The organism is Gluconobacter vitians (assembly GCF_015244565.1).
Classification (GTDB): domain Bacteria; phylum Pseudomonadota; class Alphaproteobacteria; order Acetobacterales; family Acetobacteraceae; genus Gluconobacter; species Gluconobacter vitians.
Map to the genome: position 1 here is coordinate 1 of NZ_JABCQG010000002.1, position 57,671 is coordinate 57,671.

The 57,671-nt window shown below is 59.7% G+C and carries 45 protein-coding genes, 2 tRNA genes and 1 pseudogene (1 of these 48 running past the window's edge); 30 read left to right on the forward strand and 18 right to left on the reverse strand.

The window, feature by feature from the left end:
• The 3 genes and pseudogenes from HKD24_RS01650 to HKD24_RS15550 all read left to right on the forward strand — a co-directional run.
• Positions 1-162 (forward strand): annotated as a pseudogene (locus HKD24_RS01650) (IS481 family transposase); the annotation flags it as partial.
• Positions 163-587: 425 nt separating this feature from the next.
• Positions 588-812, forward strand: a complete 225-nt coding sequence (locus tag HKD24_RS01655) for a hypothetical protein (protein ID WP_194258738.1) — start codon at positions 588-590, stop codon at positions 810-812.
• A 904-nt stretch (positions 813-1,716) separates the two neighbouring features.
• On the forward strand, positions 1,717-2,010 hold the full coding sequence (locus HKD24_RS15550) for an energy transducer TonB (protein ID WP_407646344.1): 294 nt from the start codon (positions 1,717-1,719) through the stop codon (positions 2,008-2,010).
• Positions 2,011-2,773: 763 nt separating this feature from the next.
• Here the strand turns inward: HKD24_RS15550 and HKD24_RS01665 are convergent.
• Positions 2,774-2,847: transfer RNA gene (locus HKD24_RS01665), tRNA-Cys, on the reverse strand.
• Positions 2,848-3,003: 156 nt separating this feature from the next.
• On the opposite strand from HKD24_RS01665, the gene HKD24_RS01670 reads away from it, so the two are divergent.
• From HKD24_RS01670 to HKD24_RS01685, 4 genes are all read left to right on the forward strand, one after another.
• Positions 3,004-4,461 carry a TolC family outer membrane protein gene (locus HKD24_RS01670; protein ID WP_194258740.1) on the forward strand — a complete coding sequence of 486 codons (1,458 nt, stop codon included), beginning with the start codon at positions 3,004-3,006 and terminating at the stop codon, positions 4,459-4,461.
• Positions 4,462-4,628: 167 nt separating this feature from the next.
• A complete protein-coding gene (locus tag HKD24_RS01675; protein WP_228124103.1) occupies positions 4,629-5,012 on the forward strand; it encodes a DUF2497 domain-containing protein in 384 nt (127 codons plus the stop codon).
• A 55-nt stretch (positions 5,013-5,067) separates the two neighbouring features.
• Complete coding sequence (locus HKD24_RS01680) at positions 5,068-7,734, forward strand: valine--tRNA ligase (RefSeq protein WP_194258742.1); 2,667 nt, start codon at positions 5,068-5,070, stop codon at positions 7,732-7,734.
• Positions 7,727-8,605, forward strand: a complete 879-nt coding sequence (locus tag HKD24_RS01685; protein ID WP_194258743.1) for a hypothetical protein — start codon at positions 7,727-7,729, stop codon at positions 8,603-8,605. Before HKD24_RS01680 ends, HKD24_RS01685 begins: the two co-directional genes overlap by 8 nt.
• Here HKD24_RS01685 and ilvD read toward each other — a convergent pair.
• Positions 8,583-10,439: a dihydroxy-acid dehydratase gene (ilvD, locus tag HKD24_RS01690; RefSeq protein WP_194258910.1), complete on the reverse strand. Its 1,857-nt coding sequence runs from the start codon at positions 10,437-10,439 to the stop codon at positions 8,583-8,585. The two genes, HKD24_RS01685 and ilvD, sit on opposite strands and share 23 nt — an antisense overlap.
• A gap of 152 nt (positions 10,440-10,591) precedes the next feature.
• Here ilvD and HKD24_RS01695 point away from each other — a divergent pair, with 152 nt between their 5' ends.
• The 3 genes from HKD24_RS01695 (at position 10,592) to HKD24_RS01705 (ending at position 14,609) form a co-directional block, all read left to right on the forward strand.
• Positions 10,592-12,538: a CocE/NonD family hydrolase gene (locus HKD24_RS01695; protein WP_194258744.1), complete on the forward strand. Its 1,947-nt coding sequence runs from the start codon at positions 10,592-10,594 to the stop codon at positions 12,536-12,538.
• A 73-nt stretch (positions 12,539-12,611) separates the two neighbouring features.
• A complete protein-coding gene (msrA, locus tag HKD24_RS01700) occupies positions 12,612-13,166 on the forward strand; it encodes a peptide-methionine (S)-S-oxide reductase MsrA (protein WP_194258745.1) in 555 nt (184 codons plus the stop codon).
• Positions 13,167-13,226: 60 nt separating this feature from the next.
• A complete protein-coding gene (locus HKD24_RS01705) occupies positions 13,227-14,609 on the forward strand; it encodes a DUF2252 domain-containing protein (protein ID WP_194258746.1) in 1,383 nt (460 codons plus the stop codon).
• Positions 14,610-14,624: 15 nt separating this feature from the next.
• Here the strand turns inward: HKD24_RS01705 and HKD24_RS01710 are convergent, their stop codons facing one another.
• The 5 genes from HKD24_RS01710 to HKD24_RS01730 all read right to left on the reverse strand — a co-directional run bounded on the left by HKD24_RS01710 (position 14,625) and on the right by HKD24_RS01730 (position 20,166).
• Positions 14,625-15,938 carry an ABC transporter ATP-binding protein gene (locus tag HKD24_RS01710; RefSeq protein WP_194258747.1) on the reverse strand — a complete coding sequence of 438 codons (1,314 nt, stop codon included), beginning with the start codon at positions 15,936-15,938 and terminating at the stop codon, positions 14,625-14,627.
• Positions 15,939-15,963: 25 nt separating this feature from the next.
• Positions 15,964-17,607 carry an ABC transporter permease family protein gene (locus HKD24_RS01715; protein WP_194258748.1) on the reverse strand — a complete coding sequence of 548 codons (1,644 nt, stop codon included), beginning with the start codon at positions 17,605-17,607 and terminating at the stop codon, positions 15,964-15,966.
• A gap of 90 nt (positions 17,608-17,697) precedes the next feature.
• Positions 17,698-18,153 (reverse strand): dUTP diphosphatase, encoded by a 456-nt coding sequence (dut, locus tag HKD24_RS01720; protein ID WP_194258749.1) that lies wholly within the window; start codon positions 18,151-18,153, stop codon positions 17,698-17,700.
• A gap of 29 nt (positions 18,154-18,182) precedes the next feature.
• Positions 18,183-19,373 (reverse strand): bifunctional phosphopantothenoylcysteine decarboxylase/phosphopantothenate--cysteine ligase CoaBC, encoded by a 1,191-nt coding sequence (gene coaBC, locus HKD24_RS01725; protein WP_194258911.1) that lies wholly within the window; start codon positions 19,371-19,373, stop codon positions 18,183-18,185.
• 4 nt (positions 19,374-19,377) lie between these two features.
• Entirely contained in the window at positions 19,378-20,166 is a 789-nt protein-coding gene (locus HKD24_RS01730) for a class I SAM-dependent methyltransferase (RefSeq protein ID WP_194258750.1), read from the reverse strand.
• Between the two features lie 30 nt (positions 20,167-20,196).
• Between HKD24_RS01730 and mutM the strand changes: the two genes are divergently transcribed.
• The 12 genes from mutM to HKD24_RS01790 all read left to right on the forward strand — a co-directional run bounded on the left by mutM (position 20,197) and on the right by HKD24_RS01790 (position 38,501).
• Positions 20,197-21,030: a bifunctional DNA-formamidopyrimidine glycosylase/DNA-(apurinic or apyrimidinic site) lyase gene (mutM, locus tag HKD24_RS01735; protein WP_194258751.1), complete on the forward strand. Its 834-nt coding sequence runs from the start codon at positions 20,197-20,199 to the stop codon at positions 21,028-21,030.
• Positions 21,031-21,156: 126 nt separating this feature from the next.
• A complete protein-coding gene (rpsT, locus tag HKD24_RS01740; protein WP_062510301.1) occupies positions 21,157-21,426 on the forward strand; it encodes a 30S ribosomal protein S20 in 270 nt (89 codons plus the stop codon).
• Between the two features lie 322 nt (positions 21,427-21,748).
• Complete coding sequence (gene dnaA / locus HKD24_RS01745) at positions 21,749-23,188, forward strand: chromosomal replication initiator protein DnaA (protein ID WP_228124104.1); 1,440 nt, start codon at positions 21,749-21,751, stop codon at positions 23,186-23,188.
• A 90-nt stretch (positions 23,189-23,278) separates the two neighbouring features.
• The gene (dnaN, locus tag HKD24_RS01750; protein ID WP_011251605.1) at positions 23,279-24,403 is read left to right on the forward strand and encodes a DNA polymerase III subunit beta; all 1,125 of its coding nucleotides are present in this window, start codon (positions 23,279-23,281) and stop codon (positions 24,401-24,403) included.
• 13 nt (positions 24,404-24,416) lie between these two features.
• Complete coding sequence (gene recF, locus HKD24_RS01755; RefSeq protein ID WP_194258752.1) at positions 24,417-25,520, forward strand: DNA replication/repair protein RecF; 1,104 nt, start codon at positions 24,417-24,419, stop codon at positions 25,518-25,520.
• Between the two features lie 85 nt (positions 25,521-25,605).
• A complete protein-coding gene (gyrB, locus tag HKD24_RS01760; RefSeq protein WP_194258753.1) occupies positions 25,606-28,050 on the forward strand; it encodes a DNA topoisomerase (ATP-hydrolyzing) subunit B in 2,445 nt (814 codons plus the stop codon).
• Positions 28,040-28,831 carry a DUF3108 domain-containing protein gene (locus HKD24_RS01765; RefSeq protein ID WP_194258754.1) on the forward strand — a complete coding sequence of 264 codons (792 nt, stop codon included), beginning with the start codon at positions 28,040-28,042 and terminating at the stop codon, positions 28,829-28,831. The genes gyrB and HKD24_RS01765 overlap by 11 nt, the downstream gene beginning before the upstream one ends.
• 104 nt (positions 28,832-28,935) lie before the next feature.
• Positions 28,936-30,270: a bifunctional UDP-N-acetylglucosamine diphosphorylase/glucosamine-1-phosphate N-acetyltransferase GlmU gene (gene glmU / locus HKD24_RS01770; RefSeq protein ID WP_194258755.1), complete on the forward strand. Its 1,335-nt coding sequence runs from the start codon at positions 28,936-28,938 to the stop codon at positions 30,268-30,270.
• Entirely contained in the window at positions 30,270-32,096 is a 1,827-nt protein-coding gene (gene glmS, locus HKD24_RS01775; RefSeq protein WP_194258756.1) for a glutamine--fructose-6-phosphate transaminase (isomerizing), read from the forward strand. The genes glmU and glmS overlap by 1 nt, the downstream gene beginning before the upstream one ends.
• Positions 32,097-32,174: 78 nt before the next feature.
• Positions 32,175-35,141 (forward strand): FAD-binding and (Fe-S)-binding domain-containing protein, encoded by a 2,967-nt coding sequence (locus tag HKD24_RS01780; protein ID WP_194258757.1) that lies wholly within the window; start codon positions 32,175-32,177, stop codon positions 35,139-35,141.
• A gap of 116 nt (positions 35,142-35,257) precedes the next feature.
• Positions 35,258-35,878: a thiamine phosphate synthase gene (locus tag HKD24_RS01785; protein WP_194258913.1), complete on the forward strand. Its 621-nt coding sequence runs from the start codon at positions 35,258-35,260 to the stop codon at positions 35,876-35,878.
• 49 nt (positions 35,879-35,927) lie between these two features.
• The gene (locus tag HKD24_RS01790; protein WP_194258758.1) at positions 35,928-38,501 is read left to right on the forward strand and encodes a cation:proton antiporter; all 2,574 of its coding nucleotides are present in this window, start codon (positions 35,928-35,930) and stop codon (positions 38,499-38,501) included.
• Here the strand turns inward: HKD24_RS01790 and HKD24_RS01795 are convergent.
• Positions 38,498-39,928 (reverse strand): peptide MFS transporter, encoded by a 1,431-nt coding sequence (locus HKD24_RS01795; protein ID WP_194258759.1) that lies wholly within the window; start codon positions 39,926-39,928, stop codon positions 38,498-38,500. The two genes, HKD24_RS01790 and HKD24_RS01795, sit on opposite strands and share 4 nt — an antisense overlap.
• Before the next feature lie 583 nt (positions 39,929-40,511).
• On the opposite strand from HKD24_RS01795, the gene HKD24_RS01800 reads away from it, so the two are divergent.
• Both HKD24_RS01800 and HKD24_RS01805 read left to right on the forward strand, forming a co-directional pair.
• Positions 40,512-42,137 (forward strand): porin, encoded by a 1,626-nt coding sequence (locus HKD24_RS01800; protein WP_407646345.1) that lies wholly within the window; start codon positions 40,512-40,514, stop codon positions 42,135-42,137.
• 44 nt (positions 42,138-42,181) lie between these two features.
• Positions 42,182-42,700, forward strand: a complete 519-nt coding sequence (locus tag HKD24_RS01805; RefSeq protein WP_194258761.1) for a hypothetical protein — start codon at positions 42,182-42,184, stop codon at positions 42,698-42,700.
• Here HKD24_RS01805 and HKD24_RS01810 read toward each other — a convergent pair.
• Genes HKD24_RS01810 through HKD24_RS01845 form a run of 8 tightly spaced genes read right to left on the reverse strand, consistent with a single transcriptional unit; the run spans position 42,697 to position 50,497 of the window.
• The gene (locus HKD24_RS01810) at positions 42,697-43,494 is read right to left on the reverse strand and encodes an MBL fold metallo-hydrolase (protein WP_194258762.1); all 798 of its coding nucleotides are present in this window, start codon (positions 43,492-43,494) and stop codon (positions 42,697-42,699) included. The two genes, HKD24_RS01805 and HKD24_RS01810, sit on opposite strands and share 4 nt — an antisense overlap.
• Entirely contained in the window at positions 43,491-44,276 is a 786-nt protein-coding gene (locus HKD24_RS01815; protein ID WP_194258763.1) for a TatD family hydrolase, read from the reverse strand. The genes HKD24_RS01810 and HKD24_RS01815 overlap by 4 nt, the downstream gene beginning before the upstream one ends.
• Positions 44,273-45,808, reverse strand: a complete 1,536-nt coding sequence (gene metG / locus HKD24_RS01820) for a methionine--tRNA ligase (RefSeq protein WP_194258764.1) — start codon at positions 45,806-45,808, stop codon at positions 44,273-44,275. The genes HKD24_RS01815 and metG overlap by 4 nt, the downstream gene beginning before the upstream one ends.
• Before the next feature lie 30 nt (positions 45,809-45,838).
• Entirely contained in the window at positions 45,839-46,762 is a 924-nt protein-coding gene (locus HKD24_RS01825) for a DNA polymerase III subunit delta' (protein WP_194258765.1), read from the reverse strand.
• Positions 46,759-47,403, reverse strand: coding sequence for a dTMP kinase (gene tmk, locus HKD24_RS01830; protein ID WP_194258766.1), 645 nt, complete (start codon positions 47,401-47,403; stop codon positions 46,759-46,761). Before tmk ends, HKD24_RS01825 begins: the two co-directional genes overlap by 4 nt.
• A 4-nt stretch (positions 47,404-47,407) precedes the next feature.
• Positions 47,408-48,682 carry a D-alanyl-D-alanine carboxypeptidase family protein gene (locus HKD24_RS01835; protein ID WP_194258767.1) on the reverse strand — a complete coding sequence of 425 codons (1,275 nt, stop codon included), beginning with the start codon at positions 48,680-48,682 and terminating at the stop codon, positions 47,408-47,410.
• Entirely contained in the window at positions 48,679-49,527 is an 849-nt protein-coding gene (locus tag HKD24_RS01840) for a septal ring lytic transglycosylase RlpA family protein (RefSeq protein WP_228124105.1), read from the reverse strand. Before HKD24_RS01840 ends, HKD24_RS01835 begins: the two co-directional genes overlap by 4 nt.
• A complete protein-coding gene (locus HKD24_RS01845) occupies positions 49,514-50,497 on the reverse strand; it encodes a lytic murein transglycosylase (protein ID WP_194258769.1) in 984 nt (327 codons plus the stop codon). Before HKD24_RS01845 ends, HKD24_RS01840 begins: the two co-directional genes overlap by 14 nt.
• Positions 50,498-50,679: 182 nt before the next feature.
• On the opposite strand from HKD24_RS01845, the gene HKD24_RS01850 reads away from it, so the two are divergent.
• Together HKD24_RS01850 and HKD24_RS01855 are read left to right on the forward strand one after the other, a co-directional pair.
• Positions 50,680-51,246 carry a DedA family protein gene (locus HKD24_RS01850; RefSeq protein WP_041110405.1) on the forward strand — a complete coding sequence of 189 codons (567 nt, stop codon included), beginning with the start codon at positions 50,680-50,682 and terminating at the stop codon, positions 51,244-51,246.
• A gap of 5 nt (positions 51,247-51,251) precedes the next feature.
• Complete coding sequence (locus HKD24_RS01855) at positions 51,252-52,316, forward strand: ATP-grasp domain-containing protein (RefSeq protein WP_194258770.1); 1,065 nt, start codon at positions 51,252-51,254, stop codon at positions 52,314-52,316.
• Between the two features lie 21 nt (positions 52,317-52,337).
• On the opposite strand, the gene HKD24_RS01860 is transcribed toward HKD24_RS01855, so the two are convergent.
• Positions 52,338-52,802: an MlaD family protein gene (locus HKD24_RS01860; RefSeq protein ID WP_062510263.1), complete on the reverse strand. Its 465-nt coding sequence runs from the start codon at positions 52,800-52,802 to the stop codon at positions 52,338-52,340.
• A gap of 159 nt (positions 52,803-52,961) precedes the next feature.
• Between HKD24_RS01860 and HKD24_RS01865 the strand changes: the two genes are divergently transcribed.
• Together HKD24_RS01865 and HKD24_RS01870 are read left to right on the forward strand one after the other, a co-directional pair.
• On the forward strand, positions 52,962-53,804 hold the full coding sequence (locus HKD24_RS01865) for an undecaprenyl-diphosphate phosphatase (protein ID WP_194258771.1): 843 nt from the start codon (positions 52,962-52,964) through the stop codon (positions 53,802-53,804).
• Positions 53,805-53,842: 38 nt separating this feature from the next.
• Positions 53,843-55,384, forward strand: a complete 1,542-nt coding sequence (locus HKD24_RS01870; RefSeq protein WP_194258772.1) for an amino acid permease — start codon at positions 53,843-53,845, stop codon at positions 55,382-55,384.
• Here the strand turns inward: HKD24_RS01870 and HKD24_RS01875 are convergent.
• Complete coding sequence (locus HKD24_RS01875) at positions 55,376-56,581, reverse strand: mechanosensitive ion channel family protein (protein ID WP_194258773.1); 1,206 nt, start codon at positions 56,579-56,581, stop codon at positions 55,376-55,378. The two genes, HKD24_RS01870 and HKD24_RS01875, sit on opposite strands and share 9 nt — an antisense overlap.
• A gap of 203 nt (positions 56,582-56,784) precedes the next feature.
• Between HKD24_RS01875 and HKD24_RS01880 the strand changes: the two genes are divergently transcribed.
• Positions 56,785-56,859, forward strand: a tRNA-Met gene (locus HKD24_RS01880).
• A 76-nt stretch (positions 56,860-56,935) separates the two neighbouring features.
• Positions 56,936-57,671 carry the 5' portion of a glycosyltransferase family 2 protein gene (locus HKD24_RS01885; RefSeq protein WP_194258774.1) on the forward strand. Its footprint extends 134 nt past the window's final position, so 736 of the gene's 870 nt are visible here — the first part of the coding sequence; its start codon is at positions 56,936-56,938; the stop codon falls past the right edge of the window.

Here is a 57,671-nt window from a genome sequence, read left to right on the forward strand (position 1 = left end):
AGGACACACCTCAACGACTTCATGGCAGCCTATAATTTCGGGCGAAGACTCAAGACCCTCAGTGGCCTTACCCCTTACGAATACGTCTGCAAAATCTGGACTTCAGAGCCAGAAAGATTCATCATCAATCCAACCCATCAAATCCCGGGACTAAACACCTAGAAGTCCGACTTCTGTCAGAATCATTCGGGCGATCGCGAGTTCAGGATCAAGGAAGTCGTGCTGTATCTGTGTCATGTCAGATAGCCTGATTAATAGCGTCGATACTGCAATGTGTTTTGATTTTGGATATCAGTCTGTTCGTCACCGTACATAACATCAACAAACTGTCATGACAGTTCAGCTTTGCATGCTCTTTTGCCTCGTTAAGGCCATACATCACCATCCGTACAAGCCCGCCTGCTGCACGAAGCACGACCTCAGCCGTCTGCACCGGTGTGCCATCGCCGCATGATACAAAATCTTCATCAGAAAGCTGGGTGGTAGGCAGACCCGGATTTCAGCTTACCCCCAGCCAGGTTTCTTTTTGTGTATTTTGAACCCGTTGCTGGCCGCGGGTTTAAGTCGTCATACAACAGGAGGCGACCATGTTCGCTCAATCCGGTAATGCACATGGTAATCCGACGAAACCAACAGGTTCTCCAAGCGAGGGGGAGCCTTTTGATCTCTTTCTGGACGAGAACCCGATCATAGACGGGTCGCCAGAAGAAGACGCGCCTGAAGAGGACTACGATCCAACGAAAAGTGCTCCGCCTTCCAAACCGGGAGAGCCGCCCGTACTTCCGAAGTCTCCGGACAATCCCACCAACTGATTCCGCCCGGCTTCGGCCGAGTTTCTTTTCCCTGCGACCAAACCTCTGCTTCGGAACGGCTTTGAAGTGTTGTCACCCCTAAAATGGAGATGATGATGTCTTATCCTCAAAGCGCCAGTGAGTTGCCTAATCCTCCGCCACCGATGCCACCTCAGCCGCCAAAACCCAATCCATATCCGCCACCAGGTGAAGATCCCCCGCCCATGCAGGAACCACCAAATCTGGTGAACTGATAAAGAGACCCGGTAAAAGCCGGGTTTCTTTTTATCTCAGCCAAACTCCGGATCTGTGGCGCGCTTGAATCATTTTGCCGGAAGGGCGAACCATGTCCATTCCAGTTGATGAACAGACCCCAAAGCCGGTTCTCCCTCCAGACAACCGCGACCTCAAGGCGCATAATGATGGCCTACCGGAGAGCACTGAAAGCCCACAGCTTGATTCTCCGCCGCGGCGATTGAAGCATCAATATCGCATTCGCCCCCTCGGCAGATTTTGCCCGCCCTGGACATCACACTAAAATAGTGTCTGACCCAGAAAGGACGGCTAGAATTGAATTTCTTTTACAGATTCGCCACCATAGCTTTACTGCGAGTACCAATTAATACTGTCTTCTCGCAATACAACAATACTACAAACCATATATATGCTCGATACGCATGAGTTTAAAATCAAGCTGGAAATAGCTAAAAATCGGCAAAGATACCAAAACAATGAGGTATAGAAGACTGGTCTTAGATCGGCCACCAACAGGCTGGAGTGGAATGAAAGATGTGCATAAAAGCTGTAAAATTGATTCCATATTTATATAGACGATAAAAATGTATTATCTTGACCAGATAACGATTGGAACGAGGTGAATTTAAAGAATTTTCTATTGTTGGCAGCTGTCTTGGTTGCGCCCGGCGTGGCCTTGGGGCAGGAGATAAAATCCGATAAGCCGCAAATCACAAACAAAGGCCCTGTATACCCAAAAAAGCTGATTGAGAAAAATGCTACGGATCAGGTTCATTTGATGTTTGACATTGATAAAACTGGGCATACTGCAAACTGCCAAGTAACCTCCAGCACAAACCCTGAATTCAACGAAAGTGCGTTAGAGCACTGTCGACAGCAGAGGTATGCTCCAGCGACCATAAATGGTGTTCCTACAGTCAATCATCATCACCGTACAATTGTGAATTATAGTCTGGATAACTAGTGGCATGTCCCGCAAAGAGCTTTACATTTAGTCTAGGCGTCCCGAAATTCATTCATGCAAATGAAACGGATATGGCATGTACCGGGCACCCACAGGGATGCGATTCTATGCTTGAGTGACGGCGAGCATAAAGGATTGGAGCGTAACACTACGCTCTCTCGTCCGTCTTTTAATCTCGGAACCAGATCGTCGGTCCCTGAACCACATATCTATGATGCCGCTTTTGCCGTCACAATTCTCAAAGATCAGGATTTCGAATTTGTCGACTGAGCGTTCGAGACCTGCATCAGAATCTGTTGCCCGTACTTTTCGGCCTGCTCGGTCTCACCACAGAACAGGATTTGATCTAGGCGGATACCACATGGAAGAGGCAGGCACTGGTCTGATAGTGCCAATCCTCAAAGACCCAGGCTTGCTGCCTTCCGCGATGCCAAAGGTAAGAGTCCATTTTCTACAGGTCACGCCCAAGCAGAGACCATTCTTCGATTCGCTTGGTGACCTAGAAGGACTACACACTGGGCGTCGAATTGCATCTAGCCCCTTTGGGGCATGAATCTTGTGCAAGACAGCGATTGAAAAGCTCATGAAAGCAGCAGAGCAATTCTTCAAATCGCAGTGATCACCAGTCATCAAACTCTATCGGAGCGCTAACGATATACGCGCTCACTCAATCAATAACAGCCGAAAAAACGAGGCCAACGCGCCACTCGAGATCGCGAAACCTCATAAACAAAAGCTATTTTTACGGATCGGAAATTGTCTCTGGAGGTCCGGGCGGGAATCGAACCCACATACGCGGATTTGCAGTCCGCTACATCACCATTCTGCCACCGGACCTCGACGGAGACAGGCGCTATATCCCCTCTGAAGCCCGATGGGTCAAGACCGATAATTGATCTGCAGAAGGATTTTTATTCTGTCACCCGACAGGCTATTAAGGACTGATTCACATAATTCTGTGATATGATGCATACTTAAAGAGCAGGAAATCTCATGACTTCAGGATGCGACGGTGCGGTAAAAATGACGGCTCCACTTGGGCTCGGTCTCCTATCGCTTCTCCTGAGCGGAACTGCTCTTGCCCAGAAATATGATGGCAGCAGCTCGCCAAACTTCATTCCGCACACGCTGCAGGAAGCGCTTCAGACCGCATACCTGACCAACCCAACTCTTCGTGAAGAGCGGGCACATTTGCGCGCTACCGATGAGCAGCTCCCTACAGCATTGGCAGGTTGGCGCCCCACTGTTCAGACCAGCATGAACCTGACCTACTACGATGGCAGTACAAACTACGCGTCAAAGGGTGGATATCTCGGAAGTTCACGTCGCTATCAAACGCCCGGTTATATGGGGACTGTTGGCATCACCCAGCCTCTTTACCAGGGCGGCAAGACAGTCGCGAGCGTTCATGCTGCAACCAATCAGATCATGGCTGAGCGTGCCCGCCTGATCCAGACGGAGCAGGACGTCTTCACCAACGTCGTCAACGCTTATGTCGGGATTATTGAAGACGAGCAGTTGCTACAGATTGCGATCAACAATGAACATGTTTTGCAGCAACAGGTTGAAGCGACCCAGGAGCGGTTCCACGTCGGCGAAATTACCCGTACCGATGTAGCACAGGCGCAGGCCGCTCTTGCCAGTGCCACAGCCGAGCGTCAGCAGGCCGAAGGAACACTTCAGAGCGCCCAAGCAACCTACCTCCAGATCGTTGGAATTGCAGCGGCCCCAAATCTTGAAGCCCCCCAGCCTCTGAACCTGCCTGTACATAGCGAACAGGAAGCCGTGGCAATTGCGGTTCAAAACAATCCACAGGTTGTCAATGCGCTCTTTCTTGAAGCACAGCGCAAAGACAATATCTCCGTCCAGATCTCCCAGATCATGCCCAAGGTTTCTGCAAGCCTGAACTATCAGCGTTCTGTGAATCAAGCTTACGGCGACTCACTGCAGGACAATAAATATGGTGAGATCGAGTTCTCTGTGCCTCTGTATCAAGGAGGGTCAGAGTATGCCTCCATTCGAGGTGCACGTCAGGATGCACAGGCAGCGCATCGTGAAGTCGATGTTCAGCGCAGAACGGCCCTTCAGAAGGCGGCATCGAACTGGCAGCAGATGGTTTCCTTCAAGCAGTCCATTTCCAGCGACCGGATGGCTATCTCTGCCAATGTGATCGCGCTGGATGGTGTCGAGCGGCAGGCTCTCGTAGGCACAAGTACGACACTTGCTGTTCTTCAGCAGCAGCAGACCCTGCTGCAGTCACAGCGGACGCTCGTTCAGCATCTCTCGAATCTGGTGACGTCGTCCTATGCTGTCGCCGCAGCGATTGGGCGTCTCACGGCCGTCGATCTTAAACTCGGTGTGCCGCTTTATGACGAAAAAGCTTACTATAATGCGGTCAAGAACAAGCTCTGGGGCATGAACGATTATGCAATCAACCAGCCCGGTCGATAAATCTTTTCAGTAAAACGGAATATCAAAAAACCATGACTTCCTCTGATTTGGTTCAGCCTGATCATCAAGACGATACAGCAGTGACCGATGTCCTGAGTTCAATCAGGCGTGTTCTTCACGATGACCCTGCCGCATCCCAGCATCACGCAACCGAGGAAACACCAGACATGTCATCCCAGGAAGACGAACTGACACTGGATAGCTCCATGATGGTCACACCTCCTGCACCATCCAAAGATGCTGAAACAACGGCGCCGGTATCGTCTGCGGCCTCCACTCCGGCTGAAACCGAGCAAAGCAAAGACGATCTCATGAATGCGCAGACGGTGGCAGCCGCGGAACGCTCGCTGGACGAACTGCACACAGCGTTCAGTGGTGCGACACCTCTCGCGTCCGATACAGTCATCAGCCGCAGCAGCGGTCTGACCATTGAAGATATGGTTCGTAGCGAAGTCCGGAGCATGGTGCGCACGTGGCTGGATGCCCATCTTCCGTCACTCGTTGAAATTCTTGTCCGTGCGGAAATTGCCCGTCTGCGTCCACGAGAGTAAGAAGAGCGGTGGAAGCACGTTCTTCCACCCGCTGTACTGACTGTCCTGGATAACCATGCTCGAAAAAAGCTTCGTCCCCGCCGATCACGAAAATGCCCTCTACGATGCGTGGGAGAAAAGCGGCGCTTTCCGGGCTCACCCCGATCAGCCGGGTGAGCCTTTTTCGATCATGTTCCCGCCGCCGAACGTCACGGGTACGCTGCATCTCGGCCATTCCCTGAATTTTGTCCTTCAGGATATGCTGATTCGCTGGAAACGTCAGGAAGGATTCAATGTCCTCTGGCAGCCCGGAACGGACCACGCGGGCATCGCCACGCAGATGGTCGTCGAGCGTGCTCTCGATAAAGAAGGCACCAGCAGAACCGCTCTGGGGCGCGAAGGTTTTCTCGAACGTGTTTGGGACTGGAAGCAGGAATACGGCGGCACGATCGTCAAGCAGCTCCGTAAGCTCGGCGCCTCGGCGGACTGGGAGCGTGAGCGGTTTACGATGGACGACGGATTGTCCCGTGCTGTCCGGAAGGTTTTCGTTACCCTTTACAAAGAAGGTCTGATCTACCGCGACCGTCGTCTGGTGAACTGGGACCCGAAGTTCCGTTCGGCCATTTCGGACCTGGAAGTGGAAAACCATGAGACCAAGGGGTCCATGTGGTACATCCGCTATCCGCTGGAAGACGGTCGGACCATCACGGTGGCTACAACACGTCCAGAAACCATGCTGGGCGATGTCGCCGTGGCCGTTCATCCGGAGGATGAGCGCTATGCCGACATGATCGGTAAGACCGTGATCCTGCCGCTTACGGGGCGTCGCATTCCTGTTGTCGCCGATCTGCATTCCGATCCGGAAAAGGGCACAGGCGCGGTCAAGATCACGCCGGCACATGACTTCAATGACTTTGAAGTCGGCAAGCGTCACAATCTGCCAGCTCCGACCGTTTTTGATGAAACGGCCTGTCTGTGGATCGAGGAAATCCGTCCTGAACTGCGCGATGTTGAGGGACTGGCTTCAGTTGCGTTTGTCGAATCCCTGAATGGGCTGAGCCGCGAAGAAGGCCGCAAGCAGGTTGTTGCCGAGCTTGAGCGGCTGGAATGGCTGGAGAAGATCGAGCCACACAAGCTTCAGGTGCCGCATGCGGAGCGTGGTGGTGCAATCGTTGAGCCACGCCTGACGCTTCAGTGGTACTGCGATGCCAAGACCCTGTCGGGCCCCGCCGTAGAAGCGGTCGAAAGCGGAAAGATCGCTTTTGAGCCACGGCAGTGGGAAAACACGTTCCACGCCTGGATGCGCGATATCCAGCCCTGGTGCATCAGCCGGCAGCTCTGGTGGGGACACCGGATCCCGGCCTGGTATGGCGCGGACGGCAAGGTCTATGTCGCTGAAAACGAACAGGATGCGCAGGCACAGGCCGGCGAGGGCGTAAGCCTTACGCAGGATGAGGACGTTCTGGACACATGGTTCAGCTCGGCCCTGTGGCCCTTTACGACACTTGGCTGGCCTGACAAGACGGAGGAGCTGGCCCGTTATTATCCGACCAGCGTGCTGGTTACGGGTTTTGACATCATTTTCTTCTGGGTTGCCCGGATGATGATGATGGGTCTGCATTTCATGGATGATGTCCCGTTCCGGACTGTCCTGATTCACGGGCTGGTCCGGGACGAAAAGGGACAGAAGATGTCCAAGTCCAAGGGCAACGGTCTTGATCCGCTGGATCTTGTGGCCGAGTTCGGGGCAGATGCGACGCGTCTGGCGATTTGTGCGGGCACGGGGCCGGGACGGGATATCAAGCTTGGGCGCAAGCGTGTTGAAGAACACCGGGCTTTCGTCACGAAGCTGTGGAATGCCGCGCGTTTCCTTGAAATGAACGGCGCCAAGCCGACGGAAGGCTTCGACCCCGCGAGCGTCAAGAGCGCGCTTGGGCGGTGGATCCTGACGGAAGCGAATGATGCCATCACCGAAGCGGGGCGGGTTCTCTCGGTCTATCGTTTCGATGAATATGCCAACTGCTGCTACCGGTTCGTCTGGAGCCGTTTCTGTGACTGGTTTGTGGAATTCTCGAAGCCTGTCTTTGCGGCAGAAAACGAGGAAACCACCGAGTTGCGGGCTGTCAGCGCGCATGTTCTGGGGCTGATCCTGCGGCTGATGCAGCCGGTCATTCCGTTCGTGACGGCGACGCTGTGGCAGGAGCTTGGTTATCCGGGCAAGTTCGAGGAGATCCGCTGGCCGGAAATCATGACGGTTCCTGCCGCGGACGAAGCCCGTTCGGAGCTGGACTGGGTGATCCGTCTGATTGGTGAGGTCCGGACCGTACGGTCGGAAATGAACATTCCGCCGTCACAGAAGGCGCCGCTCCTGCTGCGTGACGCAGCACCGGAAAATCTGGAACGTGCAAAGACCTGGGCTGAGGCCATTGGTCGCATGGCGCGGGTTTCCGAAGTTGGCGTGGTCGGCGAGGATACGCCGCGCAATGCCGCCCAGATCGTTCTGGATGAAGCGACCATTTTCATCCCGCTGGAAGGTCTGATCGACCTTGATGCGGAACGGGCGCGTCTTGCCAAGGAAACCTCCCGGATTGAAGGGGAGATCCTCAAGGTGACGCGCAAGCTGGACAATGCGGATTTCGTTGCCCGGGCCAAGCCGGAAGTCGTGGAAGAAAATCGTGAACGTCTCGTGGCTTTCCAGAGCGATCTGGCCCGTCTCAAGGCAGCCCTGGGGCGTCTTGCCTGATTTGAAGGCCTCTACCTGCCTCGGCGCCGCCGTTCTTGCTCTTATGGCAGGAACGGCTCAAGCCGGGATTTTGCCCGAAGGCCGCAGCCTTGAAAATGTGACCGTCGCCGGTGAGCATTTCGATGTTGCGGTTTTCAGGCCCGCATCCTGTCAGATCCGGGCCATCCTGATCGTGCTTGCCGGAAAAAACCGTGACAGCGCGACCTATCGCGACGACGCAATTCCGCTTGCCAGACATGAATGCAGTCTGGTGTTCGCTCCCGACTTTCCCATGTCGCGTTTTCCGGTCCAGCAGTATCAGCGCGGGGGATATCCCGTCTCACGGCAGACTGTGCCGGCAGCATCCTACATGAAGCCGCTGGAGCAATGGACGCGCAGCGTTTCGGACGAGCAACGGGTTCCGATCATTCTTGTCGGACATTCTGCCGGGGCGCAGTATCTGGAGCGTGTCGCAGCTTATGCTCCGGGGGAGGAGAGCATGACCGTGATCATGAACCCTTCCACCTATGTCGAGCCCGAGACGGACACGGCCGTTCCTTACGGCTTTCGCAACTGGCCGGAGCCGGCCAGTCTTCCAGACCTCAGACGTTATCTTGCAAGAAATATCGCGGTTATTCTGGGCGCGGATGATACCGAAACGACATCAGCCACTTACCACAGCCCTGCAGCCGCAGAGCAGGGTCGCAACCGTCTTGAACGGGGGCAGTGGGCGTATGCGCAGGCGCGGGAACAGGCTGAAAAGCTGAATGTTCCCTTTGGCTGGACGATTACGCTCGTCCCGGCGACCGGCCATGATGCTTCAAAAATGCTGGCGTCCGCCGAATTGCAGGACGCCATTGAGACTGCGATCAGATCCGCGTCTTCACGATGATCTGCGACAGATCGCGGACGGCACCATGGGCTGCGCTCGTGGTCATTGCGGCATAGGCGTGAAGGGCTTTCGAAACCACACGCTCACGGTTCGGCTTCCAGGCATTTGCACCACGCTCATTCATGCGCTCGCGGCGATCCGCGATGTCGGAATCCGAAACGGCAAGGTGGAGGCCGCGCTTGGGGATGTCGATCTCGATGCGATCGCCGTCCTCGACCAGACCGATCAGGCCGCCTTCGGCGGCTTCGGGGGACATGTGGCCGATGGACAGGCCCGAGCTTCCGCCTGAGAAGCGGCCATCCGTGATCAGGGCACAGACCTTGCCCAGACCTTTCGATTTCAGATAGCTCGTCGGATACAGCATTTCCTGCATGCCGGGGCCGCCCTTGGGGCCTTCGTAACGGATGACCACGACGTCTCCGGCCACGATGCGGTTGCCGAGAATGGCCGCCACGGCGTCGTCCTGGCTTTCGAACACGCGCGCCGTTCCTGTGAAGGTCAGGATGCTGGCTTCGACGCCTGCCGTTTTGACGATGGCGCCATCCTCGGCGAGGTTACCGTACAGTACGGCCAGACCGCCATCCTGCGAGAAGGCATGCGCCTTGTCGCGCAGGACGCCGGCTTCGCGGTCCTGATCCAGTTCATGGTAGCGGCTGGACTGTGAGAAGGCATGAACAGTGCGGACGTTTCCGGGAGCGGCCTTGAACAGATGAGCGGCTTCTTCATCACCGTTGAGGATGTCCCACTTCTTCAGGGCATCGCCCAGTGTCGGCGCGTGAACGGTTGAAACGCTCGTATCGAGCAGGCCGGCGCGGTCCAGTTCACCCAGAATGGCGGGGATGCCGCCTGCGCGATGGACGTCTTCCATGTGCACGTCGTTCTTTGCGGGCGCGACCTTGCACAAATTCGGCACACGGCGCGACAGGTGGTCGATGTCGTGCATGTGGAAATCGACTTCACCTTCGCGGGCTGCGGCCAGAAGATGCAGGACCGTGTTGGTCGAGCCACCCATAGCGATGTCGAGCGTCATGGCGTTCTCAAAGGCCGCACGCGTGGCGATATTGCGGGGCAGGACAGACGCATCATCCTGTTCGTACCAGCGACGTGCCAGATCCACGATCCGGCGGCCTGCGCTCAGGAATAGTTCGCGGCGGTCGCTGTGGGTGGCGAGCAGGGAGCCGTTTCCGGGCAGGGACAGGCCCAGAGCTTCGGTCAGGCAGTTCATGGAATTGGCGGTGAACATGCCCGAGCAGGAGCCGCAGGTCGGGCAGGCGGAGCGCTCGATCTGTTCGGACTCGCTGTCGGACACGTCCGGATTGGCGGCGGCGACCATGGAATCAATCAGGTCCAGCTTGCGCGTCACACCCGGACCGTTGACCTTGCCGGCTTCCATCGGGCCACCGGAGACGAATACCACCGGGATGTTCAGGCGCATGGAGGCCATCAGCATGCCCGGCGTGATCTTGTCGCAGTTGCTGATGCAGACGATCGCATCGGCACAGTGCGCGTTGACCATGTATTCCACGGAATCTGCGATCAGCTCGCGCGAGGGCAGGGAATACAACATTCCGCCATGGCCCATCGCGATGCCGTCATCCACTGCGATCGTGTTGAATTCCTTGGCAATTCCGCCGACTTCCTCGATCGCGGAGGCCACCAGACTGCCCATATCCTTCAGATGGACGTGGCCAGGCACGAACTGCGTGAAGGAATTGGCGATGGCGATAATGGGTTTGCCGAAATCACCGTCTTTCATGCCCGTCGCCCGCCAGAGCGCACGTGCGCCAGCCATGTTGCGGCCATGTGTGGTGGTGCGGGAGCGATAGGCAGGCATGGAAGATACTTTCATGACAGGAGAAGGCCCTGATCCATAGCGAATCAGACGCGCAGAAGCCAGTGCGGGAAAGATGTGAAAACCCGCGCCGGCTCCCCTTGCCCCGAAGACTCCGTTCGGTCCAAACTCGCAACAAAGATCAGGAGCCTTTTGTGAGACGTCATTTTCTGAGCCTCGGTACCGCTCTGGCCGTGACCTGCCTGTGTGCAGCCCAGGCCGCCGAACCTGCTGCATCCAGCCCTGCGGTCACACCTGACATGATCCAGACGGGCAGCGACATTCCCGCCCATGTCAATATGCCGATCGACCAGCGCGACTATATCAAGCGCGACGTGATGATCCCGATGCGTGACGGGATCAAGCTGCATACCGTCATCGTGATCCCCAAGGGCGCGAAGAACGCCCCGATCCTGCTGACCCGCACGCCTTATCATGCGAGCGAGCGCGCCAACCGTGTTCCCAATGCCTCGACCATGCGCGCCATTCTGCCGCAGGGTGACGGCGTGTTCGTGGATGAAGGCTATATCCGCGTCTTTCAGGACGTTCGTGGCAAGTATGGCTCACAGGGCGACTATGTCATGACGCGCCCGCCGATCGGTCCGCTGAACCCGACCAAGACGGACGATACGACCGATGCCTGGGACACGATCGACTGGCTGGTGAAGAACCTGCCCGAGAGCAACGGCAAGGTCGGCATGACGGGATCGTCCTATGAGGGCTGGACCGTGGTCATGGCGCTGCTTGATCCGCATCCGGCCCTGAAGGTCGCTTCTCCGGAGAGCCCGATGGTCGATGGCTGGATGGGCGATGACTGGTTCCATTATGGCGCGTTCCGCCAGCCGGGTCTGGATTACTTCACCGCCCAGATGACGCAGGCCGGGTCCGGTGCGTCCATTCCCCGCCCGGATGCGGATGATTACACGACGTTCCTTGCCGATGTCTCGACCGGCAATTTCGCGACGAAAGCCGGTCTGGACCAGTTCCCCTGGTGGCGTCGCATGAAGGCCCACCCGGCCTATGATGCCTTCTGGCAGGATCAGGCGCTCGACCAGTTGATCGTGAAGAAGTCGCTCAAGGTTCCGACCATGTGGGAGCAGGGGCTGTGGGATCAGGAAGACATGTGGGGTGCGATCCATTCCTGGATGAACCTCAAAGCGCATCACACGCAGGTTCCGAACATCCTCGTCATGGGGCCGTGGCGTCATAGCGGCGTAAACTATGATGGCTCCACGCTTGGTCCGCTGCATTTCAACGGTGACACGGCCCTGTGGTACCGCGCCAATGTCATGCGTCCGTTCTTCGATCATTATTTGAAGAACGCACCCGATCCCCATTTCGATGAAGCCATCATCTACAATACGGGCGAGAACCACTGGGATCACTTCCGCAACTGGCTGAGCGACTGCACCACGACCTGCATGCAGAAGGGGGAGCGCCTGTATCTGCAGCCGGATCATGGTCTGGCGTTCAAGCGCACACTGCCTGGCACGGACAGCTATGTCTCCGATCCGGCCCATCCGGTGCCTTTCGTCCAGCGTCCGTACATGATGGGTGAGGATCCGCGCTGGAAGGCCTGGCTTGTGACTGACCAGCGTTTCGCCGAAAGCCGCCCGGATGTGCTGACCTACGAAACGCCTGTGCTTGACGCTCCGGTCACGGTTTCCGGTGTTCCGACGGCGGATCTGTTCGCCGCGACCACGGGGACGGATGCGGACTGGGTCGTCAAGATCATTGACGTCCAGCCTGGTCTGACGCCGGATAATCCGCAGATGGGCGGGTATGAACTGCCGATGTCGATGGATATTTTCCGCGGACGTTATAGGCAGAGCTTCACGCATCCGTCCGCCATTCCGGCGGGGCAGGTGCAGGAATACCGCTTCACGCTTCCGGCCATGAACCACGTGTTCCAGAAGGGCCACCGGATCATGATCCAGATCCAGTCGAGCTGGTTCCCGCTCTATGACCGCAACCCGCAGACCTTCGTGCCGAACATCTTCGACGCCAAGGCTTCGGACTATCACGTTGCGACCCAGACCATCCATCGTGGTGGCGATCATGCCAGCGCCATCTGGCTGCCGACGGTGACGCCGGCGCCGTAATTCCGGCTGGCAACTCGTCAAACTGGATCAGCCTTCCCATATGGGGAGGCTGTCCTTTTAACGGAGCATCATCATGACGACCCAGTCCCCCAATCTGTCGTCCATTCTCCTTGGCGGCGGCTGCTTCTGGTGCGTAGAAGCCGTCTTTACCGGTCTGCGCGGTATCATCTCGGCGGAACCGGGCTATGCCGGTGGCTCCGTTGAGAGCCCGAGTTACGAACAGGTCTGCACCGGCCGGACGGGCCATGCCGAAGTCGTGAAAGTCGTGTTTGACCCGGCTGAAATTGGACTGGAAGACGTGCTGCGCGTGTTTTTCACAACCCATGATCCGACGCAGCTCAACCGTCAGGGCAATGACGTTGGCACTCAGTACCGGTCGGTCATTTTTGCGGATGCCGCACAGCAGGAAACGGCCCGCAAGGTCCGTGACGAAATCGCAGCGGAAGGCATCTGGTCTGCCCCGATCGTGACCTCGATCGAAGGACCGGCGCATTTCTGGCCAGCCGAGGAAAAGCACCACGACTACTTCGCCCGCAATCCGCAGACGGCCTATTGTGCCGCGGTTGTTGCCCCGAAGGTCGCCAAGGCACGGAAGCTCTACCGGGATCGTCTGAAGACTCCGGGCTAAGGCACGCACAGGGCCGGGAAAACTTTGTCACGGCAGCGTTCTCCGCTATCGTGACAAATTATGACCCAAGCCAGAACATTTCCCCCGCTTCGTACCCGTCAGGATCGCTATGAGGCGGGTGTGGCCCTGCGCAAGACCGTCAAGCGCAGCAGCCATGCCCTCTGGCTGCCTCCTGCCAACCGGCGCGACCCGGTTGAAATCCTGCTTGAACAGGGGAAGAGCCGGATTGCGGATCTTCTACCTATCCGGCACCAGCGCATGAAAGCGTCCCCGTTCGCATTTCTGCGGGGCGCGGCGGCTGTGATGGCTTCGGATCTGTCCTTCACGCCGCAGACCGGGCTTAAGGTTCAGTCCTGCGGGGATTGCCATCTGGCCAATTTCGGATGCTATCCGTCGCCTGAAGGCATTCCCGTTTTCGATATCAACGATTTCGACGAGACCGCACCGGCCACTTTCGAATGGGATCTCAAGCGTCTGGCTACAAGCCTTGTGCTGGCCGGTCGCGAAGCGTCCATGTCGGACAAGGCGTGTCAGGGTCTCGTGAGTTCTGCGGTTGGCAGTTATGTCGGCGAAATTGCGCGTCTTGCAGCACTTCCGCCGCTGCGGGCCTGGAATGAGCGGGTGGATGTGCGGGACGTCATCAGCCGGATCGAGGATGACGACATCCGGACAGGCATGACGGAAAAGCTCCAGTCCCAGCTTCGGGCGATTTCCAGTCATTTCGGGATGATTGATCCCAAATCCGCCCGGCGCCTGAAAGAACGGCCGCCTTTCGTGACACGCCTGCCGCAGCAGAACGATCTCGTTCGCGCAGCCTTCGCCCGTTATGTCAGCCAGCTCCCCCCGGAACGCAGGATCGTGCTCGACCGCTATGCCCTTCAGGACGTACTGTTCAAGGTGGTGGGCATCGGTAGCGTGGGGACATTCTGTGCCCTCGGGCTTTTCACCACGGCTGACAACGAACCGCTGATCCTGCAGATCAAGGAAGCCCAGTCATCGGTGCTGGAGCCCTATCAGGGCGCGGTGGACATGCCCAATCATGGTGAGCGGGTTGTGACGGGGCAGCGCATTATGCAGGCGGCCTCGGACCCGTTCCTGGGCTGGACGCACACTACGGGGAAACGAACCACCGCACAGACGGGGCGCAAGGCCGGAGGCGGGCGGGATTTCTATGTGCGTCAGACCAAGGACGTCCGCCTTGCCGCTATTGGCGAGAAAATCCAGGACAATCTTCTGCCGGACTACGCTGCCCTGTGTGGGCGGACGCTCGGGCGTGCGCATGGACGCTCTGCGGATCTGGCGATGCTGGCCGGGTATCTTGGAAAAGGACATTCCTTTGCCAAGGCTATTACCGAATTTGCCGTGCTCTACGCCAAGCAGAGCGAGGCGGACTGGAAGGCATTTACGCAGGCCATCGCGGACAAGCGTGTCTTCTGCGCCTGAGGCCGGTGGGCTGGTTTATTCCTCATTTTCCAGATGGAAGCGGTCGGATTCTTCATCATAGTCGAACAGCTCGGCATAGCGTGCCCAGCTGATGGCGGTGGTGAGGGTCTGACGCGCATAGTCCGGGGACATGTTTTCTTCCATGGCCTTTCGGAACCGCGCCGCATCAACGACATGGCTGGACCGCTCGTCCAGCGTGCTGCGGATGGAGCGGAGCAGGGGGAGATGATGCAACAGGGCCGTGCGCATCAGATCCTTGCGGGTATCAGAATCGCCCTCGACGAAAGCCTTGCCATCAGGTGTGAGCAGGATGTCGCCATCTTCCAGTTCAGCCAGATCAAGCAACTGGAGCGACTCACCCAAGGGCAGAAGATCGTCCAGCGTCATCTGAAGCCGCTGCGCCAGTTCAGGAAGATCCGCGCGGCCGGAAAGCGGTTCACTTCCCAGAACTTCCATCAGTCCGACCAGAACCTCGACCGCAAGATCTGGCAGGACGATGGAGAAGGGTGGAAGGGTCGTGCCTGAAGCCGAAGAGGGCTGCACCGGATCCGCCTCGGACACGATCGGCGCACGGCGCGTCATGAGGGTATAGATCTGGTCCACGAAACGGCGGAAATCTTCGTCTTCACGGTTACGCGGATGGGGGAAGGGGACGGCGATCTCGTGTGTCACGCGGCCGGGGCTGGAGGAGAAAATGAGGATGCGGTCGCACATCAGGACTGCTTCCTCGATCCCGTGCGTTGCAAGCAGCATGGCCTTGAGGGGCAGGCGCTTTTCATCCCACAGTTCGATCAGATCGGTTCGCAGGTTTTCGGCACTCAGGACATCCAGCGCCGAGAAGGGCTCGTCCAGCAGAAGCAGGGACGGCTGAAGCGCCAGTGCGCGGGCGAAGGAAACACGCTGGCTGAGCGCTTCGGACAGTTCCTTCGGGTAAGCGTTCTCGTAGCCTTCAAGCCCCATGACTTCGATGGCGGCGTCGGTCATGGCTTCGCGCTCGGCACGGGGCAGGCGGCGCATTTCCAGACCCAGCGCCACATTCTGCCGCAGGGTCAGCCAAGGGAAAAGCGCTCCGGACTGAAAGACCGTCGCCACACCATCCAGAGGCCCGGTTACGGGGGTACCCTGCCAGAAGACCTGTCCTGACATCGGCGGCGTCAGTCCGGCCATGATCCGCAGCAGGGATGATTTTCCCGAGCCGGAGCGCCCGAGCAGGCCCAGGATTTCTCCAGTCCGTACATCGAAGCTGACGTGATCGAGCACGACCAGATCCGTGCTGCTCTCCTTGAGATAGGTCTGGCGACATTCGCGAAGGGACAGGAGCGATTTCATAGGTCTGTGGATTTCAGCCTGAGGTTCAGATCGTGTATTTCTGGGCCGCGTTCACGGCGAGAGGTTGCAGGACCAGCCGGTCCAGCATCATGGACAGAAGCGTCAGCAGCATCAGGGCAAGGATCTGGGCACTCACGGCACCACTCAGCACTTCGGAGAGCAGCCGCGCGCCCAGCCCGCTATCGGCAGGCACGAAGGCCTCCGCCACCATCACGGCATTCCAGACCGGCACGACGGCCGTCAGAAGGCCGCCGCACAATTCGGGCGCGATGGCCGGCAGCAGAAGCCTGCGCCACAGCAGGACGCCGCGCAGTCGAAGCCCTGCGGCGACCTGTCTCAGACCCGAAGGAATGGCTTTTGCCGCATCCAGAACGACGATCCCGATCAGCCAGTGCGCGCCGAGGAACAGCAGCACGACAGCGGAATTGAGCCCGAGTTCCCGGCAGAGAGGGTAAAGCAGGACGGCCGGAAACAGCCCGCAGGCTGCAACAGCTGCGCGGCACAGGTTTCGCAGGGACGACCTGCTCTCGCTGATCAGAAGACCCAGGGGAACCCAGACCAACACGCACAGAACCAGTGTTCCGCAGACATGCAAGAGCGTCAGCATAGCTTCGGCAAGATCCGAAGGAAGCAGTCGGAGAAGACCGGCATGATAGATCGCATAGACGAGTAGAAGCAGCGAAACGACAGGCAGGACCGCTTCGGGAAGCTGCCAGATTGCCGTGGTGCGTTCGGGAAGAATGATCCGGGGACGCCCGATCCGCCAGTTGCCGATCCATGTGAGAGCGCGGCCTATGGTGCCGCTGATCCAGAGCATGGGTTTCGTCCGGCGCCAGATCATCAGCAGCCATGACTGCGGACGTGAGCGCTCCTCGAACGGGCCTTCCGGACGATAGCGCTGTGCCCAGCCCATCATCGGACGCATGATGGCCTGATCGATCAGGAGGATCAGCAGAAGGATGACCACGGAGACTTCGATGATTTGGACAGGGTGATGCTCCAGCGTCGCCCGCAGAACTTCCGCTCCGCATCCGCCTGTTGTCTGGTGGCTCATCAGCATCATTACGCCTTCCGCGGACAGAAGACGGACCCAGAAGGCCGGCATGGCCTGCATGGCCCTGAACGTCGTCAGGGGTACGGCAATCGGCATCTGCAGACGCCAGAAGCGTTGCCAGCCCGTCATGCGCAGACCCGTTGCCACTTCATCCAGCGCGGCAGGGAGTGTGTCCTCCGCATCCAGGACAGCGGTTACAATCCGCCAGATCATGCTTGAGGCCGCAACCAGCATGATTGTCAGGTCAGGGGGAAAGATGGCGGCCAGTATCCCGATCAGTCCAAGGCCCGGAATGGCACGGGCCACAGAAAGAGCGGGGACCAGAAAGGCCCGGAAGCGCGGCCACTGACACGCAGCACCCGATAGAAGCAGGGACGCTCCCACAACAATCACCAGTGACAGGGCGATATGCAGAAGCGTCAGACCGGCCACCTCCCACAGGGGCGGGGTCAGGCTCGGCGGAACGGCGGCAAGGACGGACATGGCCGGGCCGCGATGCGCTACGAGAAGTGCAAGAGCCGTCGCGCAGAACAGGATCGAAAGCTCGATACCGCTCATGCGCTGTCGCCAGCGATGCATGATCCGCATGGGCATGGCCATCGGGCTGCCCGTCATGATGCGCGCGATCCTTCCTCTTGATGGGAGTCAGAGGTTAGAAAGAGAAATCTGGAAGGCTCAAGTGTTTTCTGCATTTCACCGGCCGGATCAGTGGCCGGTGCTGCCAAAGCCGCCTTCGCCACGCGCCGTCTCATCCAGCGTCTCGACCTCCGTCCAGCGCAGGCGGGAGACAGGGGCCAGCACGCCCTGTGCGATCCGGGCGCCACGCTCGACGGTGAAGGGTTCGGTGCCCGCATTCATGACGATGATGCGAAGCTCGCCGCGATAGTCTTCGTCGATGGTGCCAGGCGAATTGGGCAGCGTGATGCCGTGCTTGAGAGCCAGACCCGAGCGGGGACGCACCTGAAGCTCGTAAGCGGGTGGCAGGGCGATGCACAGCCCCGTCGGCACCAGAACGCGCTCACCCGGGGCGATCGTCATGGGAGCATCTACTGCCGCCAGAAAATCGAATCCTGCAGCACCGGCAGTGGCATAGGCGGGAAGGGGAAGGCCTTCGGAATGAGGCATGCGCGTGATGCGCACATCAATCAGGTCTGTCGTCATGGCCTCTGTCTTATCCCGGATCGCGATACCTATGAAGATGGATGGGCAAAGAACGCTGCAATCCTCTGAGCAAGCTGTTCCGCGACGTCCGTCTTGTCCATTTCCGGCCAGCTCTGAATGCCATTATCGTCGATCAGGCTGACGGTATTGCGCATGGCGCCGAACACGCCCTGACGCACATCATTGGCCACCAGCCAGTCGCACCCCTTGCGCAGACGCTTGGCCTGGGCGTTGTCCAGAACATCATCCGTCTCGGCGGCAAATCCTACAACGAGGCGCGGACGTTGGGCGGCACAGCAGAGCGTCGCCAGAATGTCGGGGTTTTCCACGAGTTCGAGTCTGGGCGGTCCGTCACCCGTCTTCTTGATCTTGCCCGGCGCCAGTTCCTTTGCACGCCAGTCGCTGACGGCGGCGGTGCAGACGGCAGCATCGACCGGCAGGGCAGTTTCACAGGCCGCCAGCATCTCGCGGGTGGTCTGAACGGAGATGCGATGGATGCCGTCAGGCACAGAGATCGAGACCGGCCCGCTGATCAGCGTGACGTCCGCACCCCGTACCGCCAGAGCCGCCGCAATGGCATAGCCCTGTCGGCCGGAAGAATGGTTGGACAGGAACCGCACGGGATCGAGCGGCTCGACGGTCGGGCCAGCCGTCACGAGAATGCGGCGTCCGGCCAAAGAGCGGTCCGGCGTCAGGATATGCAGGATGGCATCGCGGATCGCGGATGGCTCGCTCAGACGGCCCGCGCCGACTTCTCCGCAGGCCATGCTTCCCACATCCGGCCCGACAACAGAAACGCCGCGTGCTTCGAGAGCTTTCAGATTGGCCTGCGTCGCGGGGTGTTCCCACATCCGCACATTCATGGCCGGGGCCAGAAGGATGGGGGATGTGGTCGCGAGCAGAAGCGTGGTCGCCAGATCATCGGCAAGACCATGGGCCATGCGCGCCATGATGTTGGCGGTGGCGGGACAGACGACCACAAGATCCGCGCTTCGGGCGAGGGCGATATGGCCGATCTCGCTTTCCTGCGTCGGCTCGAACAGCGCGTCATGCACGCGCTCGCCTGCCAGCGTCTCGAGGCTGAGCGGAGTGACGAAGGCCTTGGCGGCCTCGGTCATGACGGGCGTGACGGCAATGCCTTCCGCCCGCAGCAGCCGCACCAGCTCAAGCGCCCGGAACGCCGCAATGCCGCCCGAGACGATCAGCAGGACGCGGCGCATGGTCTTACAGACGCCAGCCGGAATGAATGGCGGCAATGCCACCGGACAGGTTGCGGTACTGGACCTGCTCGAGCCCGGCATCGCGCATCATCTGCGCCAGCGTTTCCTGATCGGGGAACATGCGGATGCTTTCGGCGAGATACTGGTAGCTCTCGGAGTCCTTGGCGATGATCTGGCCCATCTTGGGCAGAACCTGGAAGGACCACATGTCATAGATCGGCGCGAGGGCTGCGACCTCGACCTGCGAGAACTCAAGGCAGAAGAAGCGCCCGCCTGGCTTGAGCACACGACGCGCCTCACGCAGCACGACGTCCTTGTCCGTGCAGTTACGCAGGCCAAAGGCGATCGTCACGCGATCGACGGAGCAGTCGGGCAGGGGGATGGCTTCCGCGTCCACGACGCAGACCTCGATTTTGCCGATCAGTCCGGCCTTGATGGCGCGGTCCCGTCCCACGGAAAGCATGGCGGCATTGATGTCGGACAGGATGGCCGGACCACCACCGGCACGGAGCCAGCCAAAGGTGATGTCACCCGTGCCACCCGCCAGATCCAGCAGCTTCATGTTCGGGCGCGGATTGAGCATGCCCACGAAAATGCGTTTCCAGACGCGGTGAATGCCCAGCGACATCACGTCATTCATGATGTCGTATTTCCCGGCGACGCTCTCGAACACCTCCCGGACCATCGTCTTCTTCTGGCCGCGCGGAACACTCCGGTAGCCGAAATCGGTGGTGTCCTCGGCGTGTGCGGAGGACTGGAAGGGCGAGGCGTTGTGTTCTGCGCTATCGGTCATGGGGCAATCGATATATCGTTGAGGCCAGCCATGCCAGAGCTTCCAGAAGTCGAAACCGTCATGCGCGGATTTCGTGATGCCTTTGAAGGGCACCGAATCAGCCATGTTTCCGTCAATCGCCCCGACCTTCGTTGGCCGTTTCCCGCTGATCTGCGGGAAAAGCTGGAAGGTCATCACGTTCTCTCGTTCCGCAGGCGCGCGAAGTATATTCTCATGCGTCTTGAAGGCGGGTGGAGCATGCTGCTGCATCTGGGCATGTCGGGCCGACTCACGATTGGCCGGGCAGGGACAAACGCGACTCCGCCAGCTCACGAGCATCTGGTTCTTGAAACGGACAGCGGCGCGCGGGCAGGGCTGGTTGATCCCCGGCGCTTTGGCATGGTCGATCTGGTTCGGACGTCTGAAGAGGACAGCCACCGCCTCCTGGCCCATCTGGGAATGGAGCCGCTTTCGGACGCCATGACCGGTCCGGTACTGGCGGAACTGTTCCGGGGCAGACGTACACCGATCAAATCCGTGCTGCTGGATCAGAAGCTGATTACGGGACTTGGCAATATCTATGTGTGCGAGGCGCTATTCCGCTGCGGCATTCATCCCGAACGACAGGCCTGTACCCTGACAGGAGAAGAGACCGCCGCTCTTGCAGAAGCCATTCCACAGATCCTGGAGCAGGCCATCGCGTCCGGAGGATCGTCCCTGCGCGACTATGTGCAGGCTGACGGCACGAAAGGCGGGTTTCAGGACCTGCATCTCGTCTATGGACGCGAAGGGGCTCCATGCCCGAACTGTGGAGCAGAACATCCGATCCAGCGGATCACACAGGCAGGGCGGTCAACGTTCTTCTGTCCGACCTGCCAGAAATAGGCAGCGTGACAGGAAGATGCCCCCATCCTGTGTAAAATGTGCAAAACGCTTGACGTGACCCGTCCGGACAGAGTAGACGGCGCCAACCATTTACGCGACCAAAACGCAAACTGAACCGAAAGATCCATGGCAAACACAGCTTCTGCCCGCAAGCGTATCCGTCAGAACGAACGTCGCCGTGAGCGCAACGTTGCCCGCATGTCCCGCATGCGTACCTTCATCAAGAAGGTTGAACTCGCCATCCAGGCCGGTGACAAGTCCGCTGCTTCCGAGGCTTTCAAGGTTGCACAGCCGGAAATGCAGCGCGCAGCAGGCAAGGGCGTGATTGCCAAGAACACGGTCAGCCGCAAGCTGTCCCGTCTGTCCGCCCGCGTGAAGGCTCTGGCAACCGCCTGAGCTTCACCTTCGGGTCGGAACTGAAGAACGCGCTCCCCTCCAGGAGCGCGTTCTTTTTTGACTGCATCTCCGAGATCTTTTTCCGGGCTTCTGTTGCCGGGTTGCTCATTGGGAACACTCCCGGGACATCCCGCTGAACCCTTCGTGTTCCAGCTTGCTTCGGGCAGAACGGACGCCTATTCTGGGCGTTCGACAAAAAAGTATCGGATGCTCTGGCCTCTCCGGAAATTCGCCGGCTTTTCTGCTGCAGTTTTTCTGTCGAGAGCGCAACTGCCCTGCGTGCAGGGAACCATAACTGATGCCCGCGAATGCGGGAATGGACATGAAAGGGGGTACAATGGTGGAAAACGCTCAGTATCTGGACGCCAGCGCCTCCGCCCCCGGTTCGACGACATCGCTGGAGACCGCCTGGGTCCGCGTTCGTGAGAAACTGAAGAGTGAGGTCGGCGAGGTCGAATACCGGACGTGGCTCCGGCAGATCGTTCTGGGGCCGCTCGATGAAGATGAACTGACCCTTTACCTACCCACACGCTTTCTCCGCGACTGGGTCCGCAGCCAGTATGAAGAGCGCCTTCAGACGCTCTGGCGTACCGAGCGCGAAGACATCAAGGGCGTTGAACTTCAGGTCAAGCGTGGTCTGCCGGAAGTGCCTGTGGATGATCTGGACGAGGGCGGCGAGGGCACGGGCGAAATCAGCGAAAGCCTGCCTCAGGCTGCCGCACCGGAAAGCCGCAGCGATCTGGCTGTGCCGCTTGATCCGCGCTTTACGTTTGATACCTTCATTGTCGGCAAGCCGAACGAGTTCGCCTATGCCTGCGCCCGCCGCGTGGCGGAAAAGCCGTCGAGCCCCGGCTTTAATCCACTTTTCCTGTATGGTGGCGTTGGTCTCGGCAAGACGCATCTGATGCACGCGATCGGAACGGAACTGACCCGGACAGGGAAGGTCTCCGTGGCCTATATGTCCGCGGAAAAGTTCATGTACCGCTTCATCGCGGCGATCCGTTCGCAGTCCACGATGGAGTTCAAGGAACAGCTCCGTTCCGTTGACGTGCTGATGATCGATGATCTCCAGTTCCTGATCGGCAAGGACAACACGCAGGAAGAATTCTTCCATACGTTCAACGCCCTGGTCGATGCCGGTCGTCAGATCATCGTCAGCGCTGACAAGAGCCCGTCTGATCTGTCGGGTCTAGAAGACCGTCTGCGGACCCGTCTGGGCTGCGGCATGGTGGCCGACATCCATGCCACGACCTTCGAGCTGCGCATTTCCATTCTGGAAGCCAAGGCCAAGGCGTCGGGCACGCATGTTCCGTCCAAGGTTCTGGAATATCTCGCCCACAAGATCACGACCAATGTCCGTGAACTTGAAGGCGCGCTGAACCGCCTGATCGCCCATGCTGATCTGGTTGGACGTCCTGTGACGCTCGATACGACGCAGGATGTTCTCAAGGACATGCTGAAGGCACACGATCGCCGCGTAACCATTGAGGAAATCCAGCGTAAGGTTTCCGAGCACTGGAACATCCGTCTGACAGACATGTCCTCAGCCCGCCGTGCCCGTGCCGTGGCACGTCCGCGTCAGGTTGCCATGTATCTGGCCAAGCAGCTCACGAGCCGTTCGCTGCCGGAAATTGGACGCAAGTTTGGCAACCGCGATCACACGACCGTCATGCACGCCGTCAACCGCGTGACAGAGCTGATGGATCAGGACACGTCCTTCGCCGAGGACGTGGAACTACTGCGCCGGATGCTCGAAGGCTAACCTCGCGAGACCTCCGATCCCTCTCTTTCCCGAGGGGCGGGGGTCTGCTAGGTTCTCTCAATTAATTCAAGATCTTCGCCGAGGCTCGGAATGAAATTCAAGGTTGACCGTACCCTGCTGCAACGGGCTCTGGCGCATATTCACGGCGTTGCGGAAAAGCGGAATACCATTCCCATCCTGGCCAACGTTCTGATGAGCTATCAGGATGACGTTCTGCGCCTGACGGCGACGGATATGGAAATCGCTGTCGTGGAAGATGTTCCTGCGAGCGGCGAGCGTTCCGGTTCCACGACCGTTCCGGCAGCAGTGCTTTTCGAAATCGTTCGGAAGCTGCCTGATGGCGTGGCTCTGGAGTTCGACCATCAGGACAGCGAAGCACCGCTTGCCCTGCGGGCCGGTCGTTATGCCACCAGCCTGAACGTGCTGCCGGTTGATGATTTTCCGGCCATGGTCGCGGGTGATCTGCCGCATCGTTTTTCGATCCCGGCGGCAACGCTCCGTGGGCTGATCGACCGTACGAAATTCGCCATTTCTAACGAAGAAACGCGTTATTACCTGAACGGTATTTACCTGCATGTTGCAGAAAACGGGTCCATCCCGATGCTGCGGGCTGTGGCTACAGATGGCCACCGTCTTGCCCGCGTCGAGACGGAACTTCCGGAAGGCGCGCGCGGTATGCCGGGAGTCATCATCCCGCGCAAGACCATCAACGAACTGCGCAAGCTGCTCGACGAAGGGGCGGCCGATCTAGAAGTATCGCTGTCCGACACCCGCATCCAGTTCCAGGCCGGTCCGGTCCTGCTGACCTCCAAGCTGATCGACGGCACTTTCCCGGAATATGAGCGCGTCATTCCCAAGGGCAATGACCGCATCCTGCGCGTCGGCAAGCGCGACTTTGCCGCTGCTGTTGGTCGCGTCGCAGCCATCAGCCAGGAGCGTTCACGACCGGTCAAGCTGTCTGTCACGCAGAACATGCTGAACCTCTCCGCCACTAGCCCAGATCAGGGTGTGGCGCATGAGGAACTGGATGAAAATGCCGTTTCCTACGACGCTGCGCCGATCGAGATTGGCTTCCAGGCCCGTTACCTGACGGACATCACCGATCAGATCGACGTGGAAGTAGAATTCGCATTTTCCGACAGCTCTGCTCCCACCATCGTCCGTGACACGGCATCGCCTTCGGCGCTGTATGTCCTGATGCCCATGCGGGTCTGAGCACGAGCCGCTATTGAAACTGACCCGGCTCGCGCTGACGGATTTCCGGAACTACACCCATACCGTCTGGACCCCGGATGCCTCCATTCTGGTTCTGACGGGAGAGAACGGTTCCGGGAAAACCAATCTGCTCGAAGCCGTCTCCCTGCTGGCACCTGGCCGCGGTCTTCGGGGAGCGCCACTTCCTGCTCTCTGTCGCAATGGAGCGGACCACTGGGGCGTTGCAGCGACACTTCAGTCCGGACTGGATGAATTCCGGATCGGCACCGGCAGCGATCTGACCGAAAGGCAGCGCCGGACATTCCGCCTTGATGGGGAAAATATCCGCTCTCAAGCTGTAATCGGGCAAAAATTTTCCTGTGTGTGGCTGACCCCGCAGATGGACCGGCTTTTTCAGGAAGGCTCCAGCGGACGACGCCGGTTTCTGGACAGGCTAGTCATGGCCTTATCTCCCGATCATGGGCGGCAGATTGCAGCTCATGACCGGTCAGTTGCCAGCCGCAACCGGCTCCTTTCCGAGCGCCCGACTGAGGCGGCATGGTTGTCTTCCATTGAAGACTCCATTGCCCGCCATGCTGTTGCCGCTTCCGCTGCACGGCTCGCACTTGTTGAGAGCATGAACGCCTATCCATTTGAAAATGATGGATTTTCTGCCAGTACGCTTCATCTGGACTGTGCCATCTCCGCTCGTCTTGGCAGGCAGCCCGCATTGGAGGTAGAGGACTGGATCAGGAGTAGCCTTCAGCAGTCCCGCGATGAGGACCGGCTGCGTTCCGGCACCTCTGTCGGTGCCCATCGCGCCGATTTCACCCTGTCTGACACCGCGACAGGGCGTCCCGCCGAGCTTTCGAGCAGTGGACAGCAGAAAGTCATGCTGACGGGTACGATCCTGACCCATGCACGGTTGATGCGGCAGGAGCGTGGTCATGCGCCGGCGATCCTTCTGGACGAGCCTCTGCTTCATCTGGATGAAGGGCGGCGGCGCGCGCTTCTTGAAAGCCTTGAAGGATTGCAGGCTCCTGTCCTGATTACGGGCACCGATATCGAACCATTTGCGCCAATTGCAGGCCGCGCCCAGTTTTTTTCCGTCAGGAACGGCACCATATCTCCATCCTGACATACCCGCGCCGCTGGCCTAATTGGGCGGCGCAGGCTATACTGACCCCACAGATTTTCAGAGTACCATGGAGACCGTCACGCGCATGTCAGAGACCCAGAACCAGCCCGAGATTCCTGGCGCCGACGGTGAAGATTACGGCGCTTCCTCCATCTCGGTACTAAAGGGACTGGATGCCGTCCGCAAACGTCCGGGTATGTATATCGGTGACACGGATGACGGCTCCGGCCTGCATCACATGGTCTTCGAAATCATCGACAATGCCGTGGACGAGGCCCAGGCCGGACACGCGACCTACTGCATCCTGACGCTCAATGGCGACGGGTCGGTTTCCGTGCGCGACAATGGGCGTGGTATTCCGACGGACCTCCATCCCGAAGAAGGTATCAGCGCCGCCGAAGTCGTGCTGACCAAGCTTCATGCCGGCGGCAAGTTCAACCAGAACTCTTACAAAGTTTCCGGTGGTCTGCATGGGGTGGGTGCGGCTGTGGTGAACGCGCTCTCCGAATGGATGGAAGTGCGCATCTGGCGCAACGGGCTGGAGCACAAGATCCGCTTCCAGCATGGCGAGCGTGACGAAGCACTTCATGTCATCGGACCGTCCACGGAAGACCGCGGCACGCTGGTTACGTTCAAACCCAGCAAACAGACCTTCACGAAGGTTGATTTCGATCTTTCCATCCTGGAGCGGCGCGTCCGCGAGCTGGCGTTCCTGAATTCGGGCATGCTGATCATCCTGCGTGACGAGCGTCATGCCGAGCCGAAGGAAATGCGCTTCCACTATGATGGTGGTCTAAGCGCGTTCGCGGAATGGCTTGATTCTTCAAAAACTTCCATCGTCACTCCGCCGATTACGGGTGAGATCGACAACCCCGAAAGCGGCATCCGCGTCGAGTTCGCGCTGACCTGGAACGACAGCTATCACGAGACGATGCTGTGCTTCACCAACAACATCCCGCAGCGCGATGGCGGCACGCATCTGGCCGGTTTCCGTCAGGCCCTGACGCGCGTTGTTGGCAAGTATGCCGAAGGTGTGGCCAAGCGTGAGGCCGGATCGCTGACGGGCGAGGATATGCGTGAAGGCATGACCGCTGTCCTGTCCGTGAAGGTGCCGGACCCCAAGTTCTCCTCGCAGACCAAGGACAAGCTCGTCTCGTCCGAAGTCCAGCCGGTCGTTCACGCCGCGGCCTCCGATGCGATCTCCCACTGGTTCGAGACGCATCCGAAAGAAGCGAAAGCCATTGTCGCCAAGATCATCGATGCTGCCAGCGCGCGTGAAGCTGCGCGTCGTGCGCGTGAGCTGACGCGCCGCAAGGGCGTGCTGGATGTGTCCTCGCTTCCGGGCAAGCTCGCGGACTGTCAGGAGCGTGACGCCTCCAAGGCTGAAATTTTCATCGTTGAGGGTGATTCCGCGGGTGGCACGGCCAAGCAGGGACGTGACCGTCGCTTCCAGGCCATCCTGCCTCTGCGTGGCAAGATCCTGAACGTCGAGCGCGCCCGGTTCGACCGGATGCTGGGCTCGGCAGAAATCGGAACACTGATTACGGCGCTTGGCACCGGTATTGGCCGTGGTGACGTCGATCAGGGCGGTTTCTCGGCCGAAAAGCTGCGCTACCACAAGATCGTCATCATGACTGACGCTGACGTCGACGGATCGCATATTCGTACGCTGCTGCTGACCTTCTTCTTCCGCCAGATGCCGGAGTTGATCGAGCAGGGCTATCTCTATATCGCCCAGCCGCCGCTCTACCGTGCCAAGCGCGGTCAGGAAGAGCGTTATCTCAAGGATGATGCCGCTCTTGAGCAGTATCTGCTGGACAAGGCACTGGCGAATGCCTCCCTGCGCTTTGCGGATGGTCGGGAGCTGACGGGAGAGCCTCTGGTCGAGGAAGTCGCGTTCCTTTCGGCTGCCGCCCGTCGCCTTCAGAGCATTGCTTCCAAGGTTCCCGTCTGGGTCATGGAGCAGGCCGCCATCTCGGGCGTTCTTGACAACGATATCGCTGTTGCGACATCGCGGATGCCCGAGTTCCAGCGGCGTCTGGATGGAGCTTCGCTACCCAACGAGCGCGGCTGGAAGGTTTCCATTTCGGAAACCGGTCTGGAATGTGCCCGGTCGGTTCGCGGTGTGGGTGAGGTCTACCGGATCGAGCCTTCGCTTTTGCGCTCGGCGGAAGCCCGCTGGCTGGTGTCGGAATGGGAGCGTCTTGCCCGCGATTTCGCAAAGCCTGTCACGCTTACGCTCGACCCCACGGCTTATGAGCTCTTTGGTCCCGCAGCCGTCATGGAGCGCATCCTGCTTCAGGGACGCCGTGGCCTGACCATCAACCGGTTCAAAGGCCTGGGCGAGATGAATGACGAGCAGCTGTGGCACACGACGCTCGATCCTTCGACCCGCACCCTGCTGCAGGTCCGGGTCGGCGATGTGGAAGATGCCGGGCAGGTGTTCTCGACACTGATGGGCGATGTTGTGGAGCCCCGCAGGGACTTCATTGTCGGCAATGCCCTGAAAGTCGCCAATCTTGACGTTTAAGGCTCTTGTCGCAGGAACCGCACTTGCCCTGATGGCCGGACTGGGCTGTAGCCCGGCCCGGGCCGAGGGGCAGGTCAACGCTGCCTATGCCGTTTATCTCAAGGGCTTTCACGCCCTGAACGCGCAGGCATCCTATCAGCTCCAGCCCTGGGGCTATGGGGGCAGCACCCAGATCAAGCCCGCGGGCCTGATCAGCTGGTTCGTGACCATGGACGTGACATCCCGCGTTGAGGGGAAGTTCACGCCCGATGGCAGCGTGCAGCCGGTCCTGTTTGACAGCGGGGGCATTTCCCGCGGCAAGCATCGGCATGTCCGGCTCGAGTTCTCGAACGACACTCCAAAAGTGACGGATCTCCAGCCACCGGAAACCGATCGCGAACCGATCCCCGACAGTTCGCTACCCCATACGGTCGATACGCTGAGCGGTATGGCACGGCTGCTGCATTCCCTTGTGACAACCGGCAAATGTGACGGCTCGCAGATCGTTTTTGATGGGATCCGCCTGAGCGAAATGGTGGTGCATGGCCCCACCGTGGCAGATATTCCGCAAGGGCAGGATGAAGCCTATTCGGGGCAGGCCCTGCGGTGTGACTTTATTGGTCGGCAGCTTGCCGGCTTTGTGAAGGACTCTCCAAACCGGGCAAAACTGGCTGCGCCACAGCCGGGAGCAGTCTGGTTTAAGAAGATCGATGGTCTGGGCGCAGTCCCGGTCCGGATCGAGTTCAATCACCCCAAACTCGGGCGTGTCATGGTTGTCATGCAGCACGCCGTGGCTCCCTGAACGGAGCACTCGAACGTCTTGCAATAATCGGCAATTCGAAGTGATGACACAGTCTGCGGGCTCCGTTTGACGCGGGCCCGCGGTTTGGATACCCCGGGCGGGACATGACCGACAGCACCCATCGCACCACTGCCATTATCCTTGCCGCGGGCCTCGGCACGCGCATGAAATCCCGTCTGCCAAAGGCGCTGCATCGTCTGGGCAACCAGCCGATGATCAACCATCTCATCACAACTGCCCGGCAGGTCTTTGATGATGTGGTCGTCGTCACCGGACCGGACATGCCGGAGCTTGAAAAGGCCGTCCGTCCTTTCAAAACCATCACGCAGATCGAGCGGCTTGGCACGGCCCATGCTGCCAACACGGCGCGGGCCCTGTTTGGCACAGGCGATGTGGCCATTCTCTATGCCGATAATCCGCTCATTACGGCAGAGACGATGCAACGCCTGCTGGCAGCACGCAGGGAAGGCGCCAGTTTGGTGCTTCTCGGAATGCGGCCTGCCGAACCAGGACGTTATGGCCGGATTGTCGAAGATCACGGCAGGGTCGTGAAGATCGTCGAATTCAAGGACGCCACAGAAGACGAACGCCGCATCACGCTGTGCAATGCGGGCGTCATGTGTGCCGGAGCCGACGATTTCCGGACTTGGCTTGCGAATGTCGGCAACGACAATGCCCAGGGCGAATATTACCTGACAGACGTGGTTGAAATGGCCGCGAAAGCCGGACCGGTCGTTTGCGTGGAAGCACCGGAAGCCGAACTGGCGGGCGTTAATTCCCGCTCGGAACTGGCCCGTGCCGAGGCGACGCTTCAGACCCGGCTGCGAAATGCGGCCATGGATGCGGGCGTTACGCTTGTTGCTCCTGAAACCGTGTTCTTGAGCACCGACACCGTTATCGAGGCGGATGTGACGGTCGAGCCGAACGTTTTCTTTGGCCCCGGCGTCAGGGTCCGTTCCGGTGCCCTCATTCGTGCCTTTTCCCATCTGGAAGGTTGCGAGGTTGGGGAAAATGCGATGATCGGTCCCTATGCGCGGCTGCGTCCCGGCACGCTCTGCGCCGCGCAGACGCATGTCGGAAATTTCGTCGAACTCAAGAATGTAGAGCTGGGTGAGGGCGCGAAGGCCAATCATCTGACCTATCTGGGCGACGCCTCGATCGGGAGCGGCACGAATGTCGGAGCAGGGACCATTACCTGCAACTACGATGGCATCTTCAAACACCGGACCACGATCGGAGAGCGCGTGTTCGTCGGCTCTGATTCTATCCTCGTGGCGCCGGTAACCGTCGGGGACGATGCCCTTATTGCGGCCGGCAGCGTCATTACCAGTGACGTTCCCCCCGGCGATCTCGCTCTGGGCCGGGCCCGGCAGACGCTGAAAAGCGGGCAGGGTCTTCAGATCAAACAGTCTCTCAAAGCTCGGAAGGAACAGGGCTGATGTGCGGTATCTGCGGCATTGTTGGACACCAGCCTGCCAGTCCGATCGCGTTCGAGGCGCTCCGCCGTCTTGAATATCGCGGATATGATTCCGCAGGCATCGCCACGCTGACGGCGTCCGGAGATATTGAGCGCCGTCGTGCAGCTGGCAAGCTCGACAATCTTGAGCATGTCCTGAAGGAACACCCGCTGCCTGGTACGACTGGCATTGGACATACGCGGTGGGCCACGCATGGCGCGCCTACGGAAAACAATGCCCATCCTCATGAGGCTGGCCGTGTAGCAATCGTCCATAACGGCATCATCGAGAACTTTGCCGAGCTCAAGAAAGAGCTTGAGGCGAAGGGACGCGTGTTCCGGACCGAGACGGATTCAGAGACGGTTGCCCATCTGGTCGATGACTATCTGGGCCAGGGGCTGGAACCTCGCGATGCAGCCTTTGCCGCGATCAAGCGGCTGGAAGGCGCCTATGCCATTGCCATGATCTTCAAGGATCATGAGGGTCTGCTGATTGGTGCACGCCATGGCGCACCGCTGGCGGTGGGCTATGGCAATGGTGAGATGTTCCTCGGGTCTGACAGCATTGCGCTGGCTCCGATGGCCCGGAAGATGACCTATCTGGAAGATGGCGACTGGTGCGAACTGACCCCCGGTCATGTCACGATTTTCGACATGACCGGCGCGGAAGTCAGCCGTCCGGTTCAGGACCTGACCTTCATGGCCGGACAGGTCGGCAAGGATGGTTACCGGCATTACATGGAGAAGGAACTCCATGAACACCCCGTCGCCATCGGACAGACGCTGAAGCGCATTACCGACCCAGCTTCGAAGCGCATCGCCCTTCCGGAAATGCCGTTCGATCCGGCGCAGGTTCCGCGCATCACCATCACGGCCTGCGGCTCGGCCTATTATGCCGGCATGGTCGGGCGGTACTGGCTGGAATCCCTTGCGCGCATCCCGGTGGAGATCGATGTTGCATCCGAAATGCGCTATCGCGAGCCGCCGCAGCCGGACAAGGGCGTGGCGCTGCTGATTTCCCAGTCGGGCGAGACGGCCGATACGCTCGGGGTTCTGCGAAGCCTCAAGAAGGCCGGGCAGAGCATTGTTTCCGTGCTGAACGTCGAGCATTCGACCATGGGACGTGAAAGCGATCTCGTGCTGGGTATGGATGCTGGGCCGGAAATCTCCGTTGCCTCTACCAAGGCCTTCACGGCGCAGCTTTCCGTTCTGGCGGCACTGGCGATCGACTTCGCACGGGCTCGCGGCACCATGGATCAGGCTCGTGAAGAACGTCTGACGGCTAGCCTGCTGGATCTGCCGTCCCGCGCTGCGGAAGTCTTTACCCGCACAAAGGATATCCAGGCCATGGCGGCCGTTGTGGCACAGGCTCGCGATGTCCTGTATCTGGGACGCGGGATCTGTACGCCGATTGCGTTTGAAGGCGCCTTAAAATTAAAGGAAATCAGTTATATCCACGCGGAAGCTTATGCCGCAGGTGAACTGAAGCATGGCCCAATCAGCCTGATCGACCAGACCGTTCCGGTCGTTGCCATCGCACCGTCCACGATCCTGTTCGACAAGACCCTGTCTAATCTTCAGGAAGCCAAGGCTCGGGGAGGACGCATCCTCGCTTTCACCGATGCAGAAGGTGCGAAGCGGCTGAAGGACGTGGCTGAGCAGGTTGTCATCATGCCGGATGTGGACGCGTTCGTAGCACCGATCCTGTATGCCATTCCCGTCCAGATGCTGGCCTATGAAGTGGCGCTGCTCAAAGGGACGGACGTGGATCAGCCCCGCAATCTTGCGAAGTCCGTTACGGTGGAATGAAGGATTTTCCTATCGGGGGAAAGTTTTCTGCATAGAGTATAACGGCACAGACAGTGAGACGGTGAAGGAAACGCACAGATGGGTGGAGACGCAGTATCCGGCAGAACAACCGGGAATTCAGGCCTGTCTCCCAGCGCATCTGAAATCGCCGTCCGCGAAGCCTTTGTCAGACGACTGGATGAGCAGGGATTTGAAGGCGATATCCATCTTCAGGTCTCCTCCCGTCTGGTGTCTTCCACCGATAACAGCATCTACCAGCGTCTTCCTGCGGCCGTCATTCATCCGCGAACAGGCGAAGACATCAACCGGGCCGTACGCGCCGCTGCCGATGGTGAACTGATCCTTGCGATCCGTGGCGGTGGAACGGGAACCAATGGCCAGTCGCTGACGGATGGCATTGTGCTTGATGTCTCACGGCATCTGGACCGGATCCTCGATTTCGATGCTGAGGCCGGGACGGTCACTGTGGAGCCAGGCGTTATTCTGGCGCGGCTTAATGCGTTTCTGAAACCCCACGGTTTTTTCTTCCCACCAACGGTCTCGACGGCCACCCGGGCCACAATCGGTGGCATGATTGCGACTGATGCGTCCGGCAAGGGATCGCGCATCTATGGCCGGACGTCCGACTATATAGACGCCATGGATGTCGTTCTGTCGGACGGGACTGACCTCCATGTGAGCCCGCTGACAGCTGCGCAGTTGGAAAACCGCGTGAACGGAGCAGGGCTTGCGGCCCGTGCCTATCGTGAAGTTCAGCGGGTTGTCACGGAACAGGCAGACGAAATCCGGCGTGTCTTTCCGGACATGAACCGCGGGCTGACCGGGTACAACCTTCAGAATGTCCTGCTTGAGGATGGAAGCTTTCATCTCGCGCGGCTCTTGGCGGGATCAGAGGGCACGCTTGCCCTGACCAAAAAAGTTGTTCTGCGCGTGAAGCGGCTGCCGAAATACCGTCAGCTCATCGTCGTCCGCTATGCCAGCTTCAATGATACCCTGCGCGACGTGCAGACTCTTCTTCCTGCCAATCCTTCTGCGGTGGAAGTGCTGGACGATCGCGTTCTTGCCAAGGCCCAGCAGGACGTGATCTGGCATTTGCTTGAGAGCGTTCTGGGCAACAAATCTGCACTTCCGGTCAAAGGCATGAGCTTCGTCGAGTTCGTTGGAGACGATCTGGATGTTTTGCAGGAGCAGATGGCTCATGCGGTCATCTTGCTTGAGAACTCTCCCCACAAACCCATTGATCATAAAGCAGTTTCAGATCCGAGCATCATTGCGAACCTCTGGACTTTGCGGGAAAAGTCGGTTGGTCTGCTCGGGCGTCCGGACGGCCATCGGCAGGGTGTTCCCTTCGTTGAAGACACTGCCGTTCCTCCGGATGTGCTGCCTGAGTATGTGAGCGAGTTCCGGGACATTCTCGATGGTTACGGGCTGTCTTATGGCATGTTCGGACATGCGGATGTGGGCTGCCTGCATGTCCGGCCGTACCTGAATATGCTGACCGTAGAAGACCGCGCACTGATCCGCCCGATTTCCGATGCTGTGGCCAATCTGACGAAACGACATGGCGGTCTGCTCTGGGGCGAACACGGGCGTGGCTTCCGTGGTGAGTTCTCCCCGCTGTTTTTCGGCGAGACGTTGTTCGCGGAACTCTGCCGGATCAAGGATGTCTTTGATCCCAAAGATATTTTCAACCGCGGCAAGCTGGCACCCGGTGGGGCGGGTTATCCTGTAGACCGGATCGACGGCATCCCGTTCAAGGGACGTTTCGACGAGGACATTGCTCCCGCGCTCCGCGAACCCTATGCGCTTTCCATAAGCTGTAATGGTAATGGCGCCTGTTTCAACCGTGAGTCGGACATGGCCATGTGCCCGTCCTACAAGGCCACGAAAGACCGGTCCCAGTCTCCGAAAGGTCGCGCGCTTCTGATCCGGAGCTGGGCCAGGCTACGCTCACTGCCGCAGGACGCCCCCGATCGCAGCATGCTTCCGGCCCTGACGGACGAACTCAAGGATGCGCTGGATACCTGCCTGTCCTGCAAGGCCTGTGCGACACAGTGCCCGATCCGTGTGGACATTCCCTCCATGCGTTCGAAATTTCTTGCCAGCTATTTCCGGGACCGTCGCAGGCCGATCCGCGATTATCTTGTCTACTGGCTGGAGCCGCTTCTGGCTGTAGGCCGGACGATCCCGACGCTGGCCAATTTCCTGATGCATAATCCGCTCTCGCGGGCCGTTCTGTCGCGGTTCGGGCTGGTGGATCTTCCGCACCTGCATCCGGCGCAACTGGATGCGGACAGCCGGATCAGCCGTTCGTGGTTGCGGCGCAACCGCGGCAATCCGCGTGCGGTCGTGCTGATGCAGGACTCATTTACAGGCAGCTTTGATGGCGGTCTTGTCGAGAACGTTTATACGCTTCTGACGGCTCTCGGGCTGGATGTGAGGGTCACGCCTGTCTGGGACAATGGCAAAGCCCGTCATGTTCTGGGATTTCGCAGAGGCTTTGGCGTTACGGCCCGCCAGACGCTTCGAAACCTGCGCAAACTCGCAACATTCGACATTCCGGTCATTTCGCTGGATGCTGCAACGGGGCTTATGTTCACCCAGGAATATAAGGACGTTGCAGGCGAGGCGCCGATACCGGCCGTTATCCCGCTGGAAACGTTCCTGCGGCAGCAGATAGAGCAGGGGATGTTGCAGTCCGCACAGATCAAAAACCTGGCGACCCCCATGACTGTCATCTCCCACTGTACGGAACAGGCTGCACGACCGGAAAGTGCCGGGGACTGGGCCTTTATCCTCGGTCATTTCGGCGTGCCGGTGCAGGCGGGCAAAGCGGGATGTTGCGGGATGGCCGGGCTGTTCGGGCATCAGAAAGAGCATGTCGACCTGTCACGGAAGATTTTTGATCAGAACTGGCGGACCAAGGTCGAAAAGCCAGTCCTCGCGACCGGATTTTCATGCCGCTGCCAGACAGAGCGCATGGCCGGTCATCGCCCGGCCCATCCGGCAGAGGCTCTGCTCGCCGCTTTGCAGGAACGGTCCTGAAAACAGGACGTTAATAAAGATATGGTATCTCTGGACGCATCCGGTCCGAACTGTAACAGTATGGTCCAGTCTGATGATGCGCCACCTTGTATGCAGGCCTGTGGAGTACGAACGTGATGTCTTCCCTTCCGTCAAGGATCTATGCCGTCGTTGACCATCCCCGCTGGGTGGAACGGCTTGGTGGTGCAGGCCTGCGCTTCATCGAGCTTTACCTGCGGGACCTTCCGGAAGAGGAAATCAGGGCGCAGGCTCTGCTTGCCCAGGAACTTGCCGCACGTTTCAATGTGTCTCTGGCCCTGAACCGCTACTGGCAGACCGCCATCGAACTGGGCTATGAGTGGCTGCATCTTGGCCCGGAAGATCTGGAAACGGCCGATCTGGACGCGATCCGGACAGCTGGCATCCGGTTCGGGATTTCCACCCATACCCGTGAGGAACTGGAAACGGCGCTGGCCTGCAAGCCGGATTACATTTCCTTTGGCCCGGTCTGGTCCACGCAGCTTCGGGGCGTGGAACTTGAGGGGCGTGGGCTGAAGCAGCTGGCGGAATGGCGGAAGCTGTGCGGAAATGTTCCGCTTGTCGCGATTGGCGGGATTAACGTGTCCCGTCTGGAAGACTGTCTCAAAGCCGGAGCCGATACCGTGGCCGTCATGAGCGACTTCATCGGCCATCAGGATCCGGAAGGACAGGTCCGGCGCTGGCTCGAGGCCGTCTCGCGGGAGACCATATCAACTTGAAACACGATAAGCCGTCTGCGGACGATCTCATGAAGGGACAGAACCAACGATGATGGTGACAGGACTGGCGGCCGTACTCCTAGCGCTTGCGTTCCTGCTCACGCTTGTCAGCATCATTCAGCCTCTCGCGAAACGTCTTGAGATTTCCGAGGCGGTTCTGCTGGCTCTGACCGGGATCGGGCTTGGGCTTGTTGCGTCTCTGATCGTTCGCTCTTCTGCAACCGATCTGTTGGACGGGGCTGCCGAGGCGCTGATCTATTTTCCCGTCAACAGTGAAGCTTTCCTGCTGATCTTCCTGCCGATCCTAGTTTTCCAGGGTGCGATGGCCATTGATGTCCGGCGTCTGGCGCATGAGACGGCGACGGTGCTCCTGCTGGCTGTGGTGGCGGTCATCGTTTCGACCGCGACGATCGGTTTTGCGCTCTATCCCTTTGCCAAACAGAGCCTTGTTGTCTGTCTGCTTCTTGGCTCCATCGTCGCCACGACTGATCCTTCTGCCGTGGCGGGAATCTTCCGGGAAATCGGTGCGGCTTCGCGCCTGACGCGGCTTGTCGAGGGTGAGGCGCTTCTCAATGACGCGGCGGCCATTTCCATCTTCTCGATCCTTCTCGCGGCCGTAACATCACATCATCAGATCCATCTGGCCGATGCGCTGATGGACTTCCTGACGGCCTTCATCGGAGCAATCGTGGTCGGCGTCTGTCTGGCGCGCCTCACACTGCTGCTGATTGCAGGGCTGGGAGGATCGGCGGCCTCCGAGGTCACGCTAACGCTGGCATTGCCCTATGCAGTCTATATCCTGTGCGATGAAATGCTCGGCTTTTCCGGGGTTGTGGCGACGGCGGCGGCAGGTCTGACGGTCTCTGCTTACGGGCCGTCCACTTTCCGGCCGCAGGTCTGGCGCTTCCTGAACGAAATGTGGGAGCAGCTCGTCTTCTGGGCCGGGTCGCTCGTCTTCCTTCTGGCGGCCATGCTCGTGCCCCGGTTGCTGATCGGCATGACGAAATGGGATTTCGTGCTGATCATTATCGCAAGCCTCGCGGGTCTGATCGCCCGTGCGGCGGTGATCTTCGGCATGCTGCCACTGCTGGCTGTTACCAAGCTGTCTCCGCCGGTACCGAACCCCTTCAAGGCGACGATGGCGTGGGGTGGCATCCGTGGCGCCATCACGCTCGCTCTTGCCCTAGCCGTGACCGAAAACCAGAGTGTTTCGAGCCCGGTTGCGCATTTCGTCGGTATTATTGCCACCGGTTTTGTTCTCATCACTCTTCTGGTCAACGGGACTACGCTTCGGGCTCTCGTCCTGTTCTTCAAACTGGATCAGCTATCACCGATCGATCAGGCCATCCGCCAGCAGATCGTGGGAATTGGACTGGGCGAGGTTGCTGAACGGACACGAGAGCTTTCGGAAGAACTGGGCTTCAGCGAACAGACGCGTGCAGGCGTTATCAGCCGTCTTGAGCGACGTGCCGAGAAGGAGAGGGCGGCCAATAATTTTGAGTCCGCCCTGAGTGACCGTAACCGTGTCAATATCGCCCTGATTACGATCGCCAATCAGGAGCGCTCCCTGCTGCTGGATCTGTTCCGCATTCAGGGGCTGTCCCGCCGTGTGATGGAGACCCTGCTGCGAACAGCAGAGGCCATGGCTGACGGCGCCCGTCTGGAAGGGCGGTATGGCTATGTCCGTGCGCTCAAGCGGCGTCTTCAGCCGTCCTGGCGCTTCCGGATTGCACAGGAACTGCACAGCCGCCTTCATATCGACGAGCCGCTGACGAACTGCATGATGGAGCGTTTTGAGATGCTCATCATCGCGCATCTCGTCTCACTTTCGCTCCAGCGCTTTATCCGCCAGCGCATGGAACCGACGCTCGGCCCGCGCATCACGGAAATCGTGTCCGAGGTTCTGGGGCGGCAGCGCAAGCTTCTCGATGACGCGCTTGAAACGCTGCGTCTGCATTATTCCGGTTATTCAGAGGCTTTGGAGAGCCGTATCCTGCGTCAGATCGCACTGCGTCTGGAGGACGAGGAATATGATGCGCTGGAAGCCGATAATCTGATTTCGGAAGAACTGCACCGCGAACTGCATCGCGAGATCGAGCGTCAGCGTGCCCGGCTTGATGCGCCTCTGCGCTTCAATCTCAAGAGCGGTATCGAGCAGCGTCTCCGGGCGTTTCCTGCCTTTAACGGCGTGCCTGACAATGTGCTGCAAAAGCTCGCAGGCAAGGTCTCGATGCATTTTGTCTCGCCTGGTGAAGTCCTGTTCAAGCGTGGGCAGCGCGTGCGCTTCGTTTATGCGCAGGTCGCAGGACTGGCAGAGGTCAATCTTGCGGAACGGGATCTGCTTTTCGGGAGCGGGGATTTGATCGGGGCGGCGTCTGTCATCCGGAACGATGTCATGCCGGGGACAGTGCGCTCCCTGCAGTTCAGCCATCTGCTCGCCATTCCACGTCCTGTGTTTGAAAGGCTGCTGAAGGACTATCCCATCGTTCAGCGCCTCATCATACAGCGTAGCCAGAAGAGGGCAGATGGGCTGCTTACGCCTGTCACGGTCCGGACGCTGGACGGCGCTGCGGTCTCGACGGCTTCGGCCACCGAGATGCGTCGTCTGGTCGCGCCGCCTTAAGGAACGGGCGGCGCGGTCTCTTTTCCGGGTGCCAGCAGATCGCGGAATCGCACGGCGCAGAAGCCAAGAAGCGCCGCTGCCAGCAATGCAGCGCCTGAATGCAGCAGCCAGAACGAGACATCTGAAATGCGGCCCAGCAGCGTCGCCAGCTTTCCGATCAGAAGATTGGACAGGAACAGATGGAGCGAGAAGCAGGCGACGAGAATGGTATTCAGACTGACAGGTGCGGCGCGTGAGAAAAGCGCCATGCCGATCGCGTAATTCATCGAAAACCCGATATCATTGATGATGTGGAAAGCCAGCCCCCAGAACAGGCTGACTTCATGCGGCCCGGGGCTCAGCCATGCTCCGAGAGCCAGCATCAGGGGCGCGAAAGCTGCTATGAAAGCTCCCAGCGCCACCTTGGCGATTTCCGACAGGTCCTGACGTCGGCGCGCATAGGCTTTCCAGAACCAGAGGACGAGCACGGCGCACAGGGTACTGATGAAGCCGTCGAGGGATATGAGATCGCTGACCGGCATTTCATATCCAAGAAGGTGAAGCTGGAAATGTTCACGCCCCCAGAGCAGATAGCCATCGAAAATCTCGGAATTCGGAACAGCGCCCACGGCCATGACAGGAACGAGCGCAAGAAGCAGGATCGTTGTTTTCTTTTCCTGCAAGGTCAGGGCAGGGCGCGGCCTTTTTTCAGTCCCGATCGCATCAGGGGCAGTCCGCGCCAACAGAGACGGGGCGGGGAGCCAGCGACGCCCAACAAGATAGACGACCAGCCCGATCAGCATGCCCAGACCCGCGGCCAGAAATCCCCAGTGCCATTCGATCTGCGCCAGGCTCGCACAGAGGACCGGGGAGACGATGACTGCAACCTGAAGTCCCATCGTGTAGATCTGATAGGCGTCCGAGCGTCGTCGGTCTGTCAGGGCATATAATGCGCCCACCTGCGCCCGCAGACCGCCCGCCATACCTAGACCCAGAAGCAGCAGGCCGAGCGCCAGCACGAAACTCCAGTCGAACGACATCAGGAAATGTCCCGCTGTCATCAGGATAGCGCCCAGCAGAATGGTCCTTGTCTGGCCGAGCACGCGGTCTGCAAGAAAACCGCCAAGGAGAGGGGTTGCGTAAATCAGAGCCAGGAACAGGCCCGTAATGGCGCCAGCCAAAGCCTGGGTTCCGACAGGTGCGTAAAGAGCCGAAACAAGAGTTTCAAGCGGCGCCAGACCCAGCACATGTCCCGCATGGTCCGGCTGCAGCAGATGATCCGTCAGGTACAGCGCCAGGATGGCCTGCATTCCATAAAGCGAGAAACCGACCCAGCCTTCGGTGAGTGTCAGCACCCACAAACCGATCGGATGGCCCCAGAGTTCCTGCTGCGTGCTTGAGACCGCAGGCCGCTCGACGGCTGGGGATTGAGGAATGATCTCGGTCATGCGGCCTCATATGCGCAGGGGAAGAAGATCCTGCGTAGAGGCAGAAAGCCGGTGAGGTAAAGAGGCAGAGAAGAGGGGATGGCAAAATGCCATAGGGCATTAGTTATGGCATTTTGCCATTGTGCCACAGGTGCATGTTCTAGATGTGGCATTTTGTCCTAAATTTCGATCTGTGGCTTTTTGCCATAGATGCGTTGCCCAGCAGCTTTCGAGAGCATAAATGTCCGTGCGTTATGCGGACCGATTCAAAGCTAGCTTAGGGAAAGACAGAGTTATGGCTTATTGCCATAAGAGGAATGGCTGAAAACTGCGGATTTTGCGCGTTCAGGAATCATGGTGAACAAAATGGATGAGCTGCGAGCCTCAGGCAGGGCCGTTCTCACACGCATGTCGTATAAGATATATTATGCCAACTAATATATCTGGAAACCATGAATTTCTGACGTTTTTGTGAGAACACATCCTATTGTTGCGAAGAATGTCTCCATTCGCGCTAGGAAAAGCAGTGTAGTCCAATCTGCCGGTGAGCGCCCGCATTGCGATCGTCGGTATATCCGCGGGAGCGGCTGTTTATATGCCATCTATGTCCCTGTGCCGCCTGAGCCTTCTGGGAAGCACATTCTGCATTGCTGCACTCTCCGTCCTCCCGAACGCCGCATGGGCCGATGATTATACGGAACTGCTCGACATTCTTAGGGCCAAGGGCAGTCTGACCCGCTCGGAATATAATGTGCTGCTGGCCCATCATCAGCATCACTCACATCCTTCGCTGCAACGTGACGATGACAGCGCACCCGCTGCCCCCTCACGACACCGCAACCGCTACATGCGCTATGGGCCCCAGAACGAAGGAAGCAGCCTGGAGGCTCCCCCGGATGTGACGACCATCGCCGCCGTTTCCGCCGCGCGCCGTGCCGCCATGGATGCATCGGCCAGTGCACAGGACGCCCGCAATTCGCTTCTGGAAGCGCGCCGGACCTATAATCCGGACAGCATCGTGCGCGTGAAACCCTATGTCGCGGGAAAAGGTGTGACGATCCAGGCCGGCCAGATCGATATCAATATCTCGGGCTTCGTCAACGCCTACTACACCTATAACAGCCCCGGCGGTGGTCGCCCGGTCGCAGGTGGCGTCTCGACCGGCAGCAGCGGCTTTGACTCCTCGTCTGTCCGTAACGGCCTGCTGCCCGGTGGTCTGATCCTCAAGCTGAATACGGTTCAGGACGGGATCAAGCTTGGTGCTGTCTTCGGCATGTATCCCGGCATCAACAACAACAATCCCAGCACCTTCAATGCCAACTCGGGCGGCAGCCCAGTCGGCCTTGGAACGGCCGGCCTCGATTTTCGTCAGGTCTACATGACCGCTGGCACCGACAGGTTCGGTACGGTCAAGCTGGGTCGCGACATTGCGCTGTTCGCGTCTGACGCTATCCTGAACGACGCCACGCTTCTCAGCGTTGGCAGTACCGGCAGCAACGCCAATCCTGCCAACACGTCTCTGGGCCGTATCGGCGTGGGTTACGTCTATACCGACTGGCTGCCGCAGATCACCTATATCTCGCCGAAATGGAAAGGCTTCCAGGCCTCCGTTGGCATCATGACGCCACTCGACGAGTTCAACTTTGCCGGCGGCGGCATCTCCGCAACCACGACCCAGCACAGCTCTCCCATGCTTCAGGGCAAGGTCACCTATGATGGCAATATCGCAGGCTTTACGACCCGCTTCTGGAGCAGCTTCCTCGTTCAGCACCAGCAGAACCTGACCAGCGCAACCCTTGGCAGCAGCAGCCGGAAAGGCACGACGGTCGAGGCCGGCGACGTTGGCGTCAAGGTTTCGCGCGGCCCGTTTGAAGGCGTGGCCTATTACTACTATGGCAGTGGTCTTGGTACGACTGGCATCTTCTTCGATGGCGTATCTGCCGACGGACGCAAGCGTGACTCCGAAGGCTACTATGTTCAGGCGGCCTACAAGATCCTGCCCAAGCTCAAGCTTGTTGGCAGCTATGGCGTCAGCAACCTCTATCAGGCTCCGGGCGAAGACAATCCGTCCATGGTCCGGCGCAACCAGTCGGAAGTCGGAGCGATCTATTACAATCTGACGGACTGGTTCACGATCGTGGGCGAATATGCCCATACAGAATCGGATTCCCACAGCATCGCTCACGAAAGCGACCACACCATGTCCGCCGGTGCGATGATGACGTTCTGAGCCTGAAAGACCGGGCATTCCCCTGCCCGGTCTTTCAAAAGGAAGTGTCCATCAAAACGCCTCTTCCCTTTGTCCTGAGCGCCCTGTTTGCGCTCCATGGACAGGCGGAAGCCGCATCTGCCACCGCAATGCAGGACATCATCAAGTCAAAGCTTGGACTGTCCCTCTATCAGGAAGTGGATGTCGTGCTGAACGGGAGCGGTACGACACGGCAATATCTTGTCTATGCCCGGGACAGCACATGGTGTGGAGTAACCGGGGGCTGCATGCTCTTCATTCTCACGAACAGTAGCGACGGCTGGCGGGTCCTGTCACGCATGACGCTGGTTCACCTGCCCATTCGTGCCCTGCCGCATCTGTCAAAGGGCTGGCATGATCTCGAAGTGTCCTATTCCGGCAAACTGCCGGATGGGCGCCCTGCTCTTGTCACCAGTCGCATGCGGTTTGATGGCGCACGGTATCCGCTCAATCCATCAGTCCCGCCAGCCGAACCGGTCGAGCGCCCGGGAGGACAGATCGTTCTCGCCACGGACAGCCCGATACAGACCAGCACCCCGCATTAAGCCTGAAGGTCGAGCACCATTCCGTCATAGGCTGGTTCAACACCTACCGGCAAGGTCTGGCGCAGGGTCTGGTAATCCATATCCGGCCCCATATGGGTCAAAACCACGTGCCCCACGCCGAGCCGTTCACGCCATTCCAAAACACGCCCAAGCCAGGCATGGGCCGGATGTGGTTCGTACTGGAAGCAGTCCACAATCCAGGTCTGCACGCCTTCAAGCAGCGACAGGGACTCCTCCGAAAGCGTCTCGACATCCGTGCTGTAGGCAAAGTTTCCGCAACGCACGCCAAGGGACGCAATTCGACCGTGTCGCTGCTCGAAAATCCGAGCTGTCAGACCGGGGAACGTCACTGTCTCTCCAGGCTGCACGACATGCTCGTCAAAGACAGGCCGGTAGAACTCTGGCCCTTTCCAGGGCGCAAACGCATAGGCATAACGCAGGCGCAGTTCTTCCAGAACATCCGGCGTGGCCAGCAGCGGCAGAGGCGTTTCGATCACGCGGTTGATGGCCCGCAATTCATCGAGGCCGCCGATATGATCGCTGTGCGGATGCGTATAGAGAACCGCATGAACATGGCTCAGGCCGCAGTTCAGCATCTGATCGCGAAAATCAGGCCCGGAATCCACCAGAAGCCGGAAACCGCCCTCACCTTCAATCACGACTGAGGAGCGTGTGCGCCGGTTACGCGGCTCGGTTGGGTCGCAGGCGCCCCAGATCCCCGTCCGTGGTCCCTCCTCGCCCCCGATCATGGGAACGCCGGCAGAGCCACCACATCCAAGGATTGTCACTTTCACGCAGCGATCCTCGTAAACAGACGACGGGCGTTTTCAGACGTGATCCGCGCGATCTCGTCCAGAGACATGCCCCGCTCTTCGGCCAGTCGGGCGGCCGTATGGGCGACGTAACCCGGCGTATTGGGTTTTCCACGTTTCGGGACAGGTGCGAGGAACGGACTGTCCGTCTCGACCAGAATGCGGTCTTCCGGAACCATCCGCGCCACTTCGCGGACTTCCTCGCATTTCGGGAAGGTCAGCAGGCCGGAGAAGCTGATATAGCCCCCGAGTTCCAGCGCCGCTTCCGCCAGTTTCGGACCAGACGCAAAGCAATGGATCAGGAACGGAAAGGCACCCTTGGCGTGTTCGTCACGCAGGATGGCGATCATGTCGTCATCGGCGTTGCGGGTATGGATGACGACCGGCAGTCCCGTCTGACGTGCGGCCGCGATATGGGTGCGGAACGCGGCGTGCTGGGCTGGCTTGGCCTCGTCTCCGCTATGGAAATAATCCAGCCCCGTCTCTCCGATTGCCACAACGGAAGGCGCTTCGGTCTTGGCGACGAGTTCCTCGACGGACGGCAGACGCTCCTCGCCCGCATAATCCGGATGAATGCCGATTGCGCACCAGATCCGCAGATCCGGCGTGTCATGCTGAGTCAGGGCGATCTGCGTATCAGCTTGTGAAAAGCGCGTCCCGATCGTGATCATGCCGGACAGGCCCGACTCCCGCGCCAGCTCGAAAGCAGGCGCGAGGTCGTCGAGCTTGTCCAGATGACAGTGGGTGTCGATCAGTCCCGTCATGCCTCTTCCTCGACAAAACGCGGGAACAGACCTTCCGGCTTGGGAAGCGTGCGACCCGCCGGCAGTGGCGTTTCGAGGGCCGCGAATGTCCGTTCATTTTCCTGCACACCGAGCTGCGTCAGCATCCGGTCCATCGTGTTCGGCATGTAAGGCTGAAGCATGGTTGCGATCCCGCGGATCATGTCAACGAGAACCCGCAACACGTCCGCCATACGCTCCGGATCGGTCTTTTTCAGGGCCCAGGGCGCCTGACGGTCGATGTAGGAATTGGCGGCGCGGATGACCTTCCAGACTTCTTCCAGCGCATCGGTGATCGCCTTGCGCTCAATCTGTTCGGACATGATCGTCGGCAGCAGCGTCACCATGGCCAGCATGGCCTGATCGTCTTCGGTCAGCGTGCCGCTTTCAGGCAGAACGCCGCCCAGATTGCGGGCCACCTGGCTCAGCGTACGCTGGCACAGATTGCCAAGATCGTTCGCCAGTTCGACATTCGTACGCGTGATCATGGAGCGGCGGCTGAAATTGGAATCCCCGCCAAACGGCACTTCGCGCATCAGGAAAAAGCGCAGCGCATCCAGCCCGAATTCGTCAGCGAGCGCCTTCGGGTCGAGGACGTTACCGAGAGACTTGCTCATCTTCTCGCCTTCGACCGTCCACCAGCCATGGGCGAAGACGCTCTTCGGCAGATCAATGCCAGCCGCCATCAGGAAGGCCGGCCAGTACACGCAGTGGAAGCGAGCAATTTCCTTGCCCACGATATGGACATCCGCCGGCCAGAACTTCGCCCGCGGGTCATCAAGGTTCGGATAACCGACGGCCGTGAGATAGTTCGCCAGCGCGTCGAACCAGACATACATGACATGGTCCGGATCGTTCGGAACCGGAACGCCCCATTTGAAGCTCGTACGGCTGACGGACAGGTCGCGCAGGCCCTGACGGACGAAGCTCTCGATTTCACGACGCGGACCGACGGGGCCGATGAAGTCGGGATTGTCTTCGTAGAGCTTCAAAAGCCGGTCCTGAAAATCGGACAGACGGAAGAAATAGGACGGCTCCTTGACGCGCTCGACCGGCGCACCAGACGGGGCCACGAACGTCCCGTCAGGCTTCTTGACCAGTTCGTCCTCGCCGATGAACGCCTCGTCGCGCGTCGAGTACCAGCCCTCATAGGCGCCCAGATAAATATGTCCGTTCGCCGCAACCTTTTCCCACAGCGCCTTGGCCGCGCCCTTGTGGCGCTCTTCGGTCGTGCGGATGAACTCATCGGTCGAGATCGCCATGTCCTTCTGCATCTGGCGGAAGGAAGCTGAAACCTCGTCGGCATAGGCCTGCGGGTCCATACCCTTGGCGACAGCCGTCTGCTCGACCTTCTGGCCATGCTCGTCGGTGCCGCTAACGAACAGGACTTCTTCGCCGTTCAGGCGATGAAAGCGGGCCAGAACGTCGGCCGCAATAGAGGTATAGGCATGCCCGATATGCGGAGCGCCGTTCACATAGAAGATCGGGGTCGTGATGGTGAAGCGCCGCGTCATGTCCACTCGTTTCATAACGCCCGGACCATCTCAGCTGCCGGAAGCGAGTTCCGCTGCCTGACGGATGGCCTGGGCCTTGTCCAGATTGAAGCCTTCGGTCTGACGCCTCAGCGTGTCCAGTTCGGAACACTGCCGCGCCGTCAGATCGGCTTTTGCGAGATCCCCGCGCCGCGCTGCCGAGCGCGCACGGTCTGCCAGTCCCTCGCCTAGCAAATCGCAGAGCAATGCGAAACCTTCAGCCTCTCTCGCAATACGCTCGCTCAGGGCCATGGTTTCCGATCCACGCACCTGTCCGGCAAGGATTTCCGCCACAAATGAGGCAATCGCCCCGTCCCGGTCCTGCGACAGAAAGAGTGCCCGGCCCGGCGATCCATGCGCCCGCGCCAGCACATCCGCAGAGATGCCCGGTAGTGCGGCGCGCATATCCGCGTCCGACAGTGCGGACAGTGTAAGCATCCGGCAGCGGCTGCGGATCGTGGGCAGGAGCGCGCCCGGAGAGGACGTGGTCAGCAGCAGGATGCAGCGCGGGGGGGGCTCTTCTAGGATCTTGAGCAGCGCGTTGGCCGCGAACCGGTTCAGATATTCCGCCCCGTCCACGATCACCACACGCCAACCCCCTTCGGTCGCCGTATGGTGAAGGAACGTCTGGACCGGACGGACATCCGCGGCGGTAATTTCGCCCCGCAGACGGCCTTTTTTCTCGTCCACGACCCGCGAGATTTCCAGCAGGTCCCCGTGTGTTCCGGCTGCAATGCGACGCGCCTGCGAGGAATCCGGATTTTCCGCATTCAGAAGCAGTCTGGCCAGACGGAAAGCCAGCGTTGCCTTCCCGATCCCCGCCGGGCCACAGATCAGCCAGGCATGATGCAGCTTGCCACCGGCCAGCGCCTGCCGGAACGTCGCCTCCGCCTCGGCATGGCCATACAGATCCAGAGTATGCCGCGGATCGCTCACACGCCCTGAACCGACAGGCTTTCATGCACGGCCTGCAGGAGCGCCGCACTAACGGCCTTGGGCGTCTGGCCAGCATCTACACGTTTCACGCGCGCCGGATCAGCCGACGCAATCGCATCGAACCCGGCCAGAACACGCTCATGGAATGCTTCTGCCTGAGCCTCGTAACGGTCCGTCTGGCCGCCCCGGGCTTTCAGACGCGCAAGCGCCTGCGTCCGGGGGAGTTCCAGCATCAGTGTCAGATCCGGCTCGAAGTCCACGAGTTTGCGGGCACCCTTGAGGAACGCCAGAACCTCGGGCGCACCCTGCCCGATGCCATAGCCCTGATAGGCCAGTGTCGAGTCATGGAAGCGGTCACAGACCACGATCTCGCCCCGCTCAAGCGCCGGCAGAATGGCGTTGTCGAGATGGTCCGACCGGGCGGCCATGTGCATCAGGATTTCCGCCCGCCAGGAGAGATCAACCTCCCCGAACAGCAGCAGGTTGCGGATTTCCTCCGCGCCCGGCGTTCCACCGGGCTCCCGCGACAGAAGAACCTTATGTCCTTCCGCACGCAGGGCCTCGGCCAGAAGGCGGGCCTGGGTGGATTTCCCCGCACCCTCGCCGCCTTCGAGCGTAATGAACAGTCCTTTTCCAGTCATGCCCTTACTGCGCGGGACCATGGCCCAAACGCGTCATGGCGCGGGCAACCAGTCCGAGCTTTGCGACCGATTCGCCAGCCTCCAGCGGCACGCGGATGTCAGCCATGTTCGGCGCGGAAATCACCAGTGCCCCGCAGACCTGTCCCTTTGTCACCGGCGCAATCACCGGAGAGGCATAATCCACCCCGATATGGGAGCGCTGCTGCCAGCCCACCGGGAGCGTCATGACAATATCGGCGCCTGCGACCAGCGGGACCTGACGGTGTTCGCCCATCCAGACCGGCGCGGAATCCACGACCTGCCCGCGACGGAACAGCGTGGCGTTCTCGAAATTCGCAAACGCCCAGGACATCAGACGCTCGCCCTCATGGGCACGCTCATTGCTCGACGATGTGCCGTTGATGACGACGATGACACGGTTGCCGTTGCGCTGGGAGCTTGCGCACAGACCAAAACCGCCCGCATCCGTATGACCGGTCTTCAGACCGTCAGCGAGGCCCTTGTCCACCAGCACGTTCCGGTTGCCCTGACGGATATGGTTGTAGGTGAACTCGAGCTCGCCGAAATAATGATAGTACTGCGGGAAATCGCGGATCAGATGGGACGCCACCGTCGCGACATCGCGCGCCGTCATGTAATGACCATCCGCCGGCAGACCCGTCACATTGAGGAAGTGCGAGTTCATCATGCCGAGCTTCGGTGCTTCCTCGTTCATCATCGCGACAAAGCGCTCTTCCGAACCCGCAATGCCTTCCGCCAGAACGATACAGGCGTCATTGCCGGACTGGATCAGCATGCCCTGAATCAGATCAGATACCAGAACGCTCTGGCCCAGCGGCACGAACATCTTGGAGCCCTGCGTACGCCATGCTTTTTCGCTGACCGGCAGGCTCTGCTCCAGACGGATGCGACCCGTGGCCAGCATGCCGAACACGATATAGGCGGTCATCATCTTCGTCAGCGAAGATGGTGCCATGCGCTCGTCGGAGGCCTTGTCGAGCAGGACCGCGCCCGTATCGTAATCCACGACATAAGCCCAGCGCGCCACCGTATCGAACGGACCGATGGGCGTATTCGCAGGCGTTCCGACCGGAGCGTCTGTCGTAGCGGCCGCAGCAGCCTTTGCAGCGTGAGCCGCATGACGGTGCGGGCGGGCGAACGCCTTCAGGGGTCCCGCAAAAGAAGCACAGGCCGCAATACCTGCCACCCCACCGAAAAGAGAGCGTCTAGTCCGCACGTTCGTCCCCAGTTCCACGGCCTTCAGACAACCGGCCGTCATTCCACAATGATCCGCGCGCCCTCTACCCCGCACAGGCGGGTGTGGTCCAGTGCCGCATCAGCCTGTGCGATGTCGGAATAGGGTCCACCAAGAACGCGCCACTCAAGCCCGACGGCCTCCCGCGCATGCAGGACCGAGCCACCACAGCGCGCTGCAACACCTGCTGCCGTCGCGCTGCCAGAAAATATTCCCATCAGGATATAAAGCCCCGACGGCCCCCGACTGCCCTGTGTCCATGTCGCAGGCAATGGCCCGACAGGAACGGAATTTGTCTCGGCAGACGAGTCGTTGCCATAGACCTGCGAGGAGCCATCACTCAGCGAGGTCGCCCGAACTTCTCCGACAGGCGCTGCCGAAATATTCTGGGGTGGCACTTTCACCAGCTTTTCCGCCAGCACACGGCTGACCGCTTCGTCTTCCGTAACCTCGACAGGTGTATCTGCCGTCATGCCCAGAAGGTCCGCCGCTTTCGGAGATAGTGCAATAATGCGTCCGGGATCAGCCGGTCCACGATCCGTCAGCCGGATGCGTACGATCCGGCCGTTCAGAAGGTTGCGGACACTGACGATTGCCGGAAGCTGGAGCGTCTGGTGCGCCCCCGTCATCCCGTCCGCAGACCAAGCTTCCCCATCAGCCGTCAGGCCGGAGGCAGGCGCGTGTTCGCGCGTCGCCAGTCCTGTCGCGTGATAGTCAAACTGCTCGTTCGGATAGAACCATCCGTGTGTGCCAGGCCAGGCATCACCCAGTTCGTAATGCGGATGGACCGCAGGTGCCGGCTCGTCGCGCTGGCAGGATGCGAGCAGCGGCAGAAGGGCCAGAGCGGCCCCGTACTTACGCAGAGACAATTCCGGTCCCCAGAAGCCCGACGCCGAGCGCATAGTAGTCCGACGGGTTGTACCGGCGGATCACGTTGAAGTTGTGATAGACCATGAAGGCCTGCGTGTTCGGACCATCAGGCTGCACGACAGCACCCTGTGCATCGGACCGCGAGAATGCCGTCCCGTCAGCCCGGCGCACGCCCAGCGCCATCCATTCGCCCAGCGTCCGCTGACGGGTCCGGCCGATTTCCGCCTTGTCGAGCACTTTGGTCAGTGTGATTTCCTGTCCCCAAGGCTCGTTGACCTGCCAACCACATTTGCCGAGATAATTGGCGATGGAGGCGAACACATCCGCTTCCGATGTCCAGATATTGCGCTTGCCGTCCCCGTCCCCATCCGCCGCGTAGCGCAGATAGGCGCTGGGCATGAACTGCGCCTGCCCCATGGCACCAGCATAGCTGCCAATCATGGCCGAGGGTGCGATATCACCGTCATTGAGGATCTGAAGCGCCTTCATAAGCTCGTTACGGAAGAAAGCAGAACGCCGTCCGTCAAAGGCCAGCGTCGCAAGCGCGTCGATGACGGAATAGGTCCCGTCATGCGCGCCAAATCCCGACTCGAGCCCCCAGATCCCCATGACGGCGCGGTCGTCGCATCCGAAACGTGCGCTGACGGGAGACATCACGGACTGCTGGGCCGCGTAAACGCTCCGTCCCTTTGCAAAACGCGACTCCGGCAGGACGCGATCACGATACTGCGCCCAGGTCAGAGTAAACTCCGGCTGGTGGCGGTCGAGCTTGAGGACGGAGGCGTTGGGCTGCGTCGTCAGGCTGAGCGCCTGTGAAACGATCGAAGGGGACAGTCCCTGCGCCACGGCCTGTGCCCGGACACTGGCGAGAAAAGCGCTGTAATCCTGCGCGCGGGCGGACGAAAACCCGACTGCCGCCGAGCCGGCAACGGAGGTCAGGGCCGCAAGCAGATGGCGTCGTTGAAGCACGGTCAGGAATGATCCCTTACGGGTAGAAATGATAGGACATACGCTAGCAATCCGCAGCACGGACCGCCAGCCTCCAAAGGAGTGTCGCAGGTCATTCGCACCGAAATATGGCAGGGCAAGATTGTCGTTGGCGCGCTGGCGTGCGAAACCGGCGCCTCAATGTTCATGGAACCTTCCCAATCGTGATTGCCATCGGCCCTGCCATGGCCTCCCAGCCAGCCTGGCTGAAGGCAGCCACCATCATTGTTGGCACCTTCATCCTTGAAGACGTGGCAACGGTGCTTTCCGCGATTGCAGCCCGCGCCGGCGAAGTCAGCATCCCCCTCGCCCTGGGTGCGCTGTATTTCGGCGTGGCGGTCGGGGATATGGGCCTGTACGGGCTTGGCGCCGCCGGTGCCCGCTGGCCTTACCTCAAGCGGTTCCTGACCCTTCCCAAACGCGAACGTACACAGGACTGGTTCAGCACGAACGTCATCCGCGTCGTGGCCATCTCCCGCTTCGTGCCCGGCGCCAGACTGCCGCTCTATACCGCCTGCGGTTTTTTCCGCGCGCCGTTCCTTCCCTTTGCCATGACCGCAGTTCTGGCTACGCTGGTCTGGACAACGTGTCTTTTCCTGCTCGCCATGAGAGTCGGAGGCTGGCTGCTCGCCCATCAGGGCGGCTGGCGCTGGGCCGGACTGGCGGGGTTTGTCCTGTGTATCGTTGTCGTCGGGCGCCTGATCGCCCGTCTCCAGACCGTGAGCCAGTAACAGCAATGTCCAAGTCAGAAGCCGACCAGAACCCGCTCTCCCTTTTCGAATTCTGGCCCGGATCCATCTTCTACACCCCCATCGTCCTGTACTGGATCGCCATGGGAATCAAATACCGCGACCTCAGCATCTCGACCGCCGCCAATCCGCGTATTGAAACCGGTGGCCTGTGTGGAGAGAGCAAGTCCTCGATCCTCGATATGGGCGGCTCCACGGCACAGTCCTATATTGCCCCCTACGTCGTCTTCCGCAGCGGCAAGGGCTCGGAACGCCGGGCGCTGGACGCCATGGAGCGCAAGGGCCTGTCCTTCCCCGTCGTCATCAAGCCCGATATCGGCTGCAATGGCACGGGCGTAAAACTCGTCCAGTCCCGCGAACAGCTTGAAGCCGTCCTGCCGCAGTTCCCCGATGATGTGGATATGCTGGTTCAGGAGCTCATCACCTATCCGGTTGAGGCAGGCCTGTTCTATATCCGTCACCCCGACGAACCCCGTGGCCGCATCACGTCCATCACCTACAAGGAAGCGCCGATCCTGACGGGCGATGGTGTCTCCACGATCGAGGAACTGATCCTGCGGGATCCGCGCATGGGCCTTGTTCCGCAGATCTATCTGCCGCGGCTGGCTGGCAAGGAAAAGAACGTCCTTGCCAAAGGTGAGGAAATGCCGCTGGTTTTTGCCGGAAACCACTGCAAGGGTTCCGTCTTCCGCGATGGTCGCGCCGATACGACCGAGGCTCTGACCGTGCGGCTGGATGCCATCATGAAGGATATTCCGGATTTCCATTTCGGCCGGGTGGACGTGAAAGCCGCTTCCATTGAGGATCTGCGCCGGGGCGAGAACTTCCGGATCATCGAGATCAATGGCGTCGGCTCCGAGGCCACTCATATCTGGGACCGTCGCACGACGCTCTGGGAAGCCTATCGCGCCCAGTTCTCACATTACCGTCAGACGTTCCTGATCGGCGCTGCCAACAGGGCGCGGGGCTGGAAAACGTCAGGCGCGTTCTCGATGCTGCATTCCTGGCGCAAGCAGCGTCGGCTGCTTGCGTCCTATCCGCTGAACGACTGAATCCAGCGCGGCAGGCTGGCCTTACTGGCCCAGCTTGCCGCCACCAAAGATGTAATTGCTGACCTGCTGCTCCAGGGAAAGCTGATCCCGCGTATCGGTGATCTTGCCTTCGCTGGACAGTGTCGTGCGGGAATGGCCGGGCTGAATCTGCAGGGCGTTATCCGCAGTCATGGTCGGCGCACCGATGCCTACGGCCGTATCCACGGGAAGATGCAGGCGCTGGTCCACCGTAAAGGCCACGTCGGCCATCTGTGTGCGCGGATCGAGCGTGATGGAGACGACACGTCCCACCGGCACACCTGCGAGATCGACATTCGCGCCCGTGTGGAGGCCATTCGCGGAATTAAAGGCCGCGTGCAGGACCTCGCCCTGAAAATCAGGTCCCTTGCGCAAGGCGTTGCCATAGACGAGGAATGTTCCGGCGATCGCCAGAACGAGACCACTGGCCAGGATGGCGCCCCCACGGCCGCTCAATGTTGACTGCATGCCAGCCTCGCCTTCTGGAAAATCTTGAACAGAACGGGAGTTAGTCCTCCCTTGACCGCCCGGTCAAGGTTACGTCCAAGGTTGCGTCGCCTGCCACCATGAGGCAAGTGATCTGCTTTTCCGCCTTTGTGACGAAGGCCTCCACCCGATACAGGCTCCATGACGCTTCTCCAGGCCCTCATTCTCGCCATCGTTCAGGGTATTACCGAACCCTTCCCGGTTAGCAGCCTCGGCCATGCCGTTCTCCTGCCCGCGCTTCTGCACTGGGATCTGGACGAACACGCGCCCATGTTCCTGCCGTTCCTGACTATGCTCCATGTGGGCACGCTGGTCGCGCTGGCAGGCGTTTTCTGGCGGGACTGGATAGCCATTCTGGGTGGCATGTTCGGCCGTTATGGCCGCTACGCGCAGATGGAAGCGATTCGGATCTTCGGGCTGCTCGTGATTGCGACCATTCCTGCCGTGCTGGTTGGCTGGCTGCTGGAACACCGTCTGCGCGCCGTGTTCGGTACCCCTCTCGCCGTTGCCGGGTTCCTGATCCTCAATGGCTTTCTGCTTATGGCGACGGAATGGCTCCGGCGCCAGAAAGGTCATCGCGATCACAAGCCCATCGCCACGCTTGCGCCCAAGGACGCCGTGATCATCGGCATCTGGCAGTGTCTTGCGCTTCTGCCGGGACTGTCGCGCTCGGGAGCGACCATGAATGGCGGCCTGCTGCGCGGACTGGATCATGAAACAGCTGCGCGTTTCTCTCTGCTGATGGCCCAGCCCATCGTGCTGGCCGCCACGGTCCGGGAGGCCTGGCAGATGCGTCACATGACAATCTCGCATGACGTCATGGTGCAATGCGTTGCCGGTGCCGTCGTCGCGGGACTGACGGCGCTGATCTGTTCGCTGCTAATGCTGCGCTTCTTTCGCAACCATGATGGCTGGGCGCTGACGCCCTTTGGAATCTACTGCATCGTGGCGGGCCTTTTTGCCGGTGCCGTCATTCTTCTCTGACCTTTCCAGCCGCCGTTTTTCGCGGCACATTGCGGATCATGCCAGCTTCGATACAATCTTCTCCTGATGCCTCCGGTCCCAGTCGTCGCAAGACCCTTGAACAGGTCCTGTTCGAAAACGACACGAACGGTCTCAAACGGAGCCTGACGGCAACACAGTTGATCATTCTGGGCGTCGGTTCCACGATCGGCGCTGGCATTTACGTCATGACGGGTACGGCCGCTGCGGAATATGCCGGTCCTTCCGTCCTGATCTCATTCGTTATCGCCGCCCTCGCCTGCCTGTTTACGGCATTTTCCTACGGCGAACTTTCCTCGACCCTGCCTGTGTCGGGTTCAGCCTATTCCTATGCCTATATCTCGATGGGCGAAAAGGCTGCCTGGATGGTCGGCTGGCTGCTGCTTCTTGAATACGGCATTTCGTGTTCCGCTGTCGCGGCCGGCCTGTCGGGATATGCGAGTTCGCTGCTTGGCGTTACTGGCATTCATATGCCCGCATCATTGACGCAGGCGACCCTGCAGCCCATTGCCGGCACGGCAGGTGCCCGGATCGGCGCAGGGTGGCGGTTTGATCTGATCGGCTTCACCGCAACACTTCTCGTCACGGCACTGCTGGTCCGAGGCGTCGAAGAGTCAGCCCGGATCAACACCATGATCGTGGCGCTCAAGGTCGGGGTGCTGTTCGTGTTCGTGGCGCTGGGCATCGGTGCCGTCAATCCGGCAAACTGGCATCCGTTCATTCCCGCCAGTGAAGGCGGTTTCCATTACGGCGTGCGCGGCATTTTCCGCGCGGCTTCGGTCATTTTCTTTGCCTATGTCGGGTTCGAGGCCGTCTCCACAGCCTCAGCCGAAGCGCGCAACCCTACACGCGACGTTCCGATCGGCATTATCGGCAGTTTGCTGATCTGCACCATCGTCTACATGATCGTCGCAACCGTGCTGCTTGGCATCGTGCCTTATCGTGAGCTGGACGTCCCTGACCCGCTCGCCATTGCCGTAAAGATCATGCACACACCCTGGCTGTCCCTGCTGGTCAATGTCGGCGCCACGATCGGCCTGTGCTCGGTTCTGATGGGCCTGATGTATGCCCAGTCCCGTGTTCTGCTCACCATCAGCCGTGATGGTCTGATCCCGGGCATTTTCTGCCTGATCCATCCGAAATTCCGCACACCGTGGATCGGAACGATTGTCCTTGGTCTGGTCGTGGCCCTCATCACCGCGACGCTACCGATCGACATCATCAGCGACCTCGTTTCCATCGGCACGGCGGCAGCGTTTGGAATTGTCTGCTTTACGGTCATCTGGCAGCGCAACACGCGCCCGGACATTGTACGCCCCTTCAGCGTCCCGCTCGGCGGCATCCGCATCCGCGGGGTCTGGATCGGCACGACACCCGCACTTGGCATCCTGTTCTGTCTGGTGATGACCATTCCACTGGTCTCGGACATGGTGCACGCCGTCACCAGCGGCAATCCGGTCCCGCTGATCCTTCTGGTGACCTATCTGGCGCTGGGCCTTGCAACTTACGTCTTCTACGGACGGCGCCATTCCAAAATGCGCCCCGAGCAGCCCTCAGTCTGATGACATCGACGAACTGCCGGGCCCCATACCCGGACCCATATAGCTTCCCGGCGGTGGCCGGCTGATCGGGGGCGCCATCCGCTCCCAGGGCTCCTGAGCCTCGGCTGCGGGAGGCATCATGGAGAAACGCGACCGGGGTAGCGCCTCGGGGCATTCATCGCGGATCCGGGCGATGATTTTCTCACGGATATCGCACCGCAAATCCCAGCTCTGGAGTGCCGTACGGGCACTGGCGATGATGCGGATGGACATGACATGCGCATCGCAATCCGCCACCTGAACGTCGAACACGCGCCCGTCCCACAGCGGGCAGCCGCGCACGATCTCGTTCAGTATCTCGCGGATCTTGTCCATCGGTGCCTGATAATCGACCCATAGAAATACGACACCGATGATGGCCGCGGAGTTATGCGTCCAGTTCTCGAACTGGTTTTCCAGAAAATACGAGATCGGCACGATATGCCGCCGCCAGTCCCAGACCCGCAGCACCACATAGGTCGCGTTGATTTCCTCAACCCAGCACCAGTCGCCATTGATAATGATCAGGTCTTCCATCCGGATCGGCTGGGTGAGTGCAATCTGCACACCCGCGATCAGGTTCGTCAGCAATCCGCGCGCCGACAGACCGACGATCAGGGACGCCGCCCCTGCCGACGCGAACAGGGACAGCCCATACTGCTTGACGGAGGGAAACAGCATCAGAGCCGAAGCCACGGTCACAATGCCCACCAGGATTTCCGTCAGCCGTCGCAGGACGCGGATCTGCGTCTGATGCGAACGGATCATGATGTCGTCGGTCTCTTCGCGCGCTGCGAGGCGGTTGAGATAGACTTCCGTCATGATCCGGAAGACCATGATCGCCGAGAAACCGAAAGTCAGGATCAGCAGGAACAGGAAGAAAAGCTGAAGATCGTCTTCCTGCGCCGCCGTAAACCCCGTTGCGGCCGGCAGCGCGGACAGCATGGCCAGAAGTGCCACCATCAGCCGTGTGGGCCTGCGCAGGGACGAGACGATCCGCCGGATCAGTGCGGCCTTGCGCGATCCCGGGATCCGCAGGAGCTGTGTCGTGACAAGATTGCCGCAATAGAACGCCAGCACCCCCACAACCACCAGCATCAGCACCGACACGACGGAAGCGGGCAGCCAGGTGAAGTAGGACCTTATGACAAACAGGGTGCTGACGAAGTGTTGCGTCACCAGGGGAAGGACTCCTTGCCGCGAAAAAACAGGACGCGCCGCAGGGAGCCGCGCAGAATGGAAAACAGTGATACTTCAAATGCCACGGGCACCCACGCCATTGCGACCCGAAAAAACATCTTATTTTCCCGGAACCAACGTGTTGACACCCTGAAAGATCCCCCTTAAAACCCCGCGTCAACGCCGGTTAACCCCGGCAGGATGGCGGTGTAGCTCAGTGGTAGAGCAGGGGAATCATAATCCCTTGGTCGGCGGTTCAAATCCGTCCACCGCTACCATCCCTTTTCCCGAAAACAGAAAATAGACAGTGGCAGCATCCTGTTTCGTGGGACTGTTTCCTGTATTCTTTCGGGCATGATCAAAAAGCCCCTCGCCGTCGTGACGATGGTTTACAACGAGCCGGAACATTTGCAGTTGTGGCGCCGTCATTATGGCGCACAGGTTGGAGAAACCGCCTGTTATGTCATCGATCACGGCTCGGACGACGGCTCGACCGCATATCTGGGACAGGTCAATGTCGTCCGCATTCCGCGCTCCCCACAGGATGACGAACGCCGGACCCGCGCTATCGGCAAGTTCTGCGACAGTCTGCTCGAATGGTATGACAGCGTCATCTATACGGATGTGGACGAAATCCTTCTTGCCGATCCGGCATTCGTCCCGTCCCTGACGGAACTCGCGCTTCTGAACCGGTCTCCGGTCGTCACCGCCACAGGTTTTGACGTCATTCATATCCCGGACGAGGAAGCTCCGTTCGATTACAGCCGCCCCTTCTCGCTCCAGCGCCTGCATCTCCGCTTTTCCAGCGCAATGTGCAAGCCGGTCCTCACCCGCATCCCCATCACCTGGGCACCGGGCTTTCACTGCTGCGAAGAAGCTGTTCCCAGCCTTGCAGCCCCGCTCTTCCTGTTTCATCTGCGCTATGCCGACCTGCCTTCGGGACTGGAGCGGCTGGAACGCACGCGCAGGCAGCCCTGGGTCTCAGAAGATGTCGGGCGTCACCAGCGCCTTGAGAACACGGACTGGGAAAACATGCTGCGTGCCATGGCCGGACTTCCCCGAAGCGACAGCACACTGGACAGCCGCGATG

Excerpts from the sequence above, each read along its gene's own strand:
- HKD24_RS01655 (WP_194258738.1), top strand. The coding sequence starts at position 588 with ATGTTCGCTCAATCCGGTAATGCACATGGTAATCCGACGAAACCAACA.
- HKD24_RS01670 (WP_194258740.1), top strand. The coding sequence starts at position 3,004 with ATGACTTCAGGATGCGACGGTGCGGTAAAAATGACGGCTCCACTTGGG.
- HKD24_RS01675 (WP_228124103.1), top strand. The coding sequence starts at position 4,629 with ATGTCATCCCAGGAAGACGAACTGACACTGGATAGCTCCATGATGGTC.
- HKD24_RS01680 (WP_194258742.1), top strand. The coding sequence starts at position 5,068 with ATGCTCGAAAAAAGCTTCGTCCCCGCCGATCACGAAAATGCCCTCTAC.
- ilvD (WP_194258910.1), bottom strand. The coding sequence starts at position 10,439 with ATGCCTGCCTATCGCTCCCGCACCACCACACATGGCCGCAACATGGCT.
- msrA (WP_194258745.1), top strand. The coding sequence starts at position 12,612 with ATGACGACCCAGTCCCCCAATCTGTCGTCCATTCTCCTTGGCGGCGGC.
- HKD24_RS01705 (WP_194258746.1), top strand. The coding sequence starts at position 13,227 with ATGACCCAAGCCAGAACATTTCCCCCGCTTCGTACCCGTCAGGATCGC.
- HKD24_RS01710 (WP_194258747.1), bottom strand. The coding sequence starts at position 15,938 with ATGAAATCGCTCCTGTCCCTTCGCGAATGTCGCCAGACCTATCTCAAG.
- HKD24_RS01715 (WP_194258748.1), bottom strand. The coding sequence starts at position 17,607 with ATGACGGGCAGCCCGATGGCCATGCCCATGCGGATCATGCATCGCTGG.
- dut (WP_194258749.1), bottom strand. The coding sequence starts at position 18,153 with ATGACGACAGACCTGATTGATGTGCGCATCACGCGCATGCCTCATTCC.
- coaBC (WP_194258911.1), bottom strand. The coding sequence starts at position 19,373 with ATGCGCCGCGTCCTGCTGATCGTCTCGGGCGGCATTGCGGCGTTCCGG.
- HKD24_RS01730 (WP_194258750.1), bottom strand. The coding sequence starts at position 20,166 with ATGACCGATAGCGCAGAACACAACGCCTCGCCCTTCCAGTCCTCCGCA.
- mutM (WP_194258751.1), top strand. The coding sequence starts at position 20,197 with ATGCCAGAGCTTCCAGAAGTCGAAACCGTCATGCGCGGATTTCGTGAT.
- rpsT (WP_062510301.1), top strand. The coding sequence starts at position 21,157 with ATGGCAAACACAGCTTCTGCCCGCAAGCGTATCCGTCAGAACGAACGT.
- dnaA (WP_228124104.1), top strand. The coding sequence starts at position 21,749 with ATGAAAGGGGGTACAATGGTGGAAAACGCTCAGTATCTGGACGCCAGC.
- dnaN (WP_011251605.1), top strand. The coding sequence starts at position 23,279 with ATGAAATTCAAGGTTGACCGTACCCTGCTGCAACGGGCTCTGGCGCAT.
- gyrB (WP_194258753.1), top strand. The coding sequence starts at position 25,606 with ATGTCAGAGACCCAGAACCAGCCCGAGATTCCTGGCGCCGACGGTGAA.
- glmU (WP_194258755.1), top strand. The coding sequence starts at position 28,936 with ATGACCGACAGCACCCATCGCACCACTGCCATTATCCTTGCCGCGGGC.
- glmS (WP_194258756.1), top strand. The coding sequence starts at position 30,270 with ATGTGCGGTATCTGCGGCATTGTTGGACACCAGCCTGCCAGTCCGATC.
- HKD24_RS01780 (WP_194258757.1), top strand. The coding sequence starts at position 32,175 with ATGGGTGGAGACGCAGTATCCGGCAGAACAACCGGGAATTCAGGCCTG.
- HKD24_RS01785 (WP_194258913.1), top strand. The coding sequence starts at position 35,258 with ATGTCTTCCCTTCCGTCAAGGATCTATGCCGTCGTTGACCATCCCCGC.
- HKD24_RS01790 (WP_194258758.1), top strand. The coding sequence starts at position 35,928 with ATGATGGTGACAGGACTGGCGGCCGTACTCCTAGCGCTTGCGTTCCTG.
- HKD24_RS01795 (WP_194258759.1), bottom strand. The coding sequence starts at position 39,928 with ATGACCGAGATCATTCCTCAATCCCCAGCCGTCGAGCGGCCTGCGGTC.
- HKD24_RS01800 (WP_407646345.1), top strand. The coding sequence starts at position 40,512 with ATGTCCCTGTGCCGCCTGAGCCTTCTGGGAAGCACATTCTGCATTGCT.
- HKD24_RS01815 (WP_194258763.1), bottom strand. The coding sequence starts at position 44,276 with ATGACGGGACTGATCGACACCCACTGTCATCTGGACAAGCTCGACGAC.
- metG (WP_194258764.1), bottom strand. The coding sequence starts at position 45,808 with ATGACGCGGCGCTTCACCATCACGACCCCGATCTTCTATGTGAACGGC.
- tmk (WP_194258766.1), bottom strand. The coding sequence starts at position 47,403 with ATGACTGGAAAAGGACTGTTCATTACGCTCGAAGGCGGCGAGGGTGCG.
- HKD24_RS01835 (WP_194258767.1), bottom strand. The coding sequence starts at position 48,682 with ATGACGGCCGGTTGTCTGAAGGCCGTGGAACTGGGGACGAACGTGCGG.
- HKD24_RS01855 (WP_194258770.1), top strand. The coding sequence starts at position 51,252 with ATGTCCAAGTCAGAAGCCGACCAGAACCCGCTCTCCCTTTTCGAATTC.
- HKD24_RS01860 (WP_062510263.1), bottom strand. The coding sequence starts at position 52,802 with ATGCAGTCAACATTGAGCGGCCGTGGGGGCGCCATCCTGGCCAGTGGT.
- HKD24_RS01865 (WP_194258771.1), top strand. The coding sequence starts at position 52,962 with ATGACGCTTCTCCAGGCCCTCATTCTCGCCATCGTTCAGGGTATTACC.
- HKD24_RS01870 (WP_194258772.1), top strand. The coding sequence starts at position 53,843 with ATGCCAGCTTCGATACAATCTTCTCCTGATGCCTCCGGTCCCAGTCGT.